The organism is Streptomyces longispororuber, from assembly GCF_014656095.1.
GTDB lineage: Bacteria > Actinomycetota > Actinomycetes > Streptomycetales > Streptomycetaceae > Streptomyces > Streptomyces longispororuber.
The window spans coordinates 1-57671 of sequence record NZ_BNBT01000039.1 but is presented as its reverse complement, the minus strand read 5'-3'; the positions used below and the strand labels follow the sequence as shown (position 1 = coordinate 57671).

The 57671-nt window shown below is 73.4% G+C and carries 46 protein-coding genes and 2 pseudogenes; 20 read left to right on the top strand and 28 right to left on the bottom strand.

What is annotated here, in order from left to right; genetic code table 11:
• The first annotated feature begins 802 nt into the window (after nt 1-802).
• The gene (locus tag IE330_RS15320; protein ID WP_190136546.1) at nt 803-2608 is read left to right on the top strand and encodes a B12-binding domain-containing radical SAM protein; all 1806 of its coding nucleotides are present in this window, start codon (nt 803-805) and stop codon (nt 2606-2608) included.
• A gap of 42 nt (nt 2609-2650) precedes the next feature.
• Here IE330_RS15320 and yddG read toward each other — a convergent pair whose 3' ends face one another.
• Complete coding sequence (gene yddG, locus IE330_RS15315) at nt 2651-3595, bottom strand: aromatic amino acid exporter YddG (RefSeq protein ID WP_229925660.1); 945 nt, start codon at nt 3593-3595, stop codon at nt 2651-2653.
• A gap of 131 nt (nt 3596-3726) precedes the next feature.
• A pseudogene (locus tag IE330_RS15310) lies at nt 3727-3840 on the bottom strand (haloacid dehalogenase type II); the annotation flags it as partial.
• A 301-nt stretch (nt 3841-4141) separates the two neighbouring features.
• On the opposite strand from IE330_RS15310, the gene IE330_RS15305 reads away from it, so the two are divergent.
• Nucleotides 4142-5536, top strand: coding sequence for an MFS transporter (locus IE330_RS15305; protein ID WP_190136545.1), 1395 nt, complete (start codon nt 4142-4144; stop codon nt 5534-5536).
• The gene (locus tag IE330_RS15300) at nt 5533-6747 is read left to right on the top strand and encodes an FAD-dependent monooxygenase (RefSeq protein ID WP_190136544.1); all 1215 of its coding nucleotides are present in this window, start codon (nt 5533-5535) and stop codon (nt 6745-6747) included. Before IE330_RS15305 ends, IE330_RS15300 begins: the two co-directional genes overlap by 4 nt.
• Nucleotides 6748-6813: 66 nt before the next feature.
• Here the strand turns inward: IE330_RS15300 and IE330_RS15295 are convergent, their stop codons facing one another.
• A complete protein-coding gene (locus IE330_RS15295; RefSeq protein ID WP_190136543.1) occupies nt 6814-7809 on the bottom strand; it encodes an ArsR/SmtB family transcription factor in 996 nt (331 codons plus the stop codon).
• A gap of 245 nt (nt 7810-8054) precedes the next feature.
• Between IE330_RS15295 and IE330_RS15290 the strand changes: the two genes are divergently transcribed.
• Both IE330_RS15290 and IE330_RS15285 read left to right on the top strand, forming a co-directional pair.
• Complete coding sequence (locus IE330_RS15290; protein WP_190136542.1) at nt 8055-8501, top strand: peptidase inhibitor family I36 protein; 447 nt, start codon at nt 8055-8057, stop codon at nt 8499-8501.
• A 146-nt stretch (nt 8502-8647) separates the two neighbouring features.
• A complete protein-coding gene (locus IE330_RS15285; protein ID WP_190136541.1) occupies nt 8648-9475 on the top strand; it encodes a hypothetical protein in 828 nt (275 codons plus the stop codon).
• Nucleotides 9476-9669: 194 nt separating this feature from the next.
• Here IE330_RS15285 and IE330_RS15280 read toward each other — a convergent pair whose 3' ends face one another.
• From IE330_RS15280 to IE330_RS15265, 4 genes are all read right to left on the bottom strand, one after another.
• On the bottom strand, nt 9670-10212 hold the full coding sequence (locus IE330_RS15280) for a GNAT family N-acetyltransferase (RefSeq protein ID WP_190136550.1): 543 nt from the start codon (nt 10210-10212) through the stop codon (nt 9670-9672).
• Between the two features lie 80 nt (nt 10213-10292).
• Nucleotides 10293-10985 (bottom strand): response regulator transcription factor, encoded by a 693-nt coding sequence (locus IE330_RS15275; RefSeq protein WP_190136540.1) that lies wholly within the window; start codon nt 10983-10985, stop codon nt 10293-10295.
• A complete protein-coding gene (locus tag IE330_RS15270; protein WP_190136539.1) occupies nt 10982-12337 on the bottom strand; it encodes a sensor histidine kinase in 1356 nt (451 codons plus the stop codon). Before IE330_RS15270 ends, IE330_RS15275 begins: the two co-directional genes overlap by 4 nt.
• Before the next feature lie 7 nt (nt 12338-12344).
• On the bottom strand, nt 12345-12749 hold the full coding sequence (locus tag IE330_RS15265; RefSeq protein WP_190136538.1) for a hypothetical protein: 405 nt from the start codon (nt 12747-12749) through the stop codon (nt 12345-12347).
• A gap of 978 nt (nt 12750-13727) precedes the next feature.
• On the opposite strand from IE330_RS15265, the gene IE330_RS15260 reads away from it, so the two are divergent.
• Nucleotides 13728-14258 carry a VOC family protein gene (locus IE330_RS15260; protein ID WP_190136537.1) on the top strand — a complete coding sequence of 177 codons (531 nt, stop codon included), beginning with the start codon at nt 13728-13730 and terminating at the stop codon, nt 14256-14258.
• Nucleotides 14259-14373: 115 nt separating this feature from the next.
• On the opposite strand, the gene IE330_RS15255 is transcribed toward IE330_RS15260, so the two are convergent.
• A complete protein-coding gene (locus IE330_RS15255; RefSeq protein ID WP_190136536.1) occupies nt 14374-15669 on the bottom strand; it encodes an MFS transporter in 1296 nt (431 codons plus the stop codon).
• A gap of 492 nt (nt 15670-16161) precedes the next feature.
• Between IE330_RS15255 and IE330_RS15250 the strand changes: the two genes are divergently transcribed.
• From IE330_RS15250 to IE330_RS15225, 6 genes are all read left to right on the top strand, one after another.
• Nucleotides 16162-16968 carry a TauD/TfdA family dioxygenase gene (locus tag IE330_RS15250; protein ID WP_308439011.1) on the top strand — a complete coding sequence of 269 codons (807 nt, stop codon included), beginning with the start codon at nt 16162-16164 and terminating at the stop codon, nt 16966-16968.
• A 22-nt stretch (nt 16969-16990) separates the two neighbouring features.
• Nucleotides 16991-17428 carry an aspartate 1-decarboxylase gene (gene panD / locus IE330_RS15245; protein ID WP_190136534.1) on the top strand — a complete coding sequence of 146 codons (438 nt, stop codon included), beginning with the start codon at nt 16991-16993 and terminating at the stop codon, nt 17426-17428.
• Complete coding sequence (locus tag IE330_RS15240; protein WP_190136533.1) at nt 17425-18786, top strand: DUF6002 family protein; 1362 nt, start codon at nt 17425-17427, stop codon at nt 18784-18786. Before panD ends, IE330_RS15240 begins: the two co-directional genes overlap by 4 nt.
• Nucleotides 18787-18851: 65 nt before the next feature.
• Nucleotides 18852-20057, top strand: coding sequence for a GNAT family N-acetyltransferase (locus IE330_RS15235; protein WP_190136532.1), 1206 nt, complete (start codon nt 18852-18854; stop codon nt 20055-20057).
• Nucleotides 20054-21166 (top strand): potassium transporter TrkA, encoded by a 1113-nt coding sequence (locus IE330_RS15230; protein WP_190136531.1) that lies wholly within the window; start codon nt 20054-20056, stop codon nt 21164-21166. The genes IE330_RS15235 and IE330_RS15230 overlap by 4 nt, the downstream gene beginning before the upstream one ends.
• Nucleotides 21167-21202: 36 nt before the next feature.
• A complete protein-coding gene (locus IE330_RS15225; RefSeq protein ID WP_190136530.1) occupies nt 21203-22036 on the top strand; it encodes a methyltransferase domain-containing protein in 834 nt (277 codons plus the stop codon).
• Nucleotides 22037-22161: 125 nt separating this feature from the next.
• Here IE330_RS15225 and IE330_RS15220 read toward each other — a convergent pair whose 3' ends face one another.
• Both IE330_RS15220 and IE330_RS15215 read right to left on the bottom strand, forming a co-directional pair.
• Nucleotides 22162-23319, bottom strand: coding sequence for an alkene reductase (locus IE330_RS15220; protein ID WP_229925658.1), 1158 nt, complete (start codon nt 23317-23319; stop codon nt 22162-22164).
• A complete protein-coding gene (locus IE330_RS15215; protein ID WP_190136529.1) occupies nt 23316-23741 on the bottom strand; it encodes a RidA family protein in 426 nt (141 codons plus the stop codon). The genes IE330_RS15220 and IE330_RS15215 overlap by 4 nt, the downstream gene beginning before the upstream one ends.
• Nucleotides 23742-23884: 143 nt before the next feature.
• On the opposite strand from IE330_RS15215, the gene IE330_RS15210 reads away from it, so the two are divergent.
• The gene (locus IE330_RS15210; RefSeq protein ID WP_190136528.1) at nt 23885-24481 is read left to right on the top strand and encodes a TetR/AcrR family transcriptional regulator; all 597 of its coding nucleotides are present in this window, start codon (nt 23885-23887) and stop codon (nt 24479-24481) included.
• 92 nt (nt 24482-24573) lie between these two features.
• Here the strand turns inward: IE330_RS15210 and IE330_RS15205 are convergent, their stop codons facing one another.
• The 11 genes from IE330_RS15205 to IE330_RS15155 form a co-directional block, all read right to left on the bottom strand.
• Nucleotides 24574-24918, bottom strand: a complete 345-nt coding sequence (locus IE330_RS15205; protein ID WP_190136527.1) for a hypothetical protein — start codon at nt 24916-24918, stop codon at nt 24574-24576.
• A gap of 146 nt (nt 24919-25064) precedes the next feature.
• Complete coding sequence (locus IE330_RS15200; protein WP_190136526.1) at nt 25065-25781, bottom strand: thioesterase II family protein; 717 nt, start codon at nt 25779-25781, stop codon at nt 25065-25067.
• Nucleotides 25782-25834: 53 nt separating this feature from the next.
• Nucleotides 25835-27115, bottom strand: coding sequence for an APC family permease (locus tag IE330_RS15195; RefSeq protein ID WP_190136525.1), 1281 nt, complete (start codon nt 27113-27115; stop codon nt 25835-25837).
• A complete protein-coding gene (locus IE330_RS15190; protein WP_190136524.1) occupies nt 27112-27843 on the bottom strand; it encodes an alpha/beta fold hydrolase in 732 nt (243 codons plus the stop codon). Before IE330_RS15190 ends, IE330_RS15195 begins: the two co-directional genes overlap by 4 nt.
• Nucleotides 27840-29075 (bottom strand): cytochrome P450, encoded by a 1236-nt coding sequence (locus tag IE330_RS15185; protein ID WP_190136523.1) that lies wholly within the window; start codon nt 29073-29075, stop codon nt 27840-27842. Before IE330_RS15185 ends, IE330_RS15190 begins: the two co-directional genes overlap by 4 nt.
• On the bottom strand, nt 29059-29295 hold the full coding sequence (locus tag IE330_RS15180; RefSeq protein WP_190136522.1) for an acyl carrier protein: 237 nt from the start codon (nt 29293-29295) through the stop codon (nt 29059-29061). The genes IE330_RS15185 and IE330_RS15180 overlap by 17 nt, the downstream gene beginning before the upstream one ends.
• The gene (locus IE330_RS15175; protein ID WP_190136521.1) at nt 29292-30818 is read right to left on the bottom strand and encodes an AMP-binding protein; all 1527 of its coding nucleotides are present in this window, start codon (nt 30816-30818) and stop codon (nt 29292-29294) included. Before IE330_RS15175 ends, IE330_RS15180 begins: the two co-directional genes overlap by 4 nt.
• The gene (gene asnB, locus IE330_RS15170; RefSeq protein ID WP_190136520.1) at nt 30815-32593 is read right to left on the bottom strand and encodes an asparagine synthase (glutamine-hydrolyzing); all 1779 of its coding nucleotides are present in this window, start codon (nt 32591-32593) and stop codon (nt 30815-30817) included. The genes IE330_RS15175 and asnB overlap by 4 nt, the downstream gene beginning before the upstream one ends.
• 4 nt (nt 32594-32597) lie before the next feature.
• On the bottom strand, nt 32598-34319 hold the full coding sequence (locus tag IE330_RS15165) for a non-ribosomal peptide synthetase (protein WP_229925657.1): 1722 nt from the start codon (nt 34317-34319) through the stop codon (nt 32598-32600).
• Between the two features lie 67 nt (nt 34320-34386).
• Nucleotides 34387-35292 (bottom strand): fumarylacetoacetate hydrolase family protein, encoded by a 906-nt coding sequence (locus IE330_RS15160; protein WP_190136518.1) that lies wholly within the window; start codon nt 35290-35292, stop codon nt 34387-34389.
• A 312-nt stretch (nt 35293-35604) separates the two neighbouring features.
• Nucleotides 35605-36618, bottom strand: coding sequence for a hydroxymethylglutaryl-CoA lyase-like TIM-barrel protein (locus IE330_RS15155; RefSeq protein WP_190136517.1), 1014 nt, complete (start codon nt 36616-36618; stop codon nt 35605-35607).
• Between the two features lie 985 nt (nt 36619-37603).
• Between IE330_RS15155 and IE330_RS15150 the strand changes: the two genes are divergently transcribed.
• From IE330_RS15150 to IE330_RS15140, 3 genes and pseudogenes are all read left to right on the top strand, one after another.
• Entirely contained in the window at nt 37604-39280 is a 1677-nt protein-coding gene (locus IE330_RS15150; RefSeq protein ID WP_190136516.1) for an MFS transporter, read from the top strand.
• Nucleotides 39281-39314: 34 nt separating this feature from the next.
• Nucleotides 39315-40304: pseudogene (locus IE330_RS15145) on the top strand (pirin family protein); the annotation flags it as partial.
• Between the two features lie 50 nt (nt 40305-40354).
• Nucleotides 40355-40726, top strand: a complete 372-nt coding sequence (locus IE330_RS15140) for a GNAT family N-acetyltransferase (RefSeq protein WP_229925656.1) — start codon at nt 40355-40357, stop codon at nt 40724-40726.
• A 33-nt stretch (nt 40727-40759) separates the two neighbouring features.
• Here IE330_RS15140 and IE330_RS15135 read toward each other — a convergent pair whose 3' ends face one another.
• Nucleotides 40760-41656: an SDR family NAD(P)-dependent oxidoreductase gene (locus IE330_RS15135; RefSeq protein WP_190136514.1), complete on the bottom strand. Its 897-nt coding sequence runs from the start codon at nt 41654-41656 to the stop codon at nt 40760-40762.
• A 340-nt stretch (nt 41657-41996) separates the two neighbouring features.
• Between IE330_RS15135 and IE330_RS15130 the strand changes: the two genes are divergently transcribed.
• On the top strand, nt 41997-42938 hold the full coding sequence (locus IE330_RS15130; RefSeq protein WP_229925655.1) for an acyl-CoA thioesterase: 942 nt from the start codon (nt 41997-41999) through the stop codon (nt 42936-42938).
• Here IE330_RS15130 and fabG read toward each other — a convergent pair.
• From fabG to IE330_RS15110, 4 genes are all read right to left on the bottom strand, one after another.
• Nucleotides 42895-43656 carry a 3-oxoacyl-ACP reductase FabG gene (gene fabG / locus IE330_RS15125; RefSeq protein WP_229925654.1) on the bottom strand — a complete coding sequence of 254 codons (762 nt, stop codon included), beginning with the start codon at nt 43654-43656 and terminating at the stop codon, nt 42895-42897. The two genes, IE330_RS15130 and fabG, sit on opposite strands and share 44 nt — an antisense overlap.
• Nucleotides 43657-43662: 6 nt before the next feature.
• Nucleotides 43663-45204, bottom strand: a complete 1542-nt coding sequence (locus IE330_RS15120) for a coproporphyrinogen-III oxidase family protein (RefSeq protein ID WP_190136512.1) — start codon at nt 45202-45204, stop codon at nt 43663-43665.
• Between the two features lie 34 nt (nt 45205-45238).
• Nucleotides 45239-49207 carry a type I polyketide synthase gene (locus IE330_RS15115; RefSeq protein ID WP_190136511.1) on the bottom strand — a complete coding sequence of 1323 codons (3969 nt, stop codon included), beginning with the start codon at nt 49205-49207 and terminating at the stop codon, nt 45239-45241.
• Nucleotides 49208-50264: 1057 nt separating this feature from the next.
• Entirely contained in the window at nt 50265-51101 is an 837-nt protein-coding gene (locus IE330_RS15110; protein ID WP_190136510.1) for an alpha/beta fold hydrolase, read from the bottom strand.
• A 233-nt stretch (nt 51102-51334) separates the two neighbouring features.
• Here IE330_RS15110 and IE330_RS15105 point away from each other — a divergent pair, with 233 nt between their 5' ends.
• Entirely contained in the window at nt 51335-52354 is a 1020-nt protein-coding gene (locus tag IE330_RS15105) for a metallophosphoesterase family protein (RefSeq protein ID WP_190136509.1), read from the top strand.
• Nucleotides 52355-52519: 165 nt separating this feature from the next.
• Complete coding sequence (locus IE330_RS15100) at nt 52520-55372, top strand: SpoIIE family protein phosphatase (protein ID WP_190136508.1); 2853 nt, start codon at nt 52520-52522, stop codon at nt 55370-55372.
• 36 nt (nt 55373-55408) lie between these two features.
• On the opposite strand, the gene IE330_RS15095 is transcribed toward IE330_RS15100, so the two are convergent.
• Both IE330_RS15095 and IE330_RS15090 read right to left on the bottom strand, forming a co-directional pair.
• On the bottom strand, nt 55409-55567 hold the full coding sequence (locus IE330_RS15095; RefSeq protein ID WP_190136507.1) for a hypothetical protein: 159 nt from the start codon (nt 55565-55567) through the stop codon (nt 55409-55411).
• A 143-nt stretch (nt 55568-55710) separates the two neighbouring features.
• Nucleotides 55711-56580: a LysR family transcriptional regulator gene (locus IE330_RS15090; protein ID WP_190136506.1), complete on the bottom strand. Its 870-nt coding sequence runs from the start codon at nt 56578-56580 to the stop codon at nt 55711-55713.
• A 172-nt stretch (nt 56581-56752) separates the two neighbouring features.
• On the opposite strand from IE330_RS15090, the gene IE330_RS15085 reads away from it, so the two are divergent.
• Nucleotides 56753-57352 carry a short chain dehydrogenase gene (locus IE330_RS15085; RefSeq protein ID WP_190136505.1) on the top strand — a complete coding sequence of 200 codons (600 nt, stop codon included), beginning with the start codon at nt 56753-56755 and terminating at the stop codon, nt 57350-57352.
• Nucleotides 57353-57671: the final 319 nt, after the last annotated feature.

Below are 57671 nucleotides of genomic sequence, written 5' to 3'. Positions count from 1 at the left end.
CCCGTGAAGTCAGCTCTTCGCATACCGCTCGACGGCTTTTCGGGGCGGGCGACTTCCCTGTACTCGGCGCGTCGGCCGAGCGGTGACGGAAATGATCGTCGAGCGAACTCGGCAGCCGGTCCCGGCGGGGACGGAAAAGGCTGCACCACGGCCGGGCCGAGCACGCAGAAGCATGTCACGCGACCACGGAGAACACCGTCGAATTCCCCCGAGGAACCTGGCGTTTCCCAGGAAAGCCCCGTCCACACGCCGGGCTCGCCGGATCAAGGTACCCCTGTCCCGTCAACGGGACCACGACGCCGCGGGTTCCGGTCGCGCTTTATCCGTCCGGCCGCGCGCGGATCTTGACAACACTTCGTCCGCCGAAACGGAATGACATGCATTCACATATTGCCGTCCCGCTTCCGGCGCGACCGGAATACGGGATCGCACTTTACGGTGAGCGCGCTCCGGCCGTCGCACGGCAGGGGCAAGATCTGGAGAAGCGGCGCGGGAAACGACCACTCGCCATTGCCCTTCTTTTCCCGTGGCCCGTGCAGGCGAAAGGCCCGTTCCGGCAGGCGTCCACCGGACGCCCTACGCCAATTGACGGAAGCCGCACCGGACAGGTGCTCGTACCGGCCGCCCCCGGTGCGGAACCCGGGCTTTCGGTATGTGGATACCTGCCCCGGCGGCACGGAATCAGATGTACACGGCCTCTTGCGAGGATTCTCGCCATTTACGGGTGGAACCCTGTCCTCACCGTATGAGGGCGGTCACGATCTGAACCACTTCTCCTCCGCATCGGACAGATGGAGCGCTCATGACGCGCAATGACCCCCGTGCGCCCGTGCTCGTGGAAGATCCCTCCGTCGCGTTCTCCTGTGCTCCCCAGCGGCCGGCGCTGCGGCACCTGGGCCGGGCCTCCCTGCGTACGTCCCGGTCCGGCACCCGGCGGCGCGCCCTCGGGCAGGCGCCCCGGGTCCTGCTCGTGGTGCCCTCGTACACCCGGGTCGTGGAGCCCTCCCCGCAGGGCAGCAGCTTCAGGGCGCTCGGCCTGGACACGTTCGAGGTCATGAAGCGGGCGGGCACCCCGATCGGGCTGTTGCGCATCGCGGCGAACGCCCGTCTCGCCGGTTTCGACGTGCGGATCGTCGACTCCCCCTTCGCCGGCTGGGAACAGGAGCGCCGGCACGTGGACCTGGGGAACGGCAGCAGCCTCGTACGCTACGGCCTCGACGACGAGCAACTGCGCTCACTCATCGAGGAGTTCGACCCGGACGTCGTCGGCGTCCAGTGCATCTACACCGTCCAGTGGGGCAACGCGCGCGCCCTCGCCGACCTCGTCAAGGACATCGACCCGGGGATCGTGACGATCACCGGCGGCGCGCACCCCAGCGGCGACTGGCGGTACGCCGTACCGGACTCCCCCTTCGACCACGTGGTCATCAACGAGGCGGACCAGACCTTCACCGCTCTCCTGCGGGCGCTCACCGAGGAGGACGGCGACATCGACGCCGTGCCCGGCATCGCCTACCGCCGCGCCGACGGTGCCGTGGTCCGCACGACCGCCGCGTCGCCGTACATGCGCATCCTGCCCAAGCGGCAAGGGCTCGACCAGCGGCTCGGCATGATGCCGCTGCCCGACTTCGGCATGCTGGACATGCGCCAGTACGAGCAGGCCTACCACTCCTCGGGCAAACGGGTGCGCGACCACGGCTCCTGGGCGCAGATCTTCTCCACCATCGGCTGCAACGTCGGCTGCGACTTCTGCTACATCCCCATGGTGAACGGCCCCTGGCGGGCGCTCGGCACCGACTGGTTCGACCTGCACCTGGCCGAGATACGCAAGCACGGCGTGACCGAGGTGCTCATCGAGGACGACCACCTGCTGCACGACCCGCTGTACGCGATGGAGGTCTGCAAGCTCCTGCGCAAGCACGACCTGCCGTGGGTCGAGGAGGGCGGCCTGAGCCTGTTCAACCTCGTGCTGCTGCACCTGGGCGAGGCGTTCGCGGACGGCATGGACGAGGCCGAGCGGCGCAACCCCAACTTCCGCAACGTCCTCGCGGCGATGCGGGCCGGGCTCACCTGCCGGGACCTCATCAAGGCCATGGCGGACGGCGGCTGCTACAGCGTCTACCTGGCGGTGGAGAGCGCCAACGAGGACAGCCTGGTCGAGTCGGGCAAGCCCCGGCTCAACGCCTTCCAGCAGGCGACCGGTGACGTCGTGGAGATGTTCACCGAGTACGGCATCCAGGTCACCGGCGGGTTCATGCTCGGCTTCGTCAACCCGCCCGAGCGGCCCGGGGGCGAGCCGTACATCGAGTCGCTGGAGCAGATCGAGAAGACCGTCGACTACGCGGTCACGCTGATGGGCCGCGGCATGGCCTACGCCAACCCCTTCATCGTCACGCCGCTGCCGGGCACGAAGATGTGGGACTTCCAGAAGGACTACGTCGTACGCCACTACGACAACGGCTGGTCGCACGAGAAGGCGACGATGGCCACCGACGAGTGGAGCGCCGAGGACATCGAGCGCGCGCGGCTGGACCTGCTGGTACGCGCCAACGGCGCGGACAAGGTGGTGGAGATGGTCCGCCGCGGGACGTGGCCGGTGGACGCCTGACCTGACCCGGCCGGGGTCCGGCGCGGGTGGCCGGGCCCCGGTTCAGTTCCCGCGGCGCGCCGCGCGCAGGGCGTCCGCCGAGGCCAGGGTGGCGCCGCCGGCGATGAGCACGGTGGCGGCGGCGACGGGCCAGCTCGCGTCGGCCCGCCCGGCCGCCACCAGGAGCGTGGTGGACAGCAGCGGGGCGAAGTACGAAAAGGTGCCGAGGAGCCGGATGTCGCCGTGCTTGGTGCCGTGGTCCCAGACGTAGAAGGCACCGCCGACCGGGCCGAGGCCGAGGGCGAACACGGCGAGCCACTGCCAGCCGTCGGGCCGGACCGTGTCTTCGAACAAGAGGTGGCAGACGGCCGCGAGCGCCGCCGTGGCCAGGCAGAAGAAGGCGACCATGTCGGTGGGGACCTGCGGGTACCGGCGGTTGGCCACCGAGTACGCCGACCACACCAGGGCGCAGACGGCGGCCGCCGTGTAGCCCAGCAGGTACTCGCCGCGCAGGTGCACGCCCTGGCCGCCGGTGACCAGCAGGAAGGTCCCGCCGAGCCCGAGCACCGCGCCCGCCGTGTGCCACCAGCGCAGCCGCTCGCCGGGCAGCAGCGCGGAGAACACGACGATCAGCAGCGGCCACAGGTAGGCGATGAGGCCGGCGTCGACCGCGGGGGCGTTGCGCAGGGCCAGGAAGTAGAAGAAGTGGTAGCCGAACAGGCCGCCGATGCCGAGCGCCCAGGCGCCGCCGGGCAGTCCACGGGCGAGCGCCGCGCCGCCGCGGACGGCCCGGGGCAGCCCGATGAGCCCGCCGACCGTGAACGCCATCGCGGTGAGCTGGAACGGCGGTACCCGCCCGCTCAGCGTGGTCAGCAGCGCCAGGGACGCCCACAGCAGTACGGCCACCGCGCCGACCCCCGTGGCCCGCAGCCGCCCCGCCGACCGCCCTGCCCCATCGCGCTCGTCCCCCGCCGTGGCGGCGTCGGCCCGAGTCTCCCGCGCGTCCACCAGTCCTCCAGCCCCCCGCGTCCCCCGTGGACCCGGTGACGATGCGTCAGCCCACGGCTACCGGCACATGGTACTGACGCCCGCCGGAACCACCTGCGCTTTCCGGACAGGCTGAGGCCGGGTGCGCTCCCTCAGGCACCGTCGAGGCGGTCGGCCGGCCCCGCCAGGTCGTCGGCGTGCAGGTCGAACCGGTCCGTGCCGGTGGGCGGGTCGCCGACGGGGCGGGCGACGTAGGCGGTGCGCAGGCTGTCCACCGAACGCGGTGGAAGCCGGTCCGATTCCCGCACCACACGCGCACGCGGCACCCACCTCAGCAGCAGAGGGGCACCCGTTCCCTTGGAGGACCGCAGGCCTGCCTGCGCGGAAGGGGCCTCCGGCCCGGGGACGGCCTGCCTGGTGCGCGGGCACCAGGGACGTGCGCGGCTGGTGCGGGCGCACCAGGGCGGGACGGCCGCGGGGAACGATGCCCGGACGGGTGGCACGGGGCGAGTGTGGGAGACGCGTGCGGAGCGCGCAGTCCCCCGACCGGCCTTGAGAAGGGTGCCCATGTCCGAAGCTGTGGTGGTCCTGAAACGCAACAGGAAGCTGGCGATCGGAGCCCTCGGTGGCCTGGCGTTGGCTCTTGGTGCCTTGCAGGCGGTCGTGGAGCCCGCGTTGCCCTTGTTGCAGCGCGAGTTGGGGGTCGGTGCCGGTGAAGGGGCGCTGGTCGGCAACGCGTTGCTCGTCACGGGCGCGGTCGTCGCGCCCGTCGCGGGTGAGCTCGGCGACCGCTACGGCGGGAAGCGGGTGCTGGTCGCCCTGATGGGCGTGGTGTCCGCGGGTGGTGTGCTGGCCTCGGTGGCACCCGGCCTGCCGGTGTTGCTGCTCGGGCAGGTCCTGCAGGGCGTCATGGTGGGGGCGCTGCCGCTCTCCTTCATCCTGGTGCGCAAGCACCTTCCGGTGGGCGCGGCGCGGGTCGCGATGGGGCTGGTCATGGCGCTGTTCACGGGTGGCGGCACGGTGGGGACGCTGGTCGCCGGGCCCGTCGCGGAGCATCTGTCGTGGCGGGCGATGTTCGCGCTGCCGACGGTCGTGGTCGTCGTGATGACGTCGGTCGTGGCACGGCTGCTGCCGCACGATCCGCCGAGCCCGTCGGCCGGCGGGATCGACTGGCCGGGCATGGTGCTCCTGAGCGGCACACTGCTCACGTTCATGCTCGGGCTCGTGCGGGTGACGGGTGCCGGTCTGCCGCCGCTCGGGGCGGGTGCCGTCGCGGTGGCCGTGGCCGCCCTCGCGGCCGGCTGGGTCGCCGTGGAGCGCCGGGCGGCCTCGCCGATGGTGGACCTGCGGCTGCTTGCACGGCCCGCGCTGTGGCACGCGTGCGTGCTGACCTCGGTCATCACCACCGCGTTCGGGATGGTGGCCTTTCTGCTGCCGCAACTGTTCGCGGTGCCCGCCGACGGCTACGGCTTCGGGCTCGGCACCACCGGCATCGGGCTGCTCCTGCTGCCCGGCGCCGTCGCCGGGGCGGTCGGTGACGCGGTGGGCGGGGTCGCGGCGCGCCGTCTCGGCCTGCGGACCGTGCTCGTCGTGGGCGCCCTCGTCACGGCGGCTACGACGTTCGCCCTTGCGTCGCTGCACACGGCGGCATGGCAGCTCGTCCTCGCGAAGGCGCTGACCGCGCTCGCCGCGGGCGTCGGCACCACGGCGCTGCTCACCCGCGCCGCCACCGCCGTCGGCACCGGGGACACCGGCGTCGTCACCGGCCTGCTCGTGGTGACGCGCGTCATCGGCGTCGCCCTGGGCGCCCAGGTCGGGGCCGCGCTCCTCGACGCCGGGGCCGACCCGGTGACGGGTCTGCCGGCCGAATCGGCCTTCGCCACGGGCTTCGCCGTCGCCGGCCTGGTCTCCGCGCTGTCCTTGCTCGTCGTCCGTGTCACGAAGAAGGGATTCCGGGCATGACTGCCGACCGTCCTACGACGAGGGCCACCGGAAGGCGCCGCGTGCTGGTCTCCGGGGCGGGGGTGGCCGGGCTCGCGCTGGCGTACTGGCTGCACCGGTCCGGCTGTACGGTCACCGTGGTGGAGAAGGCAGGCGCCCTGCGCGACGGCGGGTATCCGATCGACGTCCGCGGTACCGCGACCGAGGTGGTCCGGCGGATGGGGCTGCTGCCCCGTGTGCGGGAGGCGCACATCGCCTCGCGCCGCTGTACGTTCCTGCGCGCCGACGGCAGTGCGGTGGCCTCGCTCAGCCCGCGTGCCGTGGTGGGCGGCGCCGAGGGACAGGACCTGGAGGTGCGGCGCGGGGATCTGGTCGCGCTCCTCCACGCGGTGGTCCGCGACGACGTGGACGTGCTGTTCGGCGACTCCGTCGACACCCTCGACCAGTCCTCCGGGCCAGGTGTGGACGTCACGTTCCGCCGTTCGGGGCGGCGTACGTTCGACCTGGTGGTCGGCGCCGACGGGATGCACTCGTCCACCCGGGAGTCGGTGTTCGGTCCCGAGCGGCGGTTCCACCGGTACCTCGGCCACTGCTTCGCCCTCTTCACCATGGCGAACACGTTCGGGCTCTCCCGCGAACTCGTGCTGTGGAACACCCCGGGCAGGGCCGCGGCCCTCTACGCCGTCGGGGGCGACGACGAGGTGCACGCCTTCCTGACCTTCCACCGGCCGGAACCGCCGTCCGGCGCCCTCCGGAACCCCGCCGCCTGGAGGGACCTGGTCGCCGCGGCCTTCGCGGGCGCCGGGTGGGAGGTCCCTGGCATGGTCGACGCCCTGCGCGGCGCGGCCGACCCGTACTTCGACGTGGCCGGTCAGATCCGCATGCCCCACTGGTCCCGCGGCCGCGTCGCCCTCCTCGGCGACGCCGCGTACGCCCCTTCGTTCCTCACCGGCCAAGGCACGAGCCTCGCGCTCGTCGGTGCCTACATGCTCGCCAACTCCCTGGCCGTCCACCGGGACCACCGTGCCGCCTTCGCCGCCTACGAACGTGATCTCCGTACGTTCGTCGCCATGAACCAGGCCTTGGTCGACAACGGCGCGGCCACGCTCTTCCCCACCACGGAACGGGCCCTGGAGCAACGCAACACCAGGCTGCGTGACCTCCGCACCATGCCCTCCGCACCGGTACGGGCGGCGTATACCGCCCTCGACCTGCCTGGCATCCCCTCGTGAGGGTGTCGCGCTCAGGCCGGTGGGCAGGCCGGCCCACGCCTCCGGGGCGGCCGCCGGGCGAACGGGTCAGGCGGGCAGGGCCGGGCGGCAGCCGTCGAGGAGTGCCGTCCCGAGCGTGGTGGCCGTGTGCAGCGTCGTGTTGCGGTGCCGACGGCTGGAGATGAGGGCGGCTTCGCGCAGCGCGGTCAGGTGCCGGCTGGCGTTGGACGGGGTGAGGCCGGTGTGCCGGGCCAGTTCGGTGGTGGTGAACGTGCCGTCGGCCGCGGCTTCGAGCAGCAGCGCCCGGGCCCGGCCGAGGAGCGCGGTCAGCGACCGCCGGGCCGCCGGGCCGTGGCCGGGGCGCTCCCAGCCCGGGCGGTGCTCGATGGGGTAGACGAGGACGGGGTCGAGGCTGGGGTCGAAGAGGACGGTGGGGCCGTAGCGGCAGAAGAAGGACGGCTGGAGCAGCAGCCCGCGGCCCCCCAGGCACAGGTCCTGCTCGACGGGGAAGTCCAGGCTGAGGACCGGGTAGTGCCAGTGCGCGGAGACGTGCAGGGTGTCCAGGACGGCGGCCCAGCCGCCGTGGGCCAGGTGCCTCGCGCGCAGCATCACGTCATGGCGTACCGCCTCCTGGATGGTGTACCAGTACGGCCGCAGACCGGTGTCGAAGTAGGCGTGGGCGGTGTCGGCGAGCCTGCCGAGCAGGTGCGCCGAGCCCGTCGCCAGCTCCGCCGTCCACGGGGGCAGCCGGACGTCGGGGTGCAGCCGCCGGAAGACGTCCAGCTCGGCGCGGAGCCGCCGCCGCGGGGTGGACCGCAGGGCCTCGACCTGGGCGGCGAGTCCCTGGCCCGCCTGGGGTGTGAGGAAGTCGCACGTGTAGCCGCGGGCCGGGGACAGGGCGGCGAGCAGCCGGGTGGTGCCGGGCAGGCGCGGAGCCACCTGTTGGCGCCAGGGCCCGAACAGCACGGAGGCGTCCCGGCGCTGCAGGCGGTGGAGGCTGATGTTCAGCTCCCACATGGGGTCCGGCTCCTCGGCGAAACGGACGCGCGCCAGGTCGTCGGAGGTGAAATGAATCCGGAGCATCCGTTTCCCTCGCAGTTCTCGTCCGAGTGCGGCGAGCCGGGCGGAGCGATCCGCGTCGGTGGAGCCGGGCGGAGCGATCCGGGCGGGGCGACCGGCGACGGCACAGGCGACGCGTGCGGTGAGACCCCCTCGTACCGCGGTCTTTGCGCCCAGCCGCACACTTCTACCAGTCGGCGCGACGCGTACAGCAGTCTCTTTTCGGCACGAAGGAAGCGCAGCTCCATCCCATCGTCCAAGGAGGAAACATGCGCAGGACTGTAGGTGTCACCGTGGCGTCCGCGGCACTCGTGCTGGGTGGTCTCGCCACCGTTCCGTCGGCCGCGGCCGACACCGCGCCGAGCGGTGGCGAGGCCGACGCGGCCCTCACGTGTGCCGCCGGTGACACGTGTTTCTGGGTGCACATCAACTACGGGGGCGCACGGGGTCGGGTCGCCGATGACAACCCCAACTTCACGGCCTTCCGGCAGAGCCAGTGCTCCACCGGCACCTGGAACGACTGTGTCAGTTCCATCGCCAACCGCGGGCGCCGGTGCACCGTCTACTTCTGGACGGACGCGGGCTACAACGGCCGCTACCACAGCCTGGGCCGGAACGACGAGGTGCCGAACTTCGCGGCCGCGCCGCCGGTCGGCTACAACGACCCGGCGTTCAACGACAGCATCAGCTCGAACCACTGGTGCACGCCGAAGTGACGCCGAGGCCACCGCGAGCCGTGTGCCTCCTGGTGGCCGCGTTGGCCGGTCTGTCGGGCTGCTCGGCCACCACGCCCGACGGGCCGGCCGCGTCCCGGCCGGGGCCCTCCGGCCCCGCCGGGCGGCCCAGTACGGCAGCGGTCGACATGGTCACCCGGTCCGGAGGCTGGCCCAGGACCCAGCAGACCCTGGACACGGCCCTGAACGAGCTGGTCCACCGCTGCATGGCGCGCGCGGGATTCACCTACCCCGCCGCACGGGGGCCGCTGCCCGTGGCGTTCGACGACGCGTCCGCCCTGGTCGACCTGCGGCGCCGCGAGCGGTACGGCTACGGCATCGCGTCCGCGCCGCCCGGCACCGGCCAGCCGTCCGCGCCGTACTACACCGAGCTCGACGCGGACCGTCGCCGCCGCTTCGACCTGGCCTTCTCCGGGCCGCCCGATGCGAAGAAGGAGGTGGAGACGGGCACGGGGACGGTACGCGTGGGGGTACGCGGCTGCGACGCGGAGGCGCGCCGCGAGCTCGCGGGGGACGTCGTCTCCTGGGCGCGCATGTACTACACACCGCAGGCGCTCAACGGCCGCCTCGACGCCCTGGTGCCACGGCAGCCCAGCTACGTCGCCGCACTCGCCCGGTGGCGCGCCTGCATGGCGGAGCGCGGGCATCCCTTCGCCTCCCCTGAGAAGGCGCACGCAGAGCTGGCCGCCGCGTTCGAGAGGACGAGGAAGACGGGCAGGACGGCGAAGGCTCGGCAGGGTGAGACATCGCCGCAGCGCAGGTTCCGCCAGCGGGAGCGGGCCGTCGCGGTGGCGGACGGGAAGTGTGCCCTCGAGGTGAGCCTGCCGCAGGCCGCCATCGCCGCGCGGCGCGCGCTCGTCCGCACGCTCCCGGAGCAGGACCGTGCCGTACTGGCCGATCTCACGCGCACGCAGGCCGAGGCGCTGGCACGCGCCCGTGAGGTCATCGGCCGCTGAACGACACCTCGGGCGCGGCGGCGGGACCGGTTCGCACCGCTCCCCCGCCGCCCGCCCACCCATGTGCCACAGCACGGTGCCGCGGTGCCCGTCGTCGACGCGCGGGACGGCACACCTCCCGCCCCGCGGGCATCGAGCGCGGCGGAAGCGCTGCCCGCACACCACCTACGAGGCCATCGTCCGCCTGACCGGCGTCAACGAGCGCTGATGGCGTACTGCTCCGACGTCACCGCGTACACCCGTACGCGCCGACCGCCGTGGGGGTTGACGGTCTCGCGGTCCGGACGCATCCCCAGCTTGGTCATGATGCGCTCGGAGGCGTCGTTGCCCACTTGCGTGATGCTGACGATCCGCTCCAGCCCTCGCTCCTCGAACCCGAACCGTAGGGCGGCCGCGGCGGCCTCGGTGGCCAGGCCCCTCCCCCAGTGGGCACGTCCCAGCCGCCAGCCGACCTCGACCGCCGGCAGCACCTCCGGCAGGTAGCCGGGCACCGAGAGGCCGGTGAACCCGGCCAGTTCGCCGGTGGACCGGACCTCCACGGCGAACAGGCCGAAGCCCTGTGACTCCCACTCGCTCTCCCACGCCCGGACCCCGTCGCGCGTCTGCTGCTCGTCGCGGACGCTGCCGTCGCGGATCCAGCGCATGACCTCAGGGTCGGCGTTGACGGCGGCCATGGGCGCGACGTCCTCCTCGCGCCAGCGGCGGAGGATCAGGCGGGGTGTCTCCAGCGTGACCATCCGATCATTCTGGATCATGCACGGGTTCCCCGCCATCCTCACCGTGCTCACGCCCTTCCCGGGTACGGGCAACACGCCTGCTACGACGGCCCGTTGCCGCCGTCGGCGGGGGCGGCGTGGGCCAGGCCCGACTGGTAGGCGATGACGACGAGGTGCGCCCGGTCGCGGGCCTCCAGCTTCGTCATGGCGCGCTGCACATGGGCCCGTACGGTGAAGGGGCTGAGGAACATCCGCTCGGCGATCTCCTGGTTGGACAGGCCGGTCGCGACCAGGGCCACCATCTCGCGTTCGCGCGGGGTCAGCGCGGCGAGCCGTTCGGGGTGGCGCGGCGGGGCGTCGTCCGGCGTGGCCAGGAAGCGGGCGACCAGGGAGCGGGTCGCGGCGGGGGACAGCAGCGTGTCGCCGCCGGCGATCGTCCGCACGGCGTCGAGCAGGTCCTCGGCCCCGATGCCCTTGCCGATGAAGCCACCGGCCCCCGCGCGCAGCGCCTGGGCGACGTACTCGTCGGTCTCGTACGTGGTGAGGATCAGGATGCGGCTGGCACGCAGGTCCGGGTCCGCGCAGATCTCCGCCGTGGCGGCGAGGCCGTCCACCTCGGGCATGCGGATGTCCATGAGCACCACGTCGGGGCGCAGCTCCCGGGTGAGCCGCACCGCCTCCCTGCCGTCGCCGGCCTCGCCGACCACGGTGATGTCGCCGGCGGTGTCGAGGAGCATCCGGAAGGCGTCGCGCAGCAGGGCCTGGTCGTCGGCGAGGAGTACCCGCAGCGTCACAGCCCCTCCCCTGCCCGTGCGCCGCCCGCCCGGCCTTCGTTCGCCGCCGCCTCGGCCGCCCGCGTCCCGGCCGCCTGCGTTCCGGCCGTTGTTTCGTCCGCCGTACGTCGTACTGCCTTGGCGGGCGGGAACGGGAGGTGGGCGGAGACGAGGAAGCCGCCCTCCGGACGTCTGCCCGCGGAGAGGTGTCCCCCGACCGCGGCGGCCCGTTCCCGCATCCCGATCAGCCCGTAGCCGGGCGGACGGCTCGGCGGTGCGGACGTCGTGGGCGTCGGCGTCGGCGTCGGCGTCAACGTCGTACGACGGGTGTCTCCTCCGTCGTCGGCGACGGTGAGGGTCACGCGGTCGCGGTGCCAGGCGAGGCGCACCCGGGCGCTGCCGGTTCCGGCGTGTTTGGTCACGTTGGTCAGGGCCTCCTGGACGATGCGGTACGCGGTGAGGTCCACCCCCGGTGGCAGTGGCCTGGCCGTGCCCTCGTGGTGCACCGAGACCTCCAGTCCCGCGCGGCGGAACGACTCGACTAGCGGGGGGAGCCGGTCAAGGCCGGGCGCCGGTTCGGCGGGCGTGGATGTGTCCCCGGACTGGCGCAACAGGCCGACCGTGGCCCGGAGTTCGTCGAGCGCGTGGCCGGTGGTCTCGACGAGCTCCCGCAGGCTCTTGCGGGTCTGCTCCGGGCGGGTGTCGAAGAGGTGGGCGGCGACCGTGGCCTGCGCGTTGGCCAGGGTGATCTGGTGGGCCACGAGGTCGTGCAGCTCGCGGGCGATGCGTACGCGTTCCTCGGCCACTCGGCGGCGCGCCTCGCTCTCCCGGCCCTGCTCGGCCCGGCGGGCCCGTTCCTCGACGGCGTCCAGGTAGGCCCGCCGGTTCCGGACCGAGCGCCCGAGTACGCCCGCCACCAGAGGGAACGCGGCCACCGCTCCCATCCTGCTCGCGTCCTGCCACGAGAGGTCCCCGAACCAGGGGGCGGAAGCGGCCAGCAGGGCCGCGGAGGTGAGCGACACCGCGCCGGCCGCGCGCCGTTCGGTGCGGGCGGTGCGCGCGAAGGAGTAGGCGGTGACCACGGCGGGTGCCACGGCGAGCGGGCTCAGCAGGAGGCCCAGGGGCCGCACCAGGAGGCCGCTCGCGGTCGTGACCGCCAAGGCGGCCAAGGGTGTCCGGTGCCGCAGGGGCAGCACGGCGCAGGAGAGCGCGGCGAGGCCGTAGGCGGCGGCAGGCGGCGGGGACAGGGTGTTGCCGCCGTCCTGGAGCGCACCGCCGAGCAGGCAGAGCGCGAACGCCGCCGCCGCGATCGCCGCCTCGCGCCACCAAGTGCCGCGCGCACGCGAGGTGATGCCTTCCGCCGTGGTCGTCATGGCCGACTCAGTGCCGGTGCCGGCCGACGGGGAACCGCGTCACCGCGGCGTCCGGGGCATGCCTGTTCAGTGCCTGACCCTCGATGTCCACATGTGGCAGCACGCGGTTCAGGATAGGGGGCGGCCAAGTGTTCGTGGAGCGGGTGATGGTGCCGCCCTTGCTGACGGCTCTGGTCGCGTAAGGGTTGGGGGTCGACGTGACCTGATCGCTGCCGTTGTTGGCGTTGTTGGCGTTGTTGCCGTCGTTGGCGTCGCTGCGATCGCTGGCGTCGCTGACGTTGTTGCTGTCGCCGGCGTTGTTGCCGTCGGGCTTCGGCAGCCTGTGAGTTGCCTTGCGGGAAGCGCTCGTCGAGCAGGTCGATCGCCTTGCGCGGCTCGGTCCGGTAGAGAAATGCCGCCACCTGCTGGTCACCCCAGACATCGCTGGACGAGGGAAGGCGCGCGGAATGCACGCGACGTCCACCCTCGCCCGCGGCGCTCCGCCGGGCATCGTCGCCCGGTGCCGACTTGCCCTGGTGCACCTGGACCAGGCAGGCGTGCGGTCTGGTGCCTGTGCACCAAGACGTCACAGTCCGGACAGGCTCCGGCGCCCGGACGCGAGCACGGCGCAGGCCCCGTTGTGAACAGTGGGCGTCTATGGACCGGGCTCGGAAGCGGCGCCGGGGGCACGGTCGGGGTCGGGGTGGTGGTCGGGGCCGGGATTCATGCGGCGGCCAGGGGACGGGGGCGAAACACCACGGGCGTCGTCGCGAAGGGCTCGGAAGCCGTGGCGCGTCACGCTCGCCGATGATCTCTTCCCCGTGTCATCCCCTCCCAGCTACCCAACCTCGGTCTGCCCGGGTCGCGTGCGGTGTTCGCGGCACGTTACGCCGCCGCGGTCCTGGTCCGCCTGACTGGGGCCGGTCCGATCCGATACGGCGTACGGGCAGGCCCGCCGCCGGATGCGGCGCCCGCGGCCCGCCGGTCAGGAGCCCGTCCGCCCGTCCGCCCGTCCGCCCCGAGTAGATTACTGTTCAACCTTTTCTCGCCACCGCCCGCACACCCTGCCCCCATCGGCCATCCGGCGGTCGGCCCACGCGAACAGGTCAGGCCAGTACGGCATCGAGCCAGGCCGGAGCCCCCACACCTCCCAGGCCGCACTCGCGCGGGAGAAGGACCGCCCGGGCGCGGGCGAAGCCCCGGGCACCGCCCCGGTGGATGCCGGCCGCTCGACGCCGCCCACGTCGGCCGACCGACGCGCCATTCGCGTCCCGGCGCGCACCCACAATGGCTCGATGTGATTTAACATTCAACCTATGTGAGCGGCATGCTGGCACGGAAGGCACCGAAGGTCGGCGGCCCCCCAGGCCCTCGACCCAACGCCCCGTCCCCTCAAGGGAGATGACCCGACATGAGCCAGACCCTGCCACTCCGCTTCCACCACCACGCCTGGATCACCGACGACCAGGAAGCCAATCGGCGCTTCTACGAGGACGTGCTCGGCCTGCCCCTGGTGGCCACGTGGACCGAGCGCGAGGTGTTGTCCGGGACCGAGCGCGCGTACAGCCACACCCTCTACGGCCTGGCCGACGGCAGCGCGCTCGCCTTCTTCCAGTTCGCGGACCCCGAGGACCAGGAGGAGTTCAGGACCGACAGCAGTCCCACCCCCGTGCGCCACATCGCCTTCAAGGTCGAGGCGGAGGCCCAGGAAGCCCTGCGCGAGCGCGTCACCGCGGCCGGCCACGCGGAGACGAACGCCCACGTGATCGACCACGGGTTCTGCGTCTCGCTGTACATCACGGACCCCAACGGTCTGCTCCTGGAGTTCGCCGTCGACCACCCCGACGTGGAGAAGATCGACGCCGAGCGGCGCACCACGGCGCACGCCGACCTCGCCCGCTGGCTCGCCGGCGACCACACCAGCAACAACCACTGGCGCTGATCCCCGCCGCCCGCCCCTTCCCCGCGCGAAAGAGCTTCCAGGACGGCACGTCGGCCGTCGGCCGCCGGTCGCCAGTCACCGGCCACCGGCCACCGGCCACCGGCCAGGCCACTCCTCAGCGGCCCGCCCCGCCGCGCGGCGCCGCCCCGGCAGGGACCCCGGGCCTGCGCGTGTGCAGGGCCCGGCGGCAGAGGGCCGGGGTGGGGGCGGCGGCCGCCACGAAGACGACGGCGAGGACGGCCCAGCCGCCGACCAGCGCCCCGGTGACGAGGGTGGTGATCATCGCGGGACCCACGGTGGCCACGGCCCCCTCGGTGCTGGCCGCGAGGCCCTGGTACTCGCCCTCGGCGTCGCGGCGCATCAGCCGCAGGGACAGCCCCCAGCGGGAGGCGACGTAGTGCAGTTCGCCGTAGATGTGCGCGGCGAGCCCCGCCAGGATGAAGAGGGAGGCGGGCAGGGCGCCGGAGGGCCAGGCCGCGGCGGCGAACAGCAGGCAGCAGACGGCCAGGGCGAGCCCGGCTTTGCGGGTGGAGCGGACCGCGCCGCGCAGGCTCTTCCCCTGCCGGGTCACGCGTACCTGGTACAGCGCGATGAACAGGGAGCTGACGACCACGGTCACCGGCGCCAGCCATACCGGAGCGGCGGTCTGGTACTGCAGCCACAGGGGGAGCCCGCTGGACAGCAGCGGCCAGCACAGGGAGAGCAACGCCGTCGTGCTCATCAGGGTGAGGAAGGGGATGTCCCGTACGGCGTCGGTGCCGGGGCTGCGGCGGGACGCGGGCACCGGTGCGGTGCGCGGCAGGCCGATGAGCACCGTGGCGGACAGGAAGGCCGAGAGGGACACGACGGCCAGGGCGGCGTAGTACGGGCCCGCCGTGTCGGTGGACAGCACCCAGGCGGCGGCGCCCGCGCCCGCGGCGTACGTGAGGTGCTGCACCACTCGGGCTTGTGCCAGGACGGTGAGGCGCCGGTCGTCCGGCATCAGGAGGTACACCAGGGTGACCTTGACGCCTCGCCCGGACGTCTCCGCGGCGGTGAACAGCGCCGCTGCCCCGAGCAGGCTCCAGAAGCCGCTCGTGGTGAGGAAGAGCAGCACCAGCAGCCCGCGGGCGACGCTGACGGCCACGAACACCTGCCGGGCGCCGCGCCGGTCGGCGAGGGCGCCGACCGGGACCGCGGCGAGCAGGCCGACTCCGCCGCCGAGCCCCATGGCCAGGCCCATGGAAGCGGCGGGGATCCCCTTGACCGACGTCAGGTAGACGGCCCACATGCTGAACCACAGGCCGCCGCCGAAGGCCGACACCGCTTCGGAGTACAGCAGTTTGCGTACGACGCCGTGGGTCCGGGACGAGCCGTCGTCCGCCTCGCCCTCGGGCACGGTCGCGGATCCCGACGCGCCTGTATTCGTCACCTGGACTCCGTCCCTTTCGCGTCCGGCCCGCGCCGAGCCCGGACGAATTGAACAGCATGCCGTACGACGAGGTGAACACCTTCGGAAGAACGGGGCCCGGGTGCCCGTCGGACGGTCACAGGAATGTTCCTCCATGAGCACCGGAGCGGGAATCTCGCAGACGGCTGTCGGGCGAGTACCCCGTCTTCGGGGCCTTATTCGCGACCGTGTTCCATGGACGTGATTCGGCCACGACAGGTGGCACCATATGGACGGACGGCCTTCGGCCGCATCGCGGTTGAGCTGCTGCTGTATGGGCGGACACCATATTTCGGCCCCTTCCGTCAGTGACTGAATAAGCCCGCGTCCGGGCCTTGACGTGTTCCCTGTCACGCGGCTTATCGTGCTGAAGTCGCCGCTTCGGTAGCCGATTCGCACGACCGTCCTTCCGCCGCTTCGGCACCGCCCTTCCGCCGCTTCGGCGGAAAAATTCCAGAGACGCCGCTACCGGACGTGCCACGTGACTCGGGCATCAGCGCATTCGACGCCGCGGGATCCATACCCCCCCCTGGAGCAGTTGTGTCGCATTCCCCGCTGAGCATCCTTTCCCAGGTCGACTTCAACGGAAATCCGTTGAGTGAGGAGTTGTTGGCGAAAACCTTCCACCAGTTGATGGACGAGCACGGCTACGTGCTCATGTGCAACGTCCCCGACACCTTCGACCAGGTGCGGTTCTGCCGGGCGCTCGGGGCGTTCGTACCGAACTACACCGGCGCCGTGGTCGGTGACGTCCGGCCCGAGCCGGGCATGGACGACGTCTACCACGCGGGCAACACCCGTCCGCTGACCCCGCACACCGAAGGCTACGACTTCGCCGTGCTGCCGCCCCGCTACATCGCCCTGTGGTGCGTCACTCCGGCCTCCGGGGCGGGCGGCGAGACCACGCTGTGCGACACCCGGCCCTGGACGCAGGCCCTGGCGGACGACGAGCGCGAGCGGCTCCTTGAGCACACCTACGACTGGAAGACCACCGAGGGCGTGCAGCGGCTCGGCCTCGACCTCAAGACCCGCCATCCCATCCTGGAGGAGCACGAGAAGGGGCTCATCGTCCGCTTCAGTTGCAACAACCTCCTGCGGGACGACGACGACCCGGTGGCGGAACTCCAGGAACGCTGGCAGCTCGCCTTCGAGACGGAGCACATCGCCGTCACCTACCAGCGCAACGACATGCTGGTCTGGGACAACTGGCGGCTGCTGCACGCCCGCAACGCGTTCACCGACCGCAGCAGGCATCTGCGGCGCATCCAGATCGCGGCCTGACCGCCCGGCGAAGGAGACCCCTGTGCACCGCACCATGCTCCACGCGAAGATCCACCGCGCCACCGTCACCCAGGCCGACCTGCACTACGTCGGTTCCCTCACCCTGGACCGCGATCTGATGGACGCCGCCGGCGTGCTGCCCGGCGAACAGGTCGACATCGTCGACATCAACAACGGCAACCGGCTGACCACATACGTCATCGAAGGCGCCCGCGGCAGCGGCGTGGTGGGCATCAACGGCGCCGCCGCCCGCCTGATATCCGTCGGCGACCTGGTGATCGTCATCGCGTACGCCACGGTCAGCGACGAGGAGGCGCGGGCGCTGCGGCCGCGCATCGTCTTCGTCGACCGGCACAACCACCCGCTGGACACCGGCGCCGACCCCGCGCACGTACCGGCCGAGGCGGACGCCGCGGCGCTGATCCGGGGCGACCACCTGCTCGAGGGAGCCGCCTCATGACCTCGGTACTGCCTCCCACGACCACGGCCGGCCGGTGCGAAGTGCCCGCGGCCCTCTCCCACTACCACGACGAACTGCGGCGCGTGCTCCAGGAGACCGCGAGCCGGGCGCGCACCGAACCCGAGGCCTTCGCGCCCGCCTGGGAACTGCCGGACCCCGGCCCCGCGCTGGACGCGTTCTTCGCCCCCAGCACGATCAGCGCACACCCCCTGACGGAGTATCAGGGCCGTCGCGTGGACCTGCTGCACCTCATGCACAACCCGCGCACCCGCACCACCAAGACGTACGCCTCCCTGCTGATCGTCGCCCGTGCGGTCGCGCACATCGAGCGCACCGGGGAGCGGGTCGTCATCATCACCCCCTCCAGCGCCAACAAGGCGACCGCGCTGCGGGACGCGGTGCTGCGCGCCCACGAGTGCGGGCTCGCCACCCCCGAGACCCTCGGGATCACCTGCGTGGTCCCCCTCTCCTCGCGCGGCAAGCTGTGGCGCTCCCCCCTGTCCGACGACCCGGAGCTGCGCCGGGCCAATCCACTGACCGTGCTCGACACGGCCGAGCCGGGCCGGGTCAAGGAGCTCGCCAGAACCGTCACCGGCACGCTGTCCGCCACCTTGCACCGGGACCACGGGGTGCGGCTGTGGCACTCGCTGGAACTGCTCAACTACGCCGTCGCCGACACCGCGCGCGCCCTCTTCGAACGCGACCGGCTGCCCGCCGGCCCCCGGCTGCACGCCCACGCCGTCTCCAGTGCCTTCGGGCTGCTCGGGCACTTCCACGGGCAGCAGTACCTCACCGGCCAGGACTGGCCGGGCACCGCGGCCGGCTACTTCCTCGTCCAGCACCTGGGCACCCCCGACATGGTCTCCAGCCTCTACCACGACCACTTCGACCACCGGCCGAGCTGGACGGAGCGCGACGGACGGCTCGTACAGGACCACGACCCGCACTTCCCGCAGGTCGCCTACGCGCCCGACGAACAACTCGACGCGACGTTCTACACCCGCCGGCCGGCCACCTCCGCGCGCATGAACGAGATCATCCGCCGTCAGGGCGGCGGCGGCATCGTGGTCTCGCTGCCGGAGTGCCTCGAACGCTACCCGGCCGTACGCTCCCTGCTCGCCCCCGCCGGGGTCCACCTGCCCGCCGACCCTCGGCGGCTGCGGGAATGGTCCCTGGTGATGGCGGTGACCGGCGTGCTCAACGCCGTCGACCGCCACCTGGTGGACACCACCGACATCCTCGTCCACGGCTCCGGCTCCTATGCCACCGAGGACTACGAACCGGTGCCCGAGGCGCATCTGCGGCCGGTCGCGGACGCCGCGGATCTGGACCTCGCCCTGCGCGAAGCGGTCCGCTGACGCCACGGCGCGGGGTGTGCCACGGCCGCCGCCCCGCGCCGCTCCCGCCGCACCATGGAGTGCCCTTGCTGTTCGTACCCCGCTCACCCCGGTCGGCCCCGCCCGCCCCGCGCCCGGCGGCCGACGTCGTTCCCGCGCTGCCCGCGCGGCTGCGCTACACCTGGAACAACAGCCCGAACCCGGCCCTGCGTGCCGCCCGCCGCGTCGTCGACGACGCGCCCCCGCGGGTGCGCGCCGTCGTCTCCCGGGAGCGCCACGGCCGCCTGGACATCGCCTACGTCGGACTGCCGGCCGGCCGCGCCAACATCCTGCAACTGCTGGAGCAGCAGCGCGGCGCGCTCGGCATGACCACGGGCCGCCGCGAACACGCCCTGGTGGCCTGGGACGACCTGGCCCGCGGTGCGCTGCCCCCGGCCGACCTGGTGGTCGTCGGCGCCGAGGCCGGCCGCCTGGCGCGGCTCCCGTCGGACCGCTCCGTCACCGCGCCCTTCCGCGTCCACCTCACCGTCGACGTCCCCGCCCGCCTCGACGACCTCGAACAGCGGATCTCCAAACGCGAACGCTGGCAGTTCCGCCGGGACCGCGCCCGCCACGACTGGGCGTGGACGCAGGACGCCACCCCGCGGGCCCTGGAGTTCTTCTACCGGCGCATGCACCTGCCGACCATGGCGACCCGGCACGGCGACCGCAGCAGGACCGAGCCGTGGCCGGTCGCCCGCCACGCCATCCTCCCCCGCGGCACGCTCTTCTTCCTCACCGACGCCGGCCGGCGCGTGGCGGGCGTCCTGTGCCACTGGTCGGCCGACAGGACCACCCTGACCACCCGCCTGCTCGGAGTCCTGGACGGCGACGAGCGCCACTACCGCGACGGCGCCTTCAAGGCGGTCTACCACCACCTGCTGCGCTGGGCCCGCGAACAGGGCGTCCCCCGCGTCGACTTCTACGGCACGGAGGCGTTCGTCAGCAAGGGCATCTTCCAGTGGAAACGCCGCCTCGGCCCCCGCGTCGAGCTGCCGCCCAACCACTTCTCCACCAAGCGCATCCGCCTGTACGCGCGGCGGGACACCCCCGCCCTGCGCGACTTCCTCGTGGCGAACCCCCTGCTCGCCCACCAGCGGGACGGCTCGCTCGCGCCGGTCTACTTCACCGACGAGGAACGCCCGCCGCGGCTCGACCTCAGCGCGCGCTGCCCCGGGCTGCCCGGCCCGCGCACCGTCCCCCTCTCCGCCCTCTTCGACGGCCCGCCGACGCCCGTTTCGGTGACCTCATGACCAGCGACCCGACCCGCCCCTGGACCGTCCTGGGCACCGGGGCGTTCGCCCGGGGCCTGCTGCGTGCCCTGGCCCACCACCCGGGCCGCCTCACCACCGTCCACGTCGTCGGCCGCACACCCGGGCGCGCCCGCGACGTGGCCGCCCTCGCCGCCGGCCACGCGGCACTGTCCGGCACCCGGGTGGCGTTCGTCCCCCACAGCGCCGGCCCCTCGCCCGCCGACCGGCTGCGCCCCCTGCTGCGGGCCCAGCGCCCGGCCCTGCTGGTGGTCTGCGCGTCACCGCAGTCGCCGGGCGAGGCACGCACCCGGGACTCCGACTGGGCCCGGCTGCTGCGCCGGGCGGGCTTCGGCGCCACGCTGCCCCTCCAGGCGGAGTTGGTCCGCGCGTCCGTGCTGGCCTGCGCCGACGCCTCGCCCGGCACGCAGGTGGTCAACGCCTGCTTCCCCGACCTCGTCAACCCCGCTCTGCACGGCGCGGACCTGCCCGTCCTGTGCGGTCTCGGCAACGTCGCCACCCTGGCCACCGGCGTCCGCGCCCAGCTCGGTGTACGCGACGACTCCCGGCTAGCGCTCCTGGCCCACCACGCGCACCTGAGCGCACCGGAGGACCCGCGTGCCGAGGCCGCCGGATGGCTGGACGGCACCCCGCTCACCGGGCTGCGGGACGTGCTCGGCGAGGTCCGGGCGATGCCGCGCGACTTCCTCAACGAACTCGGCGCCCACAGCGCCGTGCCGGCCCTGCACGCCCTCACCGACCCCTCCGCCTCGTACGCGGGTCATCTGCCCGCACCGCACGGGCTGCCGGGCGGCTACCCCGTCCGCATCGAGGGCACCGCCCTCGGCCTGCGGCTGCCGCCGGGGCTCTCCCCCGCCGAGGCCGTCGCGTTCCACCGCGAGCGCGAGCACCTCGACGGCATCGGCCTCGGCGAGGACGGCCTGCTGCGCTTCACCCCCGACACGCACGCCGTCCTGCGCGCATACGGAGCGGACCTCCCCGAGGCGTTCCACCCCACCGCCCTGCCCGACCTGAGCCGACACCTCCTCGACCTGCGCGAACGACTGCGCCGGACCTCCACGTCCGCAGCCCCTGAGAAGGAGAACCCGTGACCACGAAGGAGAACCCGTGACCACGAAGGAGAACCCGTGACCACGTCCCCGCCGACCCCCTCCCCGTACCTCCTCGGAGCCGACGACGAGGAGCGCCGGCGCCTGCTCTTCCAGGCGGAACTGCTGCGGGAGGACACGCACGCCCTGCTCGACCGGCTGCCGCTGAGCGGGGGCGAGAGGGTCCTGGACGTCGGCTGCGGGCCGCTCGGCATCATGGACGCGCTGTCGGCCCGGGTCGGGGAAGCGGGACAGGTCGTGGGCCTGGACGCCGAGCCCCGCATGATCGAGATGGCCCGCCGCACGGTGGCGGAACGGCGCCTGGCCAACGTCTCCCTGGCCACCGCGGACGCGGCGGACACCGGCCTGCCCCGCTCCTCGTTCGACCTGGTGCACACCCGCCTGGTCCTGATGAACGTCCCCCACACCGACGAGGTGCTCGACGAGATGGTCGCCCTGACCACACCCGGCGGCACCGTGGCGGTGCAGGACGTCGACTGGCTCACCCGCGTCTGCGAACCCCCGCACCCCTCCTGGGACCGCCTCGTCACGGCGATAGCGGAGCTCTGGCGCCGCAACGGCATGGACGTCACGCTGGGCCGCCGACTGCCCGGCATGCTGCGCCGACGCGGGCTGGTCGACGTCCGCGTCCGGGCGTCGACCCACGTCTTCCAGCACACGGACCCGTACCAGACCCTGCTGATCGACCGCGCCCGACTGTGCCGGTCGGCGCTCGTCGAGCACGGCCTCATCACCGACGCCGAACTGGACGACCACGTCGGGGCGCTCTCCCGGCACCTCGACGACCCCGACACGCTCGTCGTGCACGCCACCCTGTTCCAGGCGTGGGGGACCCGGCCGGCCACCACGTAGCGCACGGTGCGCACGACAGCGCTTCGCCCCGCCGCGGTGCGGCGGGGCGAAGCGCTCAGAGGCGAGGAGCGGCCGACAGCCTCCCTGCGGGGTCCTGTCCGCGCGCCGCACGGCTCATGCGCCGGTCAGCCGGTCAGGACCTTGAGGTCGTCCGTCGCGGCCGGGTAGTCGATGTACCCCTCCGCTCCTCCCCCGTACAGGTTCTCCGTCGGCGGCCCGGCGAGCGGAATGCCGTGGGCCAGGCGCGCGGGCAGGTCCGGGTTGGTGAGGAACAGGCGGCCGAGGGCGACGACGTCCGCGTGCCCGTCCCGCACCAGCCGCGCCCCCGCTTCGGGGCTGCTCGGCACCGGGCCGTTCGTGTTGGCGACGAGCGTGCCCGACCAGCGGGTCCGCAGGTCCGCGACGGCCCCGTACGCGCCGTTCTCCAGGACGTGCAGATAGGCCAGGCCCAGCGGGTCCAGCGCGTCGGCCAGCGCGCGGTACGTGGTGCGCGCGTCGGCCTCGGCGAGCTGGTTCTCGGCGTTGTCCGGCGAGATGCGCAGGCCCACGCGGTCCGCGCCGACCGCGTCGGCGACCGCCTCGACGACCTCGGTCGCGAACCGCAGCCGGCCGGTGACCGAGCCGCCGTACCCGTCCGTGCGCAGGTTGGTGTTGTCGGCGATGAACTGCTGGACGAGGTAGCCGTTCGCGCCGTGGATCTCCACGCCGTCGAAGCCCGCCTCGATCGCGCGCCGGGCCGCGGCCGCGAAGTCCCGTACGGTCCGGCCGATCTCGGCGACCGTCAGCGCGCGCGGGGTCACGTGGTCGAGCAGCCCGTCCCGGGTGAAGATCTGCCGCCCCTCGATGGCGACGGCCGACGGGGCCACCGGCAGCTCGCCGTCCGGCAGCGTCCGGGGGTGGGTCATCCGGCCCACGTGCCACAACTGGGCGAAGACCGTGCCGCCCTCGGTGTGCACCGCGTCCGTGACCTCCCGCCAGCCACGCGCCTGCGCGTCGGTCACCAGACCCGGGATGCCGGGGCCGCCCTTGGCGAGCGCGTTGACGTACACGCCCTCCGTGATCAGCAGCCCGGCTCCGGCGCGCTGCCGGTAGTACGTCGCCGCGTACGGGCTCGGCACCCCCGTCACGTCGTCGGCGCGGCCCCGCGTCATCGGGGCCATCGCCACCCGGTTCGCCAGCTCGAGGCGCCCCGCCCGGTACGGCTCCAGCAACTCGCGCACCCGCGCGCCCCCTTCCGTCATCCCCGCGTCCCGTACCCGTCCCGTCACGACCCCGGCGCTCACGCGGCGCTCCGGTCGAGCGCGATGACCTCGACCTCGATCTGCCAGTCGGGCCGGGCCAGCGAGACGACCTCGACGAGGGTGTCGGCGGGGTAGGGCTCGGCCAGGAACTCGCCGCGCAGGGTGATCACGTGCGGCAGGTTCGTCGCCATGTCCCGTACGAAGATGCCGACCTTGACCACGTCCGCGAAGGTCAGGCCGGCCGCCTCCAGCACCCGTCCGACGTTCCTGAACGCCTGCCGCCCCTGCGCCAGGAACCCGCCCTCGACGGTCGTCCCGTCCTCCTCGAAGCCCGCCTGCCCGGACACGTACACGAAGCCCCCGGCCCGGACGGCCTGCGATATCCGGTACGGCGCGTACCAGTCGGGCGTGGTGGCGACCTTCTCGACGCGCTCCGCGGTGGCCGCGCTCTCGTTGCTGGACATGCCTCTCCCCTGTGTCGGCGGGCACCGGGACGGCCCCGCTGGACGGCGTTACGAAACGTTTCGTAACGTCACTGGACGGTAGACCGCCCCGCGCGCTCTGTCAAAACGAAACGTAACGTCACGCGAGAGGTAGAGTGAGGCCCATGACCCCCGACCCGAACAGTGAACGACGCAGTGAGCGCGCCCGCCGGGCGATCCTCGACGCGGCGTTCGACCTGGTGAGCCGCAAGGGCTTCGCCAAGCTCACCATCGAGGCCATCGCCGCCCAGGCAGGCGTGGGCAAGCCCACGATCTACCGCTGGTGGCGCTCCAAGGGCGCGGTGGTGCTGGAGGCGATGAGGGAGGAGCTCGGGGACGACTTCGCCTTCCCCGACACCGGTGACATCGCCGCCGACCTCACCACCCAGATCACGGCGGTGAGCCGGCGGCTGGTCACCGGCAGGATGAGCGAGGCCTTCAAGGGCGTCATGGGCGAGGCCCAGAACGACCCCGCGCTGATGAAGGAGTTCCGCGAAACGATCCTCGAGCCCAGCATCGCGGAGTGCCGGGCCCGCCTGGCTTCCGCCGTCGCCGCCGGGCAGCTCCGCGCCGACGTGCCCACCGACGTGATGGTCGACCTCTTCTACGCGCCGATCCACTACCGGCACTTCCTGGGCTTCGGCGACGACGCGGTCAGGCGCAGCGCCGATCTGGTCCAGGAGGTCCTGCTCGGCCTGCGGCCCCGGCCGGACGCGGGGTGACCGGCGGCGGTCCGGCCCTCGCCCCGTGAGCCGCCCGGGGACGGGCCGCGGCCGCCGCGAGCCGCCCCCGTCACCGGCTCACAGGGGGCGGCTCACTCCTCCGGCTCGGAGAACTCCCGGGCAAGGGCGCGCAGCCTCTCCGCGGCCGCCTCGCCCTCGGCGGCGCCGAGGGTCGACCCCGGCATGCGGCTCAGGCGTTCCAGTTCCTCCGCGAGACGCAGGTGCTCGCGCCGCGCGTACGTACGGCAGGCGAGGCAGGTGACGCGGTCCGGGCGCGCGGAGGTCATGGCGCGCGGCACCCGCAGCCCGCACCCCGCGGTGACGACGCTCGGCAGGTCACCGACCAGGCCGAACGTGGACGCCATCATGTCGCGGACGGCGGCGTCGCTCCGGACCAGCTTCGACTCGACGTGGATGTGCGGATCCATCCCGGTCATGGGCCCTCCCCGCCTCGGCGACCGGACCGACCGGGGTGCCGCCGCTCGGCAGCACCCCGCGGGGCCAGTCTGTCACGCGCCCCAAGGGCCCTTGCTCCGCGGGCGGATCGCACGCCCGGGGCGTCGGGCTCCCCCGGCCGTCGGCGTCAGGCGTCCGCCGTCTCCCGGACGCGTCGCAGCCAGGAGACGCAGTCGGGAGAGCCCAGCAGGTCGGAGTGGCCGCCCGGGAAGGTGTGCCTGGTGAAGGGGCCGGTGGTGGTGTGCTGCCACGCGGCGATCGTGTCGTCCGTCGTCAGCGGGTCCTCGGTGCCGCGTGCCGCAAGGACGGGGCAGCGCAGCCCGGGGGCCGTCCCGGGGGTGAACTGCCGCAGCAGGCGCAGGTCTTGGGCCGCGGTCTCGGCGACGACGGCGCGCCACTCGTCCGAGGGGGCCCCGGCCAGGACGCGGGGGTCGACCCGGTCGAGGTAGGCCGCCGCCTCCGCCGGGCCCGCGGCGGCCTGCTCCAGCACCCGCAGCAGGCCGGGCCCGGCGGCGCCCGCCACCGCCAGCGCGGCCACCTGGACGCCCGCCTCGCCCAGGCGCACCGCCGTGGCGTAGGCGACGTACGCGCCGTAGCTGTGGCCGAACAGCAGGGGACGTACGGCGGACCGGCGGCGGATCTGGTCGGCGCAGGCCCGGACCACCGCGTCGAAGGAGGTGGCCGGTTCGCCGAAGTCCCGGCCGAGCCGCCCGGGATAGCGCACCGGCCGGGACGACCGGCCCAGCGCCTCCGTGAGCGGACCGAACTCGGCGCCGAAGGAACCGGCCCCGGGGAAGAAGACGGTCACGCCGTCGCCGCTGTCCAGGTTGTCGCTGTTGTCCATGAGGGCCTCCGTAGCTCCGTAGCTCCGTGGTTCGCGTTCGTCGCCGACGGCCCTCACCGGTCCGCGCTCTCGTACTCGGGCTCCCGGGTCGGCGGGCGCCGGGCGAGGGTGGCGGTCGCCAGCCAGACGGCGGCGAACAGGGCCCAGCACGCCCACATGGGCGGTCCCGCGAGGACGGTCACGGCGACCACCGTGACGGCGCACAGCACGGTGACCACCCTGGGGGTGGCGCCGGGCCCGGCCAGCTTCGCGTACGAGGCCGCGCCCAGGCCGTAGAGGACGAAGTAGATGCCGCCGGACAGCACGAAGAGCAGCTCGAACGACATGACGCCGGTCGAGCCGAGCACCGCGATGAGGACCAGGACGGCGCCGACCACCAGCACGGACGTCACCGGGTTGCTGTCCCGGTGGCGTACCTGGGCCAGCGGTTTCGGCAGGTAGCCGCTGCGGGCCATGCCGAACACCAGCCGGGACAGGGCGAGGACCGAGGCGCACACGTTCGCGGCGATGGCGGCGACGACCAGCGCCAGCGTCACCGGCCGGCCCAGGTCCCCCAGCGAGCGCTCCGCGAGGCGCAGCAGCGGGGCGTCGTCCAGGGCCTCGTCGCCGGGGGACACCGCGCTGAACAGGCCGAGCAGCACGAGGCCGTACAGGGCCACCACGATGACGTAGGAGGCGGCGAAGATGCGCGGGATGGCGTCCGGGCGCTTGTGTTCCTCGAAGGTGAAGGCCACGGTCTCCCAGCCGGTGAAGGCGACGTAGACGGCGGTGAGCACGCTGCCGAACTCCCCGAGGCGGGGCAGGTCGGCGCTCGGGGCCTCGACGCCGTGGGTGCCGAGCGCGACCAGCGCGGTGCAGGTGACCAGCGCGAACAGGCCGAGCACCAGGGCGACCTGGACCTTGCCGGACACGTTCGCGCCCAGGCAGCCGATGAGGGTGGCGGCGGCCAGGACGGCGATCGGGAAGAGCCAGGCCAGGCTCGGCACGCCGGCGAACTGGGCGACGTAGCGTCCGCCGGTGATGGCGGTCGCCGGGATGCCCGCGACCAGCGCGAGGGTGGCGAGGAGGCCGGAGGACCGCCCGACGGGCCGGCCGAAGGCGACCTCGGAGTAGTGGGCGACGCCGGACGCCGAGGGGTGGCGGCGGCCGAGCCAGGCGTAGCAGTACAGCAGCGGGATGACCGACACGGCGGCGACGGCCCAGGGCAGCCACGCGGAGCGGCCCAGCTCCTGGTAGCTGGTGCCGGGCAGGATCATCATGCCGCTGCCGAGGATGGTGGACAGCGCGAGGAAGGTGCCGACGGTGCCGCCCAGTGACTTCTGCAGTCCGCTCACGCCACCTCCTCCTCGGCGGGGGTGATGGCGAGCACCCCGGCGAGGGCGCGGCCGAGGGCGGCGCTCTGGGCCGGGTCCAGGCTGTGCCCGCCGGGGACGACCGTCAGGCGGAACTCCCCCGACACGCGCCGCGCCCAGGCGGCGCAGCGTTCGGTGGGGATGAACCGGTCGTCCCGTCCGCACAGCGCGTGCAGGTCGGTGAGGCGGTCGCCGGGGGCGAGCCGCTCGGCGAGGCGGTCGGCCACCGCGGCGTCGCCGCGCAGGCCGTGCGCGATCTCCGCCAGCATGTCCTCGTCGTCGAGTAACTCCGCCGGGAAGCCGTCGTGGGCGAGTACCCGGGCGATCTCGGGGTCGGTGAGCTGTGACATCGTCGGTATGCGTCCTGAGGAGTCGGGGCAGGGGGTGTTGACGACTAGTACCCCGGTCGGCCGGACACCCCTCATGTCGAGGGCCGGTTGCAGGCGGACGGCGGACAGGCCGCCCATGGAGTGCCCGGCGAGGACGATCCGGCGGGCGCCGCGGTGGTCCGCGGCGCGCCGGATCTCCTCGACGGTCCGCTCCTGCCACCGGCCCGAGTCGAGGTCGGCCACGGATGCGGCGTTCGGCAGGGCCAGTGCGGTCAGGCCGTGGCGGGCGGCGGCGTCCCGCAGCAGGGTGAGGGTGGTGCCGCCGCCCCCGGCGGCCGGGAAGCAGACGCACAGGTCCTGGCCGGTGGTGGCGGTGCTCACGGCGCGCCGAATACCTTGGCGTCGACCACCTCGACCTGGAGTTCGGTCAGGCCGAGCATGAAGTTCGAGCGCAGTCGGCGGGGCGGTGCGGTCACCGCGAACGCCTTGTCCCAGGCGGCCAGTTCCTCGACGAAGGTCTGGATCTCCAGGGTGGCGGCGGGGGCGCCGACGCAGCGGTGCACACCGGCGCCGAAGGCGAGCTGCTTGTTGTCGGCGCGGTCGATCAGGAACGTGTCGGGGCGGTCGAAGACCTCGGGGTCCCGGTTGGCCGACATGTTCCACAGGGTGACGAAGCTGCCGGCGGGGACGACGTGCCCGCCGACCTCGAAGTCCGCCACGGCGAGCCGCTGGACGTAGCTGTTGGTGGAGGTCCAGCGCAGGAACTCCTGGGTGGCCACGTCGCAGCCGACGTCGCCGTCGGCCACCTTGCGCCACTGCTCGCGTTCCCCGTCGATGGTGTGGACGGTCAGGCTGGCGGTGTGCGGGGTGGTCTCGTTGCCGCCGACGGCGATGTTCAGGCCGTTGAGCACGGCGACGTCGCGGGGCATCGTGCCGTCGGCCACGCACCGGGCGAGGAAGCCGATCATGTCGTCGGCCTGCCCGGTGCCGAGCCGGTGCCCGATCAGGTCGTCGATGAACTCCAGGACCTCGAGCTGCGCGTCGACGAGGGTGTCCAGCGGGGAGTGCCCGGCGTACACCTCGTCGCGGTAGCCGATCATCGTGCGGGTGGCTTCCAGCAGGTGGTGGGCGTCCTTGGGGCCGATGCCGAACAGCACCTCCAGGACGCCCTTGGGCAGCTCCGGCGCCACGACGGCGCTGAAGTCGAGCCGGTCGCCCACCGACAGCTTGCCGAGCGCGTCGTGGAGGTTGCGGCGCACCGCGCGCCCGACCCTGGCGAGCATCTCCCGGCTGAACCCGCTCGTCTTGACCGGCTTGCGGAGGGCGGTGTGCGCGGGCTGGTCGGTGACGATGAGCATGCGGCCGGACGCCGAGTCCTTCTGCGGCAGGTAGGAGCCGTCGACCATCGTCCCGTACGCGGAGCTGAGCCGCTGGTGGTCGACGTAGGCCGTGTAGACGTCGGCGTACCGGGTCAGGGCGTAGAACTCGTAGCCGTCGTCGCGGCGGTGCACGGAGACCGGGTGGTCGGCGCGCAGGCCGGCCAGGTAGGTCCACGGGTCGTCGTCGGCGAAGAACTCCGGCGAGTACAGCGGGCTGTCATCGACGACCAGCATGGGTGCCTCCGATCAGGTCGGCTATCCGTGCCGGGGTGCGGCCCTCGAAGAAGACGTGGCCGGGCACCTTGATCCCGGTCCGTTCCTTCAGCAGGGCGCGGCACCGCAGCACGGCCAGGGAGTCGACGCCGGCGGTGAAGATGTCCGTGTCGTGGGCGAGGTCGCGGTTGAGCACCGTGCGTACGCAGTCGGTGATGGCAGCGGGTGAGATGTCCGTCATGTCTCCTCGGCCTTGTCTGTGGTTCGGTAGTGGTCCATGAGGGTGGGGACGTCGACCTTGCCGCCGGCCCGGACCGGGTACCGGTCCACGAGGCTGATGCCGATGGCGGTCGAGAAGTCCTGGACGACGGTCTCGATCCGCGTCCGGGTGGCCGGGTCCCCGAGGGTGGCCGGGTCGGTGCGGACGAAGGCCACGGTGTGCCGTTCGCCCTGCACCACCCGGCAGTCGCGCACCCGGGGCAGGGCGGTGACCCGCTGCTCCAGGGCGGCGGTGTCGACGCGCATGCCGTTCACCTTGACCTCGCCGTCGAGCCGCCCGGCGAACACGAGGTCGCCGTCGCCGTCGGTACGCACCAGGTCCCCGGTGCGGTACGACGGCCGGCCCCGCTCGTCGTGGAAGCGGTGGGTGAGGACGCCGTCGTCGAGGTAGCCCAGGCAGACGAAGGGTCCGGTGACGACGAGTTCGCGGGTGCCGGGCGGCCCGTCGTCCGCGGGGCGCAGGACCTGCCGGCACCCCTGCAGTGGTCGGCCGATGGGTACGGCCGGAGCGGTGAGGTCCTCGGGCAGCCGGTAGTGGTGCGTGGCGAAGGTGGCCTCGGTCGGCCCGTACAGGTTGACGAAGGCGTGGCGCAGGCCCGCCTGCCGGGCCTGCCGGTACGTCGACACGCGGAACTGCTCGCCGCCGCTGAACAGCCAGGGGATGTCCGCGACGGCCTCGGGCAGCACCTCGACGACCGTGGCGAGGACCGCGGCGGGCAGCAGCAGGCGGCTGATGCCGTAGGTCCGCGCGAGGCCGGGCCAGGCGAAGACGTCGTCGTTGACGTGGGGCAGGCACACGACTCTCCCGCCCCTCGCCACCGTGCGCCAGGTGTCGAACCACCAGCCGTCGTAGGTGGGGGTGGCGAAGCTGCCGGCCGTGAGCCGCCCGCCGGGCGCGGGCACGTCCAGGTCCCGGCAGGCGAAGAGGGCCAGCAGGTTGTGGCGGCCGACGGCGACGGCCTTGCGGCTGCCGGTGCTGCCGGAGGTGTAGTTGACGGCCACGACCTCGTCGGGGAGCGGTTCCGCGCGCGGCCGGTGCGGGGACCGGGCGGCGGGCTCGACCGACGGGTGCGGGTCCGCCGACACGGTGAGCACGAGGTCGGGCCGGATGCGGTCGAACTCGCGCTCGGTGAGCCGGTGGTCGTCGGCGACGGCCACGGAGCCGGCCCGCCAGGCGCCGAGCTGGCCCGCGAAGCAGCCGAGTCTGCTCCGGGACCGGATGACGACCACGCGGGCCGGGCCGTGCGCGCGGACGCCCGCCTCGACCGCCGCGGCGAGTCGTCCGACCTCCGCCCCGCTGTACTCGGTGCCGTCCTCGACCCACATGGTGTCCGGCGAGGACCAGCGGCGGCCGTGCAGCAGTTCGTGCCAGGCGTCCGTCGTGCGCGCACCGGTCACAGGTGTGTCCGCGCGCGTACCGGTCACAGGTGTGTCCGTCGTGGACGGGTCCGTCGTGGACGGGTCCGTCGTGCGCGGGTCGCTCATGAGCGCAGTCCCAACTCGTCGATGATCGCGCTGATGCTGATGAGGCTCAGCCGGACGTCCCACTTGTCGGGCGTGGTGTCGGCGTCCAGGGCGTCCAGCGCGTCGGGGCGGAAGACGCCGCAGGCCGCGACGAGGTCCCGCCAGCGCGACAGGGTCCGCCCGTCGGCCGTGTCGGCGAGTCCGTACGCCGTGAAGCCCTGTTTGGCGCGGTGCAGGATGCGGTCGGGCACGATGCCGGCGTAGGCCTCCTTCAGGCAGACCTTGCCCTCGAAGTCGGCCGTCTTCCGCTCGTCGGGGACGCCCAGCGCCAGGTCGACGACGGGGTTGCCGAGGAAGGGGTAGCGGCCCTCCACCGAGTTCGCCATGAGCATCATGTCGCCGTGGTCGCCGAGCAGGTGCCCGCCGAGCTGCACGTACACGTCGGCGATCGACCGGAGCTGCATCCGGGTCAGGGAGGCGGTCTCCTCGTCGTCGAAGGGGATCAGCCGGTCGCGCCAGTACTCGCGGCCGGTCAGGGCCTCGCGTGCCTGCGGGGAGAGGCAGAGGTCGCGGCGGCGGGCCGTCCTCGCGCGGTCGGTCTCCCAGGCGAAGTCGGCCCTGCCCCAGGCCTGTTCGTTCTCGGCGTGCCGCTCGGGGGGTGTGCGGCGGGCGCCGTCGAACGCGTAGGAGTCGTAGCCGAAGAACAGCTCGTCGGCGCCCTCGCCGGAGATCACGCCCTTCAGGCCGGTGAGCCGGACCTGGCGGGAGAGCATCAGGGCCGCGACGTTGTACGTCTCGCGCTGCGGGTAGCAGCAGTGGCGCACCATGTCCTCGAACTCGGCGGCGACGTGGGCGGGGCCGCAGCGGACCTGGTGGTGCTCGCTGCCCACGGCGTCGGCGACCTCGCGCTGGAACCGCCCTTCGTCGAGGGTGACGTCGTCGAAGAGCACGGAGAACGTCCGGGCGGGCTTCTCCCGGGCCCGGGCCGCTTCCAGCACGAGCGTGCTGGAGTCGAAGCCGCCGCTGAGGTAGGCGCCGATCTCGACGTCCGCGCGCAGCCGGTCCGTGACCGCCCGGCCCACCGCTTCGCGGATCTCCTCCCCGGTGGTGGGGCGGTCCGTCTCGCGGAAGTCCCCGTACCGCCAGTAGCGCACGGTCTCGGGAGGCCGGTCGGGGCCGAAGCGGACCACGCAGCCGGGCGGTACGGCGCGCACGTCCTCGACCAGGGTCCGCGGCGCGACGATGTTGCCGAGCGCCAGGTACTGGTCGACGGCGCCGAGGTCGAGCCGCCAGGGGTGCGGCACACCGCGCACGAGCGGTTTGAGCTCGGAGCAGAAGTGCACGTGGGTGCCGAGCACGGCGTAGAACAGGGGGCAGATGCCGAAGCGGTCCCGGCCCAGGTGGAGGCTGTCGTCGGCCCGGTCGTGGATGACGGTGGCGAACTGCCCGTCGACGCGGGCCAGGCCCGCGGGCCCGTGGCGGGCGAACAGCTCGGGCAGCACGGCGACGTCGACCCGGTTGTCGGCCGGGCCGCCGCCGAGCTGGGCGCGCAGTTCGGCGGCGTTGTAGATCTCGCCGTTGGTCAGGGCCGCGTACCGGCCGCTGTGGTCCTCGGCCGGCTGCCAGCCGTCCTTGAGCGCGGTCATCCCGAGCCGGCCGAGCTTCGCGGAGAGGACGGGCGTGTTCAGGGAGTAGGTCTCGTCCGGGCCGCGGTGGACGAGCCGGGCGTGCATCGCCGCGGCGAAGGACCGGTCGAGGGTTTTGTCCGGGGCGTAGGTCCCGCACAGGCCGCACATCGTGTCACACGCTCCGTTCCCGCAGCCGGTCGGCGAGGTCGCGCAGGGTGTCCGCGCGCAGCACGTCGCGGACGCCTGCGTCGGTCCAGCCGAGCTTCTTCATGCCGGTGACCAGGACGACGGCGGAGGCGGAGTCGCCGCCGAGCTCGAAGAAGTTGTCGTCGAGCCGCGCGTCCTTCACCCCGGTGAGCGTCCGTACGAGGCGCAGCACCTGGTCGTCCGGGCGGTCGGGGGCGTCCTCGGGGGCGCGGGCGTGCCGCCGGGCGCGCAGGGCGTCCCGGTCGATCTTCCCGTTGGGGGTGCTGGGGAAGACGTCGACGCGTTCGAGCACCGACGGGATCTTGTACGGGTCGAGGAGGCCGTCCAGGTGGCGCCGCAGGGTGCGCGGGTCGGCCGTGCCCTGGTAGTAGCCGACCAGGGTGTCCGTGGCCGCGGCGTCGCCGTCGGTGTGGGCCTCGGGGACGACGACCGCCTCGCGCACGTCCGGGTGGCGGCACACCGCGGTCTCGATCTCGCCGGGGTCGAGCCGGTAGCCGCGGACCTTCACCTGGCGGTCGAGGCGCTCCACGTAGCAGAGCCGTCCGTCGCGCAGTTCCACGACGTCGCCGGTGGCGTGGCCGCCGGTCCCTTCGGGGCCCCGGAGCGGTTCGACGCCCCGCTCGGTGAGGTACCCGGCGGCCACGGAGGCGCCGGTCACGACGAGTTCGCCGCGCCGGACCCCGCTCCCGGTGGCTCCGGTGTCGACGTCGCGCAGGACGTACGCGCAGTCGCCGACCGGTTCGCCCAGCGGTACCGCGTCCCGGCAGTCGTCGGGGTCGAGGGCGTCGCTGAGCAGGTTGCACACGGTGGTCTCGGTGAGGCCGTAGGCGTTGTGGAAGCTCGCCGCCTTCGACCAGGTGCGGACCGTGGCGGGGCGGCACGGGCCGCCACCGTTGACGACGTGCTCCAGGCGCATCGCGTCGGTGGGTTCGGTGACCGTCAGGGCGAACGGGGTCGTCTTGAGGTGGGTGATCCCGAACCGTTCGAGGGTGTCCTGGAGGACCGGGCCCGGCGCGAGCCGCTCCTCGTCCACGACGACCAGGCAGGCGCCCGCGGTGAGGGTCCACAGGATCTCGGTGAGGCAGCCGTCGAACGTGAGCCGGGCGAACTGCAGGGTGCGGCTGCCGGGCCCGACGGACAGGCGCGTGACGTGGTCGCGGATGACGGGGGCCAGCGGGGCGGCCCGCACGAGGACGCACTTGGGGGTGCCGGTGGACCCCGAGGTGTGGATGGCGTAGCCGATCTCACTGTCGGGGAAAGGGAGTTGGCGGGGCGGGGGCCGGTCGTCGGCGGTGCCGTCGGGCTCTTGGCGTGTGGCCCCGGGCGTGGCGCGCCAGCGGTCCGGCAGTCCGGTGAGGTCCACGTGGCCGTCGTCGCCCGTGCCGCGGGCCAGCAGCCGGACGCCCAGGAGGCCCGTCTTGGCGGCGTTGGAGGCGTCGCTGTCCCGTTCGTCGACGAAGACGAACGGCCGCCGCGCCTTCAGGGCGCCGACCAGGGCGACGATCGCCGCCGCGCCGCGGGTGCCGAGCAGGGCGACCCATTCGTCGGGACGGGTGGTGCGCCCCAGCCGGTCCGCGAATGCGTCGGTACGCGCGCCCAACTCCCGGTACGTCATGACGGATCGCGGGGTGCGCAGCGCCTCGTTGTCCGGGAATTCCCGCACGGCGCGGTCCATGCCGTCGAGCAAGGGCCCCTCTCCTGCTCCTCCAGCTTCTCCTGCCGCTCCTGCTTCTCCTGCTTCTCCTGCTCGCATGTCACCCTCCTTCGCTGTGGGATGCGGAGAACCGTTCCTCGTGGCGGCCCGCCGCCCCTTGCTGGCGGACGGGGTGGGTCAGCGTGCCGACGTCCTGGACGAGGGCCTGCACCGTGTCCCCGGCGTGGATGACCGCCGCTCCGGGGGTGCCGGTGCAGATGACCGTGCCGGCTTCGAGGGTGCGTCCGGCGCTGAAGTACTCCACGAGGCGGTCGATGCCGAACTTCATGTCGGCGGGGGTGGCGGCCGCGATCGTCTCCCCGTTGCGGACGGTGGCGATGCGCAGGGCGCGCAGGTCGTCGTCGCCGAACTCGTCCAGGGTGACGAGGACCGGGCCGACGCTGCAGAAGGTGTCGAACCCCTTGGCCCACGGGATGTGGCGGGGGTTCTCCCGGATGACGTCCTCGGCCGTCATGTCGAGGACGGCGGTGACGCCGCCCACGACGGAGCGCCAGTCGGCCCGCTCGACGTTCTTGCAGGTGGTCTTGATGACCAGGCCCAGCTCGGCCTCCGCGGTGACCCGCTGGGACTGCGCGGGCAGGTCGATGTGGTCGCCGTTGCCGATGAGGCAGTTCGCGGGGCGCAGATAGGAGCCGGGGCCGGAGCGCGGCTGTGCGGACGCCAGGTCCTCCGAATGGCGGCGGTAGTTGAGCCCGGCGCCCCAGATGTCGGCTCCGGGGTCGACGACCGTGGGGGCGAGGTCCGGGTCGGGCCGGACGGGGGTGAGGGTGGCCGCGTGCCGTTCCAGGGCAGCGGTCAGCTCCCGGGCCCGCGCCTCGTCGAGGAGGTCGCTCAGCCGGGTCGCGCCGGCGTATCCGGGCACGTCGGAGAGGTCGAACCACTGGTCGTGGTGGTGTACGGCGATGCCGTGCCCGGTGGTGGACGTGCCGGTCCTGCTGATTCTCATGGTGGTCTCCGTGGGCGGGTGGTTCGGGTGGTGGTCCGCCGGTCGGCCGGGGCCCCGTGCCGGGTGGGGCCTGTACTGGGCCCCGTGCTGGGTCCGTGTGCGGGGCGGGCCCGGCCGGCTCGGGGCCCCGGGCGGGGCGTCGGGCATGGCTCCGCCCGGGGCCGGGCGAGCGCGGGGAGCCGGTGGTCGGTGAGGGCGGCGCGGCGGGCCGGTGGTCCGTGGGGGCAGCGTGTGGGCAGCCGGTGGCCCGGGGCGGCGCCGCGGAGGGCGTGCCGGGGTCTCCGCCGTGTCGGCGGGCCCGGAACGGTGGAATCAGGCGCTGATCCTGCTGGCGGCGGCGCGGAAGTCGTCCTTGCGCGGACTGTGGTCGGCGATCTTCACGGCCGTCTCCATGAGCCGCGCCGGGTCGGTGTCGTGCTCCGCGGCCAGCTTCTCCACCAGCGGGAAGTAGCCCGAGTGGATGCCGATCACGGCACCGAGGACCTGCATGGTGCGGTCCTCGGGGATGGGCCGCATGTTCTCGCGGCAGTACGCGGCGAGCCTGGCGAGTTCCTGGTAGTCGAAGAGGTCGGTCTCCAGCATCTTGATGACGCCGGCCAGGGACTCGATGGCGGCGTTGCCGGATCCGCGGCCGATGCCGTCCAGGGTGGCGTCGACGATGCCGGCGCCCGCCTGCAGGGCGGTGATGCTGTTGATGTTGGCCATGCCCAGGTTGTCGTGCCCGTGGAAGCCGACGAGCGGGAACTGCTCGCTGACCGCGCTCACGTAGGTCTGCACGTCGGCGGGGAGCATCGCGCCGTAGGAGTCGACGACGTAGACGCCCGCGATGTCCGGGGTGACCCCGTCGAGCAGCCGGACCAGCTCGGCCACGGGGGTCGCGCTGGACTTCATGAGGTTGAGGTAGACCTGCCCGCACAGTTCGGTGGCGCGTCGCAGGTAGTCGAGGTGGTCGGGGACCCGGTCGGGCTCCATGCCGACCCGGACGAAGGACATCCCGCGGTCGCTCATCTCCGCGATGGTGTCGAGACGGGTGAACTCCGGCTGGGCGAACATGCCCCAGGGCTTGCGGGTGAGGGTGGAGCGGGCGATCTCGGCCCAGCGGTAGTGACCGATGTTGCACGGCTTGATGCCGCTGCGCTCGGCCTCCAGGCCGATCCCGTGGCCCACCTCGACCTTGGCGACCGGAATGCCGTCGAGGCGGGTGAGCAGACGCGTCACGAACTCCTCGTCGAGCTGGAAGTCGACGGCGTACGAACCGTCGCGCAGCGTGCAGTCGAGCAGTTCGATGGCCGGCACATCCTCGAGCCGGCCGTCCGCTAAGGACATGAGGTTACTCCTTGTTTTAGGCAGCACGGATGACGTCTCCGAAAGGGTCGGAAAGGAACGGGAGATCGGAAGGAACGGGAGATCGGAAAGGAACGGAAAGGGTCCGGGAAATCCGGGAGCGGCGTCCTGAAGGGTGGTAGGGGGCGGGGAATCCAGTGAGGGCGGAAACAAGGGGGGCGGGCAGCGGTAGCCCCTTGCTCTGTGCCGTACGGATACGCGTGCCCAACCCTAAGTGTCATAGACACGTGTACAGGCTTTGACCGAATAACACGCCCCGCTCGCCGGGGAGGTGCCGGTGTCGATCACCGGGCCCGCGGGGTGCCGGGCGGCAGGGCGCCGACCGTCCTCACTGCTGGGGACCGGAACGCGGAGGCGTGACTCCGGTTAACCGACGGGGCCCGCCGGAGCGCGCGGGACTGGAGTTGTGCTCGCGGGAGCACAGAGTTCCGGTCGAGGTGGCACGAAGCCCCCTGTTCCCCCTTGACGCAGGGACCGGGCGGCTACTCGTTTTCCGGCCGTCTCACATGGCGAGAACTGCCTTCTTTCCGCTTTCCGAACGTTCCGAGAATCGGGGGGACACCCGGGTTCCGGATATCGGAGCGGAGCCGGTACACGACGGCCGGTGGAGGCCGCCGACGTACGGGGTGGAGGCCGCCGCGTGCGGGGTGGAGGCCGCCGCGTACGGGAGGGAGCCGTTTCGCCGGATCGTGCCCTGTGTTCCGTGACAGCGACGGCACCCGCCCGGTGTGCGCTGTGAGGCAAGGGTCTGTGCACTGCGGTGCACGGAGGTGAGGGTCGGCCTGACTACCGTGAGGGACGAAGCCGCAGCCTCTGCGTACAGGGGCTGCCCGCTCCCGGCCCACGGGCCCGACGAGTGGCGGCGGAGTTCATGTGCCGCGCTTCACGTAACGAGACATGTGTGTGACCGGGACACCCGATGTCACCCGCCGCACATGCGAGCCGCACCACCAAGAGGGGACGTGGGATGCGCGAGGCGCTGACCGGCACATCCCGCTCCGCGCCGGTACGACGAGCGCGGGCGGACTCGGCATGGGCGCCGCTCGCCACACGTGTCTTCCGGGCGCTGTGGGTGGCCCAGTTGGTGTCCAACGTGGGCAGTTGGATGCAGATGGTCGGTGCCCAGTGGCTGCTGATCGGGCAGGACGCGGCCCTGGTGACGCTGGTGCAGACGGCTTCCAGTCTGCCCATGGCCCTGCTGGCGCTGCCCTCGGGCGTGGTGGCGGACCGCTACGACCGGCGCGCGGTGCTGCTGGCCGCGCAGGCGGCCCTGTTCGCGGTCTCCGCCGTGCTGAGCGTGCTCGCGTTCACCGGCGCTCTCACCCCCGTGCTGCTGCTCGTCCTCACCTTCCTGCTGGGGTGCGGTACGGCGTTGATGGGCCCGGCCTGGCAGGCCGTCCAGCCGGAGCTGGTGGAGCGCCGTCAGCTCGGCCGGGCCGCGGCGCTCGGCGGCGTGAACATGAACCTGGCCCGCGCGGTCGGGCCCGCCCTGGGCGGGGTGGTGGTGGCGGCGGGCGCGGGGTGGGTCTTCGCCTTCAACGCCGCCTCGTACCTCGGCATCGCCGCCGTCCTGCTGCTCTGGCGGCGCCCCCGCGCCGAGGTGCCCGTACCCGGTGACGAGCGGCTGCTGAGCGCTCTCGACGCGGGCCGACGCTACGTACGGTACGCGCCGGGCGTCCGCCGGGTCCTGCTGCGCACGGCCCTCTTCGTGCCCGGCGCCGCCGCGCTCTGGGCGCTGCTGCCGCTCGTCGCGAGCCGCTCGCTGCACCTGGGCTCCGGGGGCTACGGGCTGCTGCTGGGTGCCGTGGGCGTCGGGGCGGTGGCGGGCGCCTTCGTCCTGCCCCACAGCAACCGTGTGCTGGGGGTCAACCGCACGCTGGGCGCGGGGGCCGTGGTCTTCGCGTGTGTCCTGGTCGTCCTGGCCACCGTCCGCGTCCCGTGGCTGGTGACGGTGGCGCTGTCCTTCAGCGGCCTGGCGTGGATCGGGGTCCTGTCCACCCTCAACGCGGCCCTGCAGACGCGGTTGCCCGGCTGGGTCAGGGCCCGCGGTCTCGCCGTCTACCTGCTCGTCTTCCAGGGCGGCCAGACACTGGCGGCACCGCTGTGGGGCACCCTCGCCGACCGCCTCGGCCTCACCGTGCCGCTGCTGGCCGGCGGCGCGTTCCTGCTGGCCGGGGCCGCCAGTCTGTGGCGCTGGCCGTTGCACGACACCGAGGGGGTCGACGCCTCCCCCTCCGCACACTGGCCGGTCCCGCCCCTGGTCTTCGCACCGGGGCCGGCCACCGGTCCCGTCCTGGTCACCGTCTCCTACCGCGTCGCTTCGGACAACAGTGCCGCCTTCAGCGACCGCATGCGGCACGTCGCCCGTTCCCGGCGCCGGACCGGCGCCCTCACCTGGGGCCTGTACCAGGACGGGCAGGATCCGGGGCACTTCGTCGAGCACTACCTCGTCGCCTCCTGGTCCGAGCACCTCGCCCAGCACGGCGGCAGGCTCACCGTCACCGACCGCCGTCACGAGGAGTTCGCCCGGCAACTCCTCCTGCCCGGCACCGAGCCCGAGGTGACCCATGCCTTCGACACGCTGTCGGGACCCGTCGTACCCGTCGTACCTGCCGTACCGGGCACTGAGGCGCCGACGCGCTGACTCACCGAGTCGTGGAAAGGAAACAGCAGCACACATGGCAAGCAAGGTCGGAACAGAGCGCGCCGAGGGGCACGGCGGATCTCCGGGCGGCGACGGTGACCGTACGGGCACCCCGTACGTCGACGTACTCGCCCCGCGCGAGGTCCCACTCGGTGGCCCCCGGGCCATGACGGTGCGGCGCACCTTGCCGCAGCGCGCCCGGACCCTGATCGGCGCCTGGTGCTTCGCCGACGCCTACGGCCCCGACGACGTCGCCGTGACCGGCGGCATGGACGTCGCCCCGCATCCGCACACCGGGCTGCAGACGGTGAGCTGGCTGTTCAGCGGGGAGATCGAGCACCGGGACAGCCTCGGCAGCCACGCGTTCGTGCGGCCGGGCGAGCTGAACCTCATGACGGGCGGGTACGGCATCAGCCACTCGGAGGTCTCGACCGCCCGGACCACCGTCCTGCACGGCGTGCAGCTCTGGGTGGCCCTGCCCGAGCGGCACAGGGACGCGCCCCGCGCCTTCCGGCACCACGTGCCCGCACCGGTACGGATCGCCGGGGCCGAGGTCAGGGTCTTCCTCGGCTCCCTCGCCGGGGACACCTCGCCCGTGCCGACGTTCACCCCGCTGCTCGGCGCGGAGATCGTCCTGGAGCCCCGGGCCACCGTCACGCTCGCGGTCGAGCCCGGCTTCGAGCACGGCCTCCTCGTCGACGCCGGGCCGGTCCGTATGGCCGACACCTCGCTGGCGCCGGGCGAGTTGGGTTACACCGCTCCGGGCGCCGAGGCCCTGACCCTGACCCTGACCAACGAGTCGGACGGCCCGGCCCGGACCGTGCTGATCGGCGGCGCGCCGTTCGAGGAGCGGATCGTCATGTGGTGGAACTTCATCGGCCGCACCCATGACGACATCGTCCGGGCCCGGGAGGACTGGCAGCACGCCTCCCCGCGGTTCGGCGCGGTGGAGGGGTACGGCGGCGACCGCCTCCCCGCACTGGCCCTGCCGAACGCCCGCATCGCACCGCGCGGGAACCCCCCCGCGCGGCACCGCACCGCGCCGCTGACGCGCGCCCACCGAAAGGCACCACCATGGCCCGTCCCCCTCGGCCCGCACAGCCCGAGCACCCCGCCACCCCTTCGGCTCCGACCGTCGAGCACGTGGCCGACCGGCACCGGTACGTCGTCCTCGTCGACGGCGAGCGCGCCGGTCTGACCGCGTACCGCGACCGCGGTGTCCAGCGGGTGTTCTTCCATACGGAGATCGGCGACGCCTTCGCCGGGCGGGGCCTGGCGGCACAGCTCGTGCACGCGGCGCTCACCGATGTGCGCGCGTCCGGCCTGCGCGTCGTGCCGGTCTGCCCCTACGTGGCCAAGTACCTGACCACGCACAACGAGTTCGACGACATCATCGACCCGGCGACCCCGGAGGTCGTGGAGTGGCTGGAGGCACACCTGAAGTGACCGGCCGCCGCCGAGGGCTCGCGCCGGGCCCGCTCACCACGGGGCGCACCAGCGGTGGGCGGCGCGGCGGACGGCGGCACTGCGGGTGGGGCCCCCGAGGTCGACGGCGGCCCGTTTGAGGTGGTCGGCGATGCGGTGCGGGCCCAACGGGTCGGCGAGGGCGGACAAGTGGGCCTTGACGCCCACGAGTTGGCGCGCCTTGGGCCGGGGTGCCGTCAGGGCCCGCACGAGGGCGCGGATGAGGGGCTCGGGGCCGGGCTTGCGGGCCGCCGCCCGCAGCGCCGGGATCATCGCGCGGTAGGCGGAGGCGTGCGGCGAGGAGCTGTGCGCCAGGGCGCCGAGGGCGTCGGCGGCCCGGTCCCAGATGGGGCTGCCGTAGCCGTCCGCCTCGATGAGGACGACCTGGATCCCGGCGGGCGACACCTCCATCCGCAGGGCGTCGTTCCAGGCGTTCATCGCGGCCTTCGTGGCGCAGTACCAGCCCATCAAGGGGGCCGTGACGCGCCCCGCGAGGGAGGAGTTGTTGACGACGCGCCCCTCCCCGCGGGCGCGCATGACCGGCACCGCGAGCCGGGTGAGCCGGGCCGCGCCGTGCAGGTTGACGTCGAACAGCTCGTGCACGGCGGTGTCGTCGAGGTCCTCGACGGCGCCCATGCGCAGGATCCCGGCGTTGTTCACCAGGGCCCAGGGGCCGCCGTCGGTGTGTGCGGCCACCTCGCCGAAGGCCTGCTCGCAGGAGTACGGGTCGGTGACGTCGAGGAGGACCGTGCGCACGCCGACCCCGCGCGCGGCCGCCGCTTCCCGCAGCAGGGCGGCCTCGCCCTTGTCGACGGCCGTGCCGAAGACGTCGTACCCGCCGTGTGCCAGGCGCAGGGCGGTCTCCAGACCGACTCCGCCGGTGGCACCGGTCACCAGGACGCTGCGTCGCATGGGGCAACTCCATAAGTCGTCGGACGGGGGGCGGGAGGCGGTCCGGGAACCGTGGTGCGGATGGGGCGGAAACCCGGGACGGGATCCGCCCAACTCCCCTGGCGCACACAGTGGTTGAAGCGCATGGCCGAAACGCCGGGCACGGCGCGGCGGGCGACGGGAGGGCACCTTGACTGTGCCACGCCCGATGGTCACATTCATCAGTGTCAGGCGGCGGGCGTCCGGGCCCCGTCACACGATGCCCCGCGAGCGCCCTCACGCGGTGTCCCGCGGTGCGGGCCCGTCCCCCGCGCCGCACCGCGGAGCCGGGCCGGAGGGACGGGCGGAGAGGCAGGCTGGAGTGACCACCGACCACGGCACCGCCCTCGAGGACCTGCTCGACGTCCTCACCCCCGACCGCATCGACGCCCGTACGTTCCGTCCGCGCGGGCCCACCTCGTGGTCGCGGCACCTCTACGGCGGGCAGGTGGCGGCGCAGGCCCTGCTGGCCGCGGGCCGGACCGTCGCCGAGGACCGGCCGGTGCACTCCCTGCACGCCTACTTCGTCCGGCCCGGCGACCCCGACGCCGGGGTACCGCTGCTGTTCGACGTGCACGAGGTGCGCGACGGGCGGGCGGTGAGCCTGCGGCAGGTGACCGCGCGCCAGCGCGACGCCGTGCTCTTCACGCTGTCCGCGTCGTTCCACCGCGCCGAGCCGGGCCTGGACCATCAGGACCCCATGCCCGCGACCGCCGTGCCCGAGGCGCTGCCCACGTACGAGGAGCGCCTCGCCCGTGCCCTGGGGGAACCCGTGCTGCCGCTCGGCATGCCCTTCGACCTGCGCTACGCGGGGCCGTTGAGCGTCGAGGCGCAGCGGGACCCCGCGCTGCGCACCGGGACCAACCCGCTGTGGCTGCGCACGAACGGCGCCCTGCCCGGGGATCTGCCGCCACTGGTGCACGCCGCGCTCCTCACGTACATCTCGGACATCCTCCTGGACACGGTCGCCCTGCGGCACGGCCTGTCGTGGGCCGACGGCACGGCGAGCCCGCGCAGCCTGGACCACGCCCAGTGGTTCCACCGGCCGTTCCGCGCCGACGACTGGCTCCTGCTCGACCAGGACACACCCGTCGCGTACGGCGGCCGTGCCCTGGCGCGGGCGCAGGTCTTCACCCGCGGCGGCGACCTGGTCGCATCGGCGGTGCAGGAGGGGCTGGTGCGGCTGCGCCACCGCTCTCCGGCGGGGCCCGGGGGCCCGGTCAGTGGACCAGGCCCCCGGACACCTCGATCACCTGGCCGGTGATGTAGCGCGCCCGGTCCGAGGCCAGGAAGCAGACGAGGTGGGCGACGTCCTCGACGCCGCCGAGCCGCCGGCCCGGGATGCGCTTCTTGATCTCCTCCAGGCGTTCGGGCGGGATCCCGGCCGTCATGTCGGTGGCGATCAGGCCGGGCGCCACCGCGTTGACGCGTACGCCGAGTTCGGCGAGTTCCTTGGCGAGGGCCTTGCTGAAGCCGATGATCCCGGCCTTGGACGCGGCGTAGTTGGCCTGTCCGGGCGCCCCGTGGATGCCCACCGACGAGGTGACGTTGACGATCGCTCCCGCCCTGCGTCGCACCAGCGCCATGACCAGCGGCCTGGTGACGGTGAACATGCTGCCCAGGTTGGTCTCGACGGCCTCGTCCCAGTCCTCCCTGCGCATCCGGGCGAAGACGCCGTCGCGCGTGACGCCCGCGTTGTTGACCAGGGCGTCGACCGAGCCGAGGGCCTCCAGCGCGGCCTGTGCGAAGCGGGCGGCGGAGTCCGTGTCGGCGACCTGGGCCGGCAGCGCGGTGCACTGCTGCTTGGGGTAGGTGGCGCGCAGCTCCGCGCACAGCTCGCGGGCCCGGTCGGCGCTGCGGTGGTAGCTGAAGACGACCTCGGCGCCCTGTCGCAGCGCGAGCCGCACGATACCCGCGCCGATCCCCCGCGCGCCCCCGGTGACCACGAGCCGCTTGCCGTCCAGGGGCAGGTGCTCGCTCATCGCGGCTCACCCCCGCGCCGGGGTCGCGGCGGCGGCCTCGGCGTCGGCGGGGGCCTCGGTATCCGCGGGGGCCCCGGTGCCCGGGGAAGCCACGACCTCCTCGGTGCCTGCGCCGTCCCCGTCGGTCCCGGTCCGCCGGGCCCGGCGCGCGGCCCGCCGTGCCTGCGCGGCCCGCGTCTCGCGCTCCCGCAGCGCACGGTAGCGCTCCTCGGCGAGCAGGGCCTGCACCATCGGCGTGTAGAAGGGGCCGTCGCCGACGAGCCCGACCTCCTCGTCGCTCACCTCGACGAAGCCGTACTCGCCGAGGCCGTCCCACACGGTGGCGAACTCCTCGTACACGTCGGTGCCGAAGGCCGCGCGGTAGTCGGCGCGGTTCACGGTCAGGCCGAACAGGCTGCGGAAGAGCATCGCCAGGCGCCAGTCCGCCGCCTCGTGGGAGAAGCCCCGCTCCACGGGGAAACGGCCCTCCTCCAGGGCCTGCTTGTAGCGGGGCAGGCTCAGGTGGTTGATGAACGACCACGAGCGGTCGGTGCCGATGGCGGAGTTGCCGAAGAACGACACCGCCGCGTAGCCGAGGCCGACGGTGTCCATGGAGTCCAGGAACCGGTTGACGCCCTCCTCGTAGCCGCGTCCCGCGGGGTCGCCGGGTTTGCGGAAGTTGTACGCGGTGATCTGCTCGTAGCCCTGGTCGGTGAGGAAGTCCCGGGAGGCCCGGTACATCTCCAGGTTGGCCAGGGTGCTGGGCAGTTCGTGGAAGCGGTTGAGGGCGAAGTCGGTGGGGCCGCCCACGTTCAGCTCGTAGTGCGTGATGTCGTACACGTTCCACGAGACGAGGGTCTGGAGGTCCTTGAGCATGGTGCCGACGGTCTGCTGGGGCCAGCCGAAGATCAGGTCCACGTTGGCGGCGAGCCCCAGCTCGCGGGCCCACTCCAGGCTCTGGACCACGTGCCGGGTGGTCTGCTTGCGGCCGCTGAGCTTGTTGAGGCGCTCGTCGACCTGCTGGATGCCCATGCTGACGCGGTTCATCCCCGAGTCCTTGATGGCCTGCATCTTGGCCCGGGAGAAGAGCTGCGGGATGCCCTCCAGGGTGATGTCGGCCTGCGGCGCGATGTCCGGGAAGAGGCCGCGCACCAGGTCCATGAGGCGGTGGTACAGCGGCTCCCGGTACAGGTTGGAGGTGCCGCCGCCGAAGTAGACGGCGCCCAGGGTGGCTCCGGAGAGGGCCTCGCGGTACAGGTCCGCCTCGCGTTCGACGTACCCGAAGTAGTTCTCCAGGGCCGCGTTGCCCTGGAACTCCTCCACCGGGAAGAGGCAGTAGCCGCACTTCCCGGGGTCGGTCTGGATGCAGTACGGCACCCCGACGTAGAAGTTGACGAACGAGTCCCTGCCCGCCGCGCGGACGCGCCGCCGGTCCTCGGCGATCTCCTCGACCGGGACGTCGGTGCGCGACCAGTAGCGGGGCGAGGGGAATCCGTGCTGGATCTTGTTGACCTGGCGCTGTTCGAGGTGGGTGTCGATGTAGGTGTGGACGAAACCTGCGTCTAGCATGCGCGGGACACTCCCCTTCGGGTGGTACGCGGTCTTACGCCGGTTCCGGCTGCTGCTCGGTCTCGTTCCGTGCCGCTTCGGGCAGACAGGGGCCGAGCGCCCGGTCGAGGATGTAGCCTGCGAGGTCTTCCAGGCTCTGGTAGGTGAGCGCTTCCATGGCCTCGAAGCGGAAGTCGAGCTTCTCCTGCAGCCGCCGCTGCAACTCGGTGATCATGAGGGAGTCGAGGCCGATCTCCAGGAGCGCCGTCGACGGGTCGAGGTCGTCGATGTCGAGGTCGTCGGCGGCCTGCCCGAGGGTGTCGCGCACCTCGTCCAGGAGCCAGGCCCCCATGGCCGCCACGCGCTCCCGCTGTCCGAGCGGTCCGAGCCGCTCCAGGAGGAGCTTGCGGGCCTCGCCGGAGTACGGGCGCGCGGGCGCGGGTGCCTGTCCGCTGTCGGCGGCTCCCGTCAGGGCGGAGGTGTGGCGCAGTTCCAGGCCGTCGAGTTCGGCGAGCAGCAGGCCCTCGTCGTCGACGACGCGGGCGGAGGCGACGGCGGCGGTCCCCTGGTCGTTGGTGCGGACGCTCACCCGGCTCCACACCTGCTCCGGCAGCGCCCGGTGCAGGGTGGCGCGGCGCAGGGTCACCGGGATGTAGGCGCCCTCCAGCAGGCGGGCGGGCAGGGTGAACAGGGCGGCGGCGGTGACGTGCAGACAGCCGTCGAGCATCGTCGCGAGGGCGTGACCGTGCTCGGCCCCGCCCGCCCCGTCGGGGGTGGCCCGGATCCGGCCGAGCGCCGTTCCCGTGCCGTCGTCGCCGGGCCACAGCTCCCGCACGGTGGAGAAGCTCGTGCCGTACTCCAGGCCCGCCTCGCGCAGCATGCCGTACAGGCGGCCGGGTGTCTGGCCCTCGCCCAGCGGCGCGCGCAGCTCGGCGGGCGGGGTGCGGGGCTCGTCGGCCGGTGCGGTGGCCGGCCGGACGGTGCCGCGGCAGTGCTCGACGGGGTGCTGCCCGGCGCCGGACGTGCTCACGGTGACGTGGAAGGCGCCGTCCCGCCCGGGCGCGGGGCGCAGTGCGGTGGTGGCGACGGTGGGGCGCCTCGGCTTCAGGAGCAGCGGCCGGACGAACGTGAGGTCCTCGCAGGTGGCCGGGGCGGCGGGCGCGGCCGTCGCGGCGAGCGGGGAGTCCGGGGCGCCCGCGGTGTGCCCGGCGAGGGCGCGCAGGGCCAGTTCGAGGTAGCCGGTGGCCGGGAAGACGGTGGCGCCGAGGACGCGGTGGTCCGCCCAGGGCGTGGCCGCGGCCAGCTCCGTCGGCCAGGTGCGGCCCGGGCCGGTCTCGTTTCGCGGGCCGCGCATCATGGAGCCGAGGTCCCAGCCGCCCTCGGTGGGCGCGATCCAGTGGCGGTCGCGCCGGAAGGGGTACTCGGGTGCGTGGATGCGCCGGTGGCCGCCGGTGGCGAACAGGCGCGGCAGCCGTACGGGGCAGCCGGTGGTGTGCAGCAGGCCCGCGGCGGTCCGCATGTTGCGTACGTCCTGCTTGTCGCGCAGCAGGGTGCGGACCAGGGCGATGTCGGCCTGGCCGAAGGCGGCGGCGACGGCCGGGATGAGCGCGGCGTGCGGGCCCACCTCGACGACGGCGGCGCAGCCCGACTCCACGACGGTGCGCATCCCGTCGTGGAAGCGCACCGGGTTGCGCATCTGCGCCGCCCAGTAGGCGGGTTCCTCGGTGCCGGTCAGCGGCGCGCCGGTGACGTTGGAGATCACGGGCACGGCCGGGGGGCGCGGGTGCAGGGCGGCGGCGGCCCGCTCCAGCTCGGCCAGGGCGGGGTCCATGAGGGGCGAGTGGAAGGCGTGCGAGACCTTCAGTTCGGTGGTGCGGAGCCCGGCCTCGTCCGCGCGGCGGGCCATCTCGTCGACCGCGGCGGCCGCCCCCGAGACGACGACGCTGCGCGGTCCGTTGACGGCGGCGAGGGAGACGGCGTCCTCGCGTCCGGCGAGCCAGGCCTCCACCACCGCGGCCTCGACGGCGATCGCCAGCATCTTCCCGCCGGGCGGCAGGGAGCCCATGGCGCGGCCGCGCCGCACGGCGAACCGGGCCGCCTCCTCGAAGGCGAGCATGCCTCCGGCGCAGGCGGCGACGAGTTCGCCGATGCTGTGCCCGATGACGACGGACGGCTCGACGCCCCAGTCCTTGAGCAGCTCGGCGAGGGCGAACTCCACGGCGAAGACGGCTGGTTGGACGTACTGGGTGTGGGTGAGGGCCGTGGTCGAGACCTGCTCGTCGAAGAGGACCTCGTGCAGCGGAAGGCCGAGGTCCGCGTCCATGACCTCGGCGCACCGGTCGAGCGCGGCGGCGAAGACCGGCTCGGCGGCGTACAGCTCCCGGCCCATGCCCGGGTACTGGGCGCCCTGCCCGGTGAAGACGAAGGCCACCCGGGGATTCCTGCGGGCGCGGCCCTCGGAGACGGTGACGGGGGCGCGTCCCGAGCGCCGGCGGCGCAGCGCCGTGGCGGCCTCGGCGCTGTCGGCGGCGGTCACCGTCAGCCGGTGGCGCAGGGTGGCACGCCCGACGGCGGCGGTGCGGGCGGCGGCACCGAGGTCGACGTCGGCGCGGTCCAGGAACTCCGCCCAGCGGTCGGCGAGCTCCTCCAGGCTCTCGGCGGACTTGGCGGACAGGGCGAGCAGTTCGGGCGCCCGCCGCGGCGCGGCCCGCTCCCGTGGGCGCGGGGCGGGGGCCTCGCGCAGGATGGCGTGGGCGTTGGTGCCGCTGTAGCCGAAGGAGTTGACGCCCGCGTAGCGGGGGGTGTCGCCGCGCGGCCAGGGCACCGGTGCGGACGGCAGGCGTACGGGTGCCCCACGCAGGTCGATCTTCGGGTTGAGCCGGTCCACGTGGATGCTGGGGAAGATCACCTCGTGCTGCAGCGAGAGCGCGGCCCGCACCACGCCGAGCAGTCCGGCGCCCGCCTCGATGTGCCCGAAGTTGCTCTTGGCGGAGCCCACGTACAGGGGGCGGTCCGCGGGGCGGCCGTGTCCGTAGGCGTTGACGATGGCGCTCATCTCGATGGGGTCGCCGACCGGGGTGCCGGTGCCGTGGGCCTCCACGTAGCCGGCGTCGGCGGTGTCGATGCCGACGCCCGCCAGGGCGCGGTGGATGACCTGTTCCTGGTTGCGGCCGTTGGGTGCGGTCAGCGCCTGGGTGCGGCCGTCGTGGTTGACGGCGGTGCCCACGACCGTGGCGTAGACCGGGTCCCCCCGCTCCACGGCGAGGGACTCGCGGCGCAGCAGCGCCGCCACGCAGCCCTCGCTGCGTACGTAGCCGTCGGCCGCCGCGTCGAACGCGCGGCACTGGCCGTTCCTGGAGAGCAGGCCCACCTTGGAGAAGGCGATGTGGATGCCCGGGTTCAGCATGACGTTGACGCCGGCGACGATCGCGGCGTCGCACTCGCCCGCCAGGATGCTCTGCCGGGCCAGGTGCAGGGCCACCAGGGCGCCCGAGCAGGCCGTGTCGACCGCGAGGCAGGGGCCCTCGACGCCCAGGAAGTGGGCGACGCGGCCCGCGGAGATGCTGATGGCGTCGCCCATCGCGTCGTAGGGCGTGATGCCCTCGGGGCCCTGGAGGGTGTTCTTCAGCATGGCGTAGTTGTTAGTGTTCATCGAGGCGAGGAACACACCGGTGCTGGTGCCGCGCAGTTCGTCCGGGTTCTGCCCGGCGTTCTCCAGGGCGTGCCACACGGTCTGCAGGAGCAGCCGCTGCTGCGGGTCCATGCGCGCGGCCTCGGTGTCGGAGATCCCGAAGAAGGCGGCGTCGAAGGCGTCGATGTCGTCGACGAATCCGCCGTGGCGGACGTAGGTCCTGCCGGGCCGCAGCGGGTCGGGGTCGTAGAAGGCGTCGGCGCCCCAGCGCTCCTCGGGGATGGGGCCGATGCAGTCGCGCCCGTGCAGGAACGCGCCGCGGACGTCCTCCACGTCGGCCACGGCGCCAGGCAGCGCGCAGCCGATCCCCACAATCGAGACATGACGGTCCATCGCGATCGTCTCCTTCGGGCGGCGCGCGGCAGGGCACGCGCGCGCCGGTCGCCCCGCTCGCACATCGCCGGCGCGTCCGGGGCCTTTCGCGTTCAGGCATTGCGGAAATCACCGGGAATACGTGCGTGAGCAGGCGTGGAATTGACGCTTCCTTAACTTTCCCCGCACGGGATACGAGCACGGGCAAAGAGGTCCGGACCTCAAGTGACCTTACAACCGGGGACGCCCCTGTCAAGGGTACTTACCCGAGTTATAGAAGCACCTTGCCCGGTCTTCACGGGGTCGCTGGCGGAGAGGGGGCGCACGGCACGGATGAGGCTCTGACCAGCGTGTCGGCAGCGGCTCCAGGAAGGTTCCGGGGCGACCGTGACAGGAGTCCGGCCCCGGTGCCCGGGGCTGGAAACACTCGCTCCTTTGCGCCATCGTCACGCTCCGAACGGCGTTCCGAGTGGCTGATTACCCTCGGTACAAGAAAGAAAATTCACCACGCAACGCCCGCCGTGCTCTCCGCGGACCGGCCGCGCCGGTGAGGGCGAATGTCGCCGCACGCGGCAGATGACGCGGAATTGCGGCAGGCGCCGGTGACCTGTGCGGAAATGGCCGGGAGAGGGGCGGCTCATTCACGGCGCCACGCCTCCGGCGAGGCCCGTTTCGGCGTCGGGCGCCCCGGCTGGGGCGGTGGCACGGCTGCCGAGGACCGGCACGGCCACGAACCCGCCCCGGAACCCGAGGGAAGGGTTCCGGGGCGGGTGTCGAACCGGCGCGTTCCGCGGGGACCGCCCCCGCGTCGGCGGATCGAGCGGGTTCCGGTCGCGCCGGGCTGCCGGGGGCGGACGCGGCGCCTCGGTGCACCGAGGGCGTGCTCGGTGGGGCGTGCACGGCGGGAGTACGCGCCGGGAGTCCTCGGCGGGCGCGCGCTGCGGCGCCGCACCGGGGCCCGCCGCAGCGTCCAGGCAGCGGTCAGCGGGTCACGGGGCCGGGGCCCCGCCCGGGGTTCACTCGCTCAGAATGCGAGGAGGGCCGGGTTCACTCGCTCGGGAAGCGAGGAGGGCCGGGTTCACTTGCTCAGGAAGGCGAGGAGGGCCACGTTGACCTCCTCGGCGTGCGTCCACAGCAGGCCGTGCGGGGCGCCCTCGATCTCGACGTACTCCGCGGACGGCAGCGCCTTGTGGAACGGCCGCGCGGTGCCCTCGGCAGGCAGGATCCGGTCGCGCGTGCCGTGCAGGATCAGGGCCGGCACGTCGATGGCGGGGATGTCGGCCCGGAAGTCGGTGTACCAGGTCGCGGGTGCGGCGGACGCCGCGAAGGACCCGCCGCCCGCGGCGACGTGCCAACTGTTGCGGACCGCCTCCTCGCTGATCCGCGTGCCGAGGTTCTCGTCCAGGTTGTAGAAGTCCTGGAAGAAGCTCGTGTAGTACGCGTAGCGGTCCGCCTTGACCGCGGCGACGACGCCGTCGAAGAACTCCTTCGGGGCCACCCCGTCGGGGTTGTCGTCGCTCTTGAGCAGGCAGGGCTCCAGCGAGGCCAGGAACGCGACCTTGGCGACGCGGGCGGAGCCGTACGCGGCCACGTACCGGGCGACCTCGCCGGTGCCCATGGAGAACCCGACGAGGACGGCGTCCCGCAGGTCGAGGGTCTCCATGACGATGTTCAGGTCGGCCGCGAAGGTGTCGTAGTCGTACCCGGTCGTCGGCCGGCTCGACTGCCCGAACCCGCGGCGGTCGTAGGTGATGACCCGGTGACCGGCGTCGAGCAGTGCGGCGGACTGCCGTTCCCAGGAGTGGCCGTCGAGCGGGAAGCCGTGGATCAGGACGACCGGCTGCCCCGTCCCGTGGTCCTCGTAGTACAGGTCGACGGGGGTGGAGTTCTCGTGTCCCACGGTGATGAACGGCATGCGCCGGTACCTCGTTTCCACATGTCTGTCAGCGAACTCCGCCACGCTAAGCCGGGCCCCGCGCCGTTACTTGCCGCTCCGTGCACCGACCTTGCCCAGGGGCGCAGGACCGGACGCTCGCCAGATGTTCATGCATGCTCCACGTACTGGCCCGGCGCGCGTGGTGAGGACGGCACCGGCTCCCGTGAGGTTCACCGGGGCACACACCGCACCTCACCACCACGGAGTCACGCATGGACCGCAGAACCCTCCTCGCCGCGAGCGGCGGCGCCCTGGCGACCACCGCCGTCGCCCCGCAGGCCCACGCCTCCCCCGCCGCCGCGCACGCCGAGCGGGGGCGCGACCGCGGCGTCGTACGGTTCAACGTCGTCAGCGACATCCAGGGCGACCTGCGGGACTTCGGCCTGGCCCTGGACGACATGGCCGCGGTCAACCCGCGCAGCGCCGGCCTCGCCGTGGCGGGCGACATCACGCCGCGCGGTTACGACGCCGAGTACGCGCAGGTCAGCGCCGAACTCCGGCGCCACTCACACCCCCGCGACGTGGCCTGGGCGATCGGCAACCACGAGTTCTACGTGCCGAAGTGGCGCGACCCCGACACGCTGGCGCAGGACACCTGGCCGAACGGCACCACCGAGGACTCCCTGTTCCGCAGCTTCTACCGGTTCGCCGGGCGCGGCGCGGTGCACGCGGAGACCTCCTTCGGCGGAATCCCGGTCCTCTCGCTCGGCACCGAGCGGTACATGCACTACCACGACCCCAAGCTGTGGGACGAGGTCTGGCTCAGCGACGCGCAGTTCACGTGGCTGGAGGACCGGCTGTGGCACTGGTCGCGCCGCCGCAGGCCGGTCATGGTGATCACCCACCACCCCCTGCCCAACACCGTCTCCGGCACCCGCAACAAGCTCTACGCGAGCGACTACCTCCAGGCCGACCGCCTCCTGGAGCTCCTCGGCCGCCACCCCGACGTGTTCCTCTTCTCCGGCCACACCCACTGGGACCTCGACCTGTCCGACTGGGTGGTGCGCCGCGTGGTGCCCGGCACCGCCAACCTCGACGGGTTCACCGTGGTGAACACCGGCGCCATCCAGACGGGGTACCGCGACGACGGCAAGGGCGGCGAGGTGGCCGTCGCGGGCTCCTTCAACCAGGGCCTCCAGGTGGAGGTGCACCACGACTCGGTCGTCATCAAGGCCCGCGACTTCGCCCGCCGTGCGTGGCTGAAGCAGATCAGGGTGCCGCTGACCCGCTGAGCGGCGGGACCTGATCGCTGAGCGGCGGCACTGGCCCGCTGAGCGGCAGCACCGATCCAGGGCCCCGGCTGTGCCTTCTTGGGCCGGGGCTACGGTGTGTGACCGTCCGCCGCACCGGAGCGGGCTCTGGCCGCGCGGTCAGGGGTCCTGCGGCACACTGAGGGCATGGGCGACCTCAATGTCCCAGGGGCGTCGTCGCGGCGGTTCCCCCTGGGGCCGGAGAGCGTGGCGCAGGCTCGACGGTTCGTGCGGGCCGCTCTCGTGGATGTCGCACCGGACCTGGTGGACACCGCTCAGCTCCTGGTCAGCGAGCTGGTGACGAACGCCGTGCTGCACGCCCGCACGGACGTCGAGGTGTCCGCCTGCGTCGACGGCGGCACGCCGCGCGTCTGCGTGGGGGACCGGCGGCCGGACCGGCGGCTGCTGCCGCAGAAGTGTCCCGCGTACGCCGGTACGGGACAGGGACTGCCCCTGGTCGAGCGCCTCGCGTCCCGGCACGGCGTCGAAACGGGTGCGGACGGCAAGACGGTCTGGTTCGAGCTGTGGTCCGACGGGACGCGGGGGCAGCCGGGCGGCTGGGGCCCCGCCGAGCCCGCCGACGGCGCCGAATCCGACTTCGGCTCCGGCTCCGGCTCCGATCCTGGCTCCGCCTCCGGCTCCGATCCTGGCTCCGGCTCTGGCTCTGGCTCCGGTTCCGGTTCCGCCGAACAGGTGACGCTGATCGACATGCCGGGCGCGCTGTACGCCGCGTCCCAGCAGCACCGTCACACGTTGCTGCGCGAGGCGGCCCTGGCCCTCGCGGCCGGGTGTGACGTCGGCGTGCCGCCGGAGGACCTCGCCACCGCCCACGACATGAGCAACGTGATCAGCGCGAGCGTGACGACCGCGCTGGGCCGGGAACCCGCCGGGAAGGAGATCCCGTCCCTCCTCCTGCGGCTGCCCAAGGACGCCGGGGCAGCGGTGGAGACGCTGCGCCGCGTCCTGCACCGCGTCGAGGAAGCGGCCCGCGACGAGCGCCTCCTGACCCTGCCGGCGCTCCCCCGCAACCGGGTCTTCCACGAGTGGCTGTTCGACCAGATCGTCGGACAGCTCGCCGGAGGGCACGCCACCGCGTGGACCGTGGTGCCCCGCGAGCCGAGCGCGAGCCCGTACGAGCTGGTGCCGTGGGAGGCCGGGCAGGTGCGGTCCAGCAGGGTCCCGACCATCGCCGCCGACGAGCGGAACCTCATCATCGCGGCGAACGGCCCGGCGGCGGACCTGCTCGGCTGGCAGGTGGACGACCTCGTCGGGCGGCCGCTCACCACCATCGTCCCGGAGCACCTGCGCACACGGCACCTGGAGGCCTTCGGCGCCCTGCTGCTGAGCGGACAGCCGCACATCCTGGGCCGCTCGGTGCCGCTCCCGGCGCTGCACCACGACGGCAGGCTGGTCCCCGTACGGCTGTTCATCCAGACCCAGGAGACGGCCGACGGCCGCACCGTCTTCGTGGCGCAGCTCGCCCCCCGGGCCGCCGCGCCCCTCGCCTCGGCCCGCCCCGCCGCCCGCAGCCGGCCGGCGGCGCCGCAGGTGCCGGGCAGCACCTCCCCGGCTGTCCTGACGGGCGAAGGCGACGTGGAGACCACCCCGTACGACGCGTCGGCGGATGCCCTGGAGCACACCGTGGACGGCGCGTCGGAACCCGCCCCGGACGCCACGTCGGCAGATGCCCTGGAAGGGGCGCCCAGGACGGGCCGGGGCCACGCGGGGCTTTCGGCCCTGGAGCGGCTCTCCCTGCTCGCCGACACCGGTGCCGCGCTGAGCAACACCCCCGACCCGGACGAGGGCCTGCGGCGCGCGGGCCGGATCCTGACCGAGCGCCTGGCCGACTGGTGCGCCGTGGACCTGTTCACGGAGGACGCCGAGGTGGAGCGGATCTGCGTCGTCCACCGCACCCCGCAGGGGCTGTGCCCGCGGGACTACGAGGGCAGCCTCCCGCCCGTGACCGAGGCCGCCCGGGGACCGCTGGCCCGGGCGCTGCGCGGCGCCGGGCCCCTGCTGCTCACCGAGCCCCCGCCACCGAGCCAGTCGGCGAGCCCCCTGGACGCGCACTACCTCGACCTGTTCGGACACCTGGGCGCGCACAGCGCGGTCGTCGCCCCGCTGCGGGCGCGCCGACAGATCATCGGCGCCCTGACGGTGGCCCGCGGCGGCGACGAGCAGCCCTTCACGGAGGAGGACCTGCCCCTCGTCGACGACCTGTGCCGCGGGCTCGCCCTGGGCGTGGACAACGCCCGGCTGTACCAGGAGACCCGGAACATCGCCGAGCGGCTCCAGCGCTCGCTGCTGCCCGTGCTGCCGCGGGTCGAGCCCCTGGAGCTGGCCGCCCGTTACGCCGCCTCCTCGACGACCGCCCAGGTCGGCGGGGACTGGTACGACGCCTTCGTCGTGCCCAACGGGGACATGGCTCTGGTCATCGGCGACGTCACGGGGCACAACCTCGACGCGGCCGTCGCCATGAGCCAGTTGCGCAGCATGCTGCGCGGTATCGCCGTGGACCGCCAGGAGCCCCCGGACACGGTGCTGCGCCGCCTCGACACGGCGAACCACACCCTGTACCGGGAGGCCACCGCCACCTGCATCTACGGCCTGCTCAAGGGCGGCGCCGCCGGGCCGTGGGAGCTGGTGCACTCCTCCGCCGGGCACCTGCCGCCGCTGCTGACCACCGAGGACGGCCGCACCCGCTACCTGGACGGCGGCTCGGGGCTGCTCCTCGGCATGGACCCCGACATGCCGCGGCCCAGGGCGACGGACGCGATCCCCGCGCACGCCACGGTGCTGCTGTACACGGACGGGCTCATCGAACGGCGCGGCGAGTCCCTGGACGACGCGATGGAGCGGCTCCGCGGTTACACCTCGGCCCTGGCCCGCGAACCCCTCAACGTGTTCTGCGACGAGCTGCTCATCGGGCTCGGCGCCGACAGCGACGACGACATCGCCGTCCTCGCCGTCCGGCCGACGCCGCCCCCCGACCACGGCTGAGGCGCGGCGCCCTCGCCGGAACGGCGCACTCCCCCGTCAGAAGCCCGCGCCGCCCGGCCCGCCGCCGGGCCCGGGGCCGTGTCCGCCCCGCCAGCCGTTCCTCCTCGCCCACCGGACGATGAGCCAGACCACACCGCCGAACACCGCCAGACCCGGCAGGAAGAAGGCGACCGCCAACAGCCCCACGTCACTCATGCCGCTCCCCCTTTCACCAGACGCCTTCCGCGCCTCCAGGCCCCTTCATACCCGGGACGGGGCAAGGCCCGCACGGACTTTCCGCAGGGCGCGGGGCTCCGTACGGCGGGCCCGAGGAGCGGCGGTGGATCCGGGGCGCGGCATCAGCCGTGGGTACTGACCACCTCCCGTACGGCGGCGAGGAACTCCTCCGTCCGGGGGTGCGTGGGGTGGACCGGGCGGGCGAGGTGGACGGTGGCGGCGGGGGCGTCCTCGACCGGGACGAAGCGCACCCCCGGGTGGCCGTGGCTCTCGGCCGTGCCCGCGGCGCCGACGCCGAAGGCGCCCCCCATGGCGATGAGGTTCAGCCACTCGTCGACGTTGCGTACGTCCACCGTGCGGTCCGGGCGCCGCTCCGGGGGCCACAGGTCCACCGAGGCGGTGCCGGTGTCGGGCCACAGGGCCAGCGGGAGGGGCGGGCCGGAGGTGAGCTCGGCCAGCCGGACCCGGTCGCGGTCGGCGAGGGGGTGGTCGTCGGGCAGGGCGGCGACCCGGTCCTCGGTGTAGAGGGCCTCGGTGCGGATGCGCGGGTCGGCGGGGGCGGTGCGCAGGACGGCCACGTCGGTGGCGCCGGTGGCCAGGCCCGCGGTGGGGTTGTCCTGCCGGACGACGTCGAGCGGCACGTGCGGCCGGCTCCGCCGCCACGAGCGCAGCAGCGGCACGGTCTGCCGCCCGAGGACGGCGCAGGTGTAGCCGAGCCGCAGCGGCCGGTCGTGGGCCCGGGTGTCGGCGAGTGCCGCGTCGAGGTGGGCGAGGATGGCGCGCCCGTGCCCGAGGAGCGTCTCCCCGGCCTTGGTGAGGTCCAGGTGCCGGGAGGAGCGGTCGACGAGCCGCACTCCCACGCGCGCCTCCAGTTGGGCGAGGGTGCGGGACACGGCGGGCTGCGTCATGTGCAGGCGGGCCGCCGCGGCGGTGACCGTGCCCTCCTCGGCGATGGCGGCCAGGGTCCTGAGGTGACGCAGCTCCACATCCATGCCTGGGAAGCATAGTGGCTGCCCAGAAGGCATTTCCGGGAGCGGGTCGGGCTCCGTAGCGTCGGGTGTGCCGGGCGGTCGGAGCGCCCGGACTTCCCCTTCCCGGGCCGGCGTCCGACGTTCGATGTCCCGGCGGAGGGAGGCCTTCTTCCCAGGACACGGATGGTGCGGTGTGAGGATTCTTCTGGTCGGCGCGGGCGGCACGCTGGGCTCCGCGGTGCGCGAGGCGCTCGCGGAGCGCGGCCACGACGTGCTCGGTGTGGGGCGCACGAGCGGCGACGTGGTCTGCGACGTCACCGATCCGGCGGCCGTGGCGGAGATGTACGAGCGCGTGGGCCCGCTGGACGCGGTGGCCGTCGCGGCGGGCGACGCCGTGTTCAAGCCGCTGGCCGAGCTGACCGCCGACGACGTCGCGGCGACGCTGCGCGGCAAGGCCCTCAGCCAACTGGAACTGGTCCGCCAAGGCGCCCGGCACGTGTCCGCGACCGGCTCGTTCACGCTGGTCAGCGGCGTCCTCACGGAGGAGCCGATCGTGGCGGGGGCCGCCGCCTCCGCCGCCAACGGCGCGGTCGAGGCCTTCGTACGGGCCGCCGCGATCGAGCTCCCGCCGCGGCGTATCAACGCCGTGAGCCCCACGGTGGCCGAGGAGTCCCTGCCCGCCTACGGGCCGTTCTTCGTGGGCATGGAACCCGTACCGGCGGCACGCGTGGCGACGGCGTACGTCCGCGCGGTCGAGGGGGCGCAGACGGGCCAGGTGTACCGGGTGCGGTAGCCGTGTGCGCGGCAGTCGCGCGGGCCTGGCCGTCCGCGTGGCGCGTCACCTGAAGCGGCTGCGGGCCCGCACCGCCGCCCCCTCGGCTTCTTGCCGCGCACAGCGGCGACGGTGGCGGGCCTGAACCGGGGCACGGGGACGGCTGGGACACGGGGACAGCGGAGACATGGGAACAGCGGAGACACGGGGACAGCCGGGACACGGGGACATCCGAGACATCGGGGCAGCCGGGACACAGGAGCAGTTGGGGCCCGCGGACACCGGTGCGGTGAACGCGGGACCGGCGGCGGCACGTACGGCGGCCGCCGTACGTGCCGCC

Excerpts from the sequence above, each read along its gene's own strand:
- IE330_RS15205 (WP_190136527.1), bottom strand. The coding sequence starts at position 24,918 with ATGACCGGGATGGATCCGCACATCCACGTCGAGTCGAAGCTGGTCCGG.
- IE330_RS15105 (WP_190136509.1), top strand. The coding sequence starts at position 51,335 with ATGGACCGCAGAACCCTCCTCGCCGCGAGCGGCGGCGCCCTGGCGACC.
- IE330_RS15175 (WP_190136521.1), bottom strand. The coding sequence starts at position 30,818 with ATGAGCGACCCGCGCACGACGGACCCGTCCACGACGGACCCGTCCACG.
- IE330_RS15090 (WP_190136506.1), bottom strand. The coding sequence starts at position 56,580 with ATGGATGTGGAGCTGCGTCACCTCAGGACCCTGGCCGCCATCGCCGAG.
- IE330_RS15200 (WP_190136526.1), bottom strand. The coding sequence starts at position 25,781 with ATGGACAACAGCGACAACCTGGACAGCGGCGACGGCGTGACCGTCTTC.
- IE330_RS15320 (WP_190136546.1), top strand. The coding sequence starts at position 803 with ATGACGCGCAATGACCCCCGTGCGCCCGTGCTCGTGGAAGATCCCTCC.
- IE330_RS15180 (WP_190136522.1), bottom strand. The coding sequence starts at position 29,295 with ATGACGGACATCTCACCCGCTGCCATCACCGACTGCGTACGCACGGTG.
- IE330_RS15110 (WP_190136510.1), bottom strand. The coding sequence starts at position 51,101 with ATGCCGTTCATCACCGTGGGACACGAGAACTCCACCCCCGTCGACCTG.
- IE330_RS15120 (WP_190136512.1), bottom strand. The coding sequence starts at position 45,204 with ATGCTAGACGCAGGTTTCGTCCACACCTACATCGACACCCACCTCGAA.
- IE330_RS15150 (WP_190136516.1), top strand. The coding sequence starts at position 37,604 with ATGCGCGAGGCGCTGACCGGCACATCCCGCTCCGCGCCGGTACGACGA.
- IE330_RS15295 (WP_190136543.1), bottom strand. The coding sequence starts at position 7,809 with ATGCTCCGGATTCATTTCACCTCCGACGACCTGGCGCGCGTCCGTTTC.
- IE330_RS15095 (WP_190136507.1), bottom strand. The coding sequence starts at position 55,567 with ATGAGTGACGTGGGGCTGTTGGCGGTCGCCTTCTTCCTGCCGGGTCTG.
- IE330_RS15230 (WP_190136531.1), top strand. The coding sequence starts at position 20,054 with ATGACCAGCGACCCGACCCGCCCCTGGACCGTCCTGGGCACCGGGGCG.
- IE330_RS15210 (WP_190136528.1), top strand. The coding sequence starts at position 23,885 with ATGACCCCCGACCCGAACAGTGAACGACGCAGTGAGCGCGCCCGCCGG.
- IE330_RS15280 (WP_190136550.1), bottom strand. The coding sequence starts at position 10,212 with ATGGTCACGCTGGAGACACCCCGCCTGATCCTCCGCCGCTGGCGCGAG.
- IE330_RS15115 (WP_190136511.1), bottom strand. The coding sequence starts at position 49,207 with ATGGACCGTCATGTCTCGATTGTGGGGATCGGCTGCGCGCTGCCTGGC.
- IE330_RS15215 (WP_190136529.1), bottom strand. The coding sequence starts at position 23,741 with ATGTCCAGCAACGAGAGCGCGGCCACCGCGGAGCGCGTCGAGAAGGTC.
- IE330_RS15305 (WP_190136545.1), top strand. The coding sequence starts at position 4,142 with ATGTCCGAAGCTGTGGTGGTCCTGAAACGCAACAGGAAGCTGGCGATC.
- fabG (WP_229925654.1), bottom strand. The coding sequence starts at position 43,656 with ATGAGCGAGCACCTGCCCCTGGACGGCAAGCGGCTCGTGGTCACCGGG.
- IE330_RS15135 (WP_190136514.1), bottom strand. The coding sequence starts at position 41,656 with ATGCGACGCAGCGTCCTGGTGACCGGTGCCACCGGCGGAGTCGGTCTG.
- IE330_RS15240 (WP_190136533.1), top strand. The coding sequence starts at position 17,425 with ATGACCTCGGTACTGCCTCCCACGACCACGGCCGGCCGGTGCGAAGTG.
- IE330_RS15285 (WP_190136541.1), top strand. The coding sequence starts at position 8,648 with ATGGTCACCCGGTCCGGAGGCTGGCCCAGGACCCAGCAGACCCTGGAC.
- IE330_RS15290 (WP_190136542.1), top strand. The coding sequence starts at position 8,055 with ATGCGCAGGACTGTAGGTGTCACCGTGGCGTCCGCGGCACTCGTGCTG.
- IE330_RS15260 (WP_190136537.1), top strand. The coding sequence starts at position 13,728 with ATGAGCCAGACCCTGCCACTCCGCTTCCACCACCACGCCTGGATCACC.
- IE330_RS15300 (WP_190136544.1), top strand. The coding sequence starts at position 5,533 with ATGACTGCCGACCGTCCTACGACGAGGGCCACCGGAAGGCGCCGCGTG.
- IE330_RS15100 (WP_190136508.1), top strand. The coding sequence starts at position 52,520 with ATGGGCGACCTCAATGTCCCAGGGGCGTCGTCGCGGCGGTTCCCCCTG.
- IE330_RS15140 (WP_229925656.1), top strand. The coding sequence starts at position 40,355 with ATGGCCCGTCCCCCTCGGCCCGCACAGCCCGAGCACCCCGCCACCCCT.
- IE330_RS15270 (WP_190136539.1), bottom strand. The coding sequence starts at position 12,337 with ATGACGACCACGGCGGAAGGCATCACCTCGCGTGCGCGCGGCACTTGG.
- asnB (WP_190136520.1), bottom strand. The coding sequence starts at position 32,593 with ATGTGCGGCCTGTGCGGGACCTACGCCCCGGACAAAACCCTCGACCGG.
- IE330_RS15160 (WP_190136518.1), bottom strand. The coding sequence starts at position 35,292 with ATGAGAATCAGCAGGACCGGCACGTCCACCACCGGGCACGGCATCGCC.
- IE330_RS15155 (WP_190136517.1), bottom strand. The coding sequence starts at position 36,618 with ATGTCCTTAGCGGACGGCCGGCTCGAGGATGTGCCGGCCATCGAACTG.
- IE330_RS15185 (WP_190136523.1), bottom strand. The coding sequence starts at position 29,075 with ATGCTGGTCGTCGATGACAGCCCGCTGTACTCGCCGGAGTTCTTCGCC.